Annotated in this window: 45 protein-coding genes (2 of these 45 cut by a window edge); 22 read left to right on the top strand and 23 right to left on the bottom strand. The window is 46.5% G+C overall.

Going from position 1 to position 57,671, the window contains the following annotated elements; genetic code table 11:
* The 11 genes from FHS57_RS22280 to FHS57_RS22230 form a co-directional block, all read left to right on the top strand.
* Nucleotides 1-551, top strand: the final stretch of a protein-coding gene (locus FHS57_RS22280; RefSeq protein WP_229601422.1) for a pectate lyase family protein. 1,177 nt of this gene lie to the left of the window's left edge; the window shows 551 of its 1,728 coding nt (coding positions 1,178-1,728); its start codon lies off the left edge, out of view; its stop codon occupies nucleotides 549-551.
* A gap of 240 nt (nucleotides 552-791) precedes the next feature.
* On the top strand, nucleotides 792-3,914 hold the full coding sequence (locus FHS57_RS22275; protein ID WP_183977532.1) for a DUF6298 domain-containing protein: 3,123 nt from the start codon (nucleotides 792-794) through the stop codon (nucleotides 3,912-3,914).
* Nucleotides 3,915-3,967: 53 nt separating this feature from the next.
* Nucleotides 3,968-4,870, top strand: coding sequence for a glycoside hydrolase family 43 protein (locus tag FHS57_RS22270; protein ID WP_183977530.1), 903 nt, complete (start codon nucleotides 3,968-3,970; stop codon nucleotides 4,868-4,870).
* A 178-nt stretch (nucleotides 4,871-5,048) separates the two neighbouring features.
* On the top strand, nucleotides 5,049-6,887 hold the full coding sequence (locus tag FHS57_RS22265) for an exo-alpha-sialidase (protein ID WP_183977528.1): 1,839 nt from the start codon (nucleotides 5,049-5,051) through the stop codon (nucleotides 6,885-6,887).
* Nucleotides 6,888-6,959: 72 nt separating this feature from the next.
* Nucleotides 6,960-9,686 carry an alpha-d-galacturonidase gene (locus FHS57_RS22260; RefSeq protein WP_183977526.1) on the top strand — a complete coding sequence of 909 codons (2,727 nt, stop codon included), beginning with the start codon at nucleotides 6,960-6,962 and terminating at the stop codon, nucleotides 9,684-9,686.
* Between the two features lie 87 nt (nucleotides 9,687-9,773).
* Nucleotides 9,774-11,375, top strand: a complete 1,602-nt coding sequence (locus tag FHS57_RS22255) for an MGH1-like glycoside hydrolase domain-containing protein (protein WP_183977524.1) — start codon at nucleotides 9,774-9,776, stop codon at nucleotides 11,373-11,375.
* An 80-nt stretch (nucleotides 11,376-11,455) separates the two neighbouring features.
* On the top strand, nucleotides 11,456-12,571 hold the full coding sequence (locus FHS57_RS22250; RefSeq protein ID WP_183977522.1) for a lactonase family protein: 1,116 nt from the start codon (nucleotides 11,456-11,458) through the stop codon (nucleotides 12,569-12,571).
* Nucleotides 12,572-12,610: 39 nt separating this feature from the next.
* A complete protein-coding gene (locus FHS57_RS22245) occupies nucleotides 12,611-12,877 on the top strand; it encodes a hypothetical protein (protein ID WP_221225697.1) in 267 nt (88 codons plus the stop codon).
* On the top strand, nucleotides 12,862-13,149 hold the full coding sequence (locus tag FHS57_RS22240; RefSeq protein ID WP_183977518.1) for a type II toxin-antitoxin system RelE/ParE family toxin: 288 nt from the start codon (nucleotides 12,862-12,864) through the stop codon (nucleotides 13,147-13,149). The genes FHS57_RS22245 and FHS57_RS22240 overlap by 16 nt, the downstream gene beginning before the upstream one ends.
* Nucleotides 13,150-13,164: 15 nt before the next feature.
* A complete protein-coding gene (locus tag FHS57_RS22235) occupies nucleotides 13,165-14,421 on the top strand; it encodes a DUF2264 domain-containing protein (protein WP_183977516.1) in 1,257 nt (418 codons plus the stop codon).
* 36 nt (nucleotides 14,422-14,457) lie between these two features.
* The gene (locus FHS57_RS22230; protein ID WP_229601421.1) at nucleotides 14,458-15,090 is read left to right on the top strand and encodes a carbohydrate-binding family 9-like protein; all 633 of its coding nucleotides are present in this window, start codon (nucleotides 14,458-14,460) and stop codon (nucleotides 15,088-15,090) included.
* Nucleotides 15,091-15,165: 75 nt separating this feature from the next.
* Here FHS57_RS22230 and FHS57_RS22225 read toward each other — a convergent pair whose 3' ends face one another.
* The 8 genes from FHS57_RS22225 to FHS57_RS22190 all read right to left on the bottom strand — a co-directional run bounded on the left by FHS57_RS22225 (nucleotide 15,166) and on the right by FHS57_RS22190 (nucleotide 24,474).
* The gene (locus FHS57_RS22225; protein ID WP_310587014.1) at nucleotides 15,166-15,594 is read right to left on the bottom strand and encodes a nuclear transport factor 2 family protein; all 429 of its coding nucleotides are present in this window, start codon (nucleotides 15,592-15,594) and stop codon (nucleotides 15,166-15,168) included.
* Nucleotides 15,594-16,895, bottom strand: coding sequence for an MFS transporter (locus FHS57_RS22220; RefSeq protein ID WP_183977512.1), 1,302 nt, complete (start codon nucleotides 16,893-16,895; stop codon nucleotides 15,594-15,596). Before FHS57_RS22220 ends, FHS57_RS22225 begins: the two co-directional genes overlap by 1 nt.
* A gap of 55 nt (nucleotides 16,896-16,950) precedes the next feature.
* Complete coding sequence (locus FHS57_RS22215; protein WP_183977510.1) at nucleotides 16,951-17,616, bottom strand: bifunctional 4-hydroxy-2-oxoglutarate aldolase/2-dehydro-3-deoxy-phosphogluconate aldolase; 666 nt, start codon at nucleotides 17,614-17,616, stop codon at nucleotides 16,951-16,953.
* A gap of 390 nt (nucleotides 17,617-18,006) precedes the next feature.
* Entirely contained in the window at nucleotides 18,007-19,056 is a 1,050-nt protein-coding gene (locus FHS57_RS22210; protein WP_229601420.1) for a sugar kinase, read from the bottom strand.
* A gap of 101 nt (nucleotides 19,057-19,157) precedes the next feature.
* Nucleotides 19,158-20,567, bottom strand: a complete 1,410-nt coding sequence (uxaC, locus tag FHS57_RS22205) for a glucuronate isomerase (protein ID WP_183977508.1) — start codon at nucleotides 20,565-20,567, stop codon at nucleotides 19,158-19,160.
* Nucleotides 20,568-20,588: 21 nt separating this feature from the next.
* Nucleotides 20,589-22,136 carry a tagaturonate reductase gene (locus FHS57_RS22200; protein WP_183977507.1) on the bottom strand — a complete coding sequence of 516 codons (1,548 nt, stop codon included), beginning with the start codon at nucleotides 22,134-22,136 and terminating at the stop codon, nucleotides 20,589-20,591.
* A gap of 3 nt (nucleotides 22,137-22,139) precedes the next feature.
* Nucleotides 22,140-24,053 (bottom strand): glycoside hydrolase family 88 protein, encoded by a 1,914-nt coding sequence (locus FHS57_RS22195; protein WP_183977506.1) that lies wholly within the window; start codon nucleotides 24,051-24,053, stop codon nucleotides 22,140-22,142.
* A gap of 67 nt (nucleotides 24,054-24,120) precedes the next feature.
* A complete protein-coding gene (locus tag FHS57_RS22190) occupies nucleotides 24,121-24,474 on the bottom strand; it encodes a cupin domain-containing protein (RefSeq protein WP_229601419.1) in 354 nt (117 codons plus the stop codon).
* Between the two features lie 333 nt (nucleotides 24,475-24,807).
* Here FHS57_RS22190 and FHS57_RS22185 point away from each other — a divergent pair, with 333 nt between their 5' ends.
* Nucleotides 24,808-25,731, top strand: a complete 924-nt coding sequence (locus FHS57_RS22185; RefSeq protein ID WP_183977504.1) for an AEC family transporter — start codon at nucleotides 24,808-24,810, stop codon at nucleotides 25,729-25,731.
* Between the two features lie 6 nt (nucleotides 25,732-25,737).
* Here FHS57_RS22185 and FHS57_RS22180 read toward each other — a convergent pair whose 3' ends face one another.
* The 11 genes from FHS57_RS22180 to FHS57_RS22130 all read right to left on the bottom strand — a co-directional run bounded on the left by FHS57_RS22180 (nucleotide 25,738) and on the right by FHS57_RS22130 (nucleotide 36,168).
* A complete protein-coding gene (locus tag FHS57_RS22180; protein ID WP_183977502.1) occupies nucleotides 25,738-27,939 on the bottom strand; it encodes a B12-binding domain-containing radical SAM protein in 2,202 nt (733 codons plus the stop codon).
* 3 nt (nucleotides 27,940-27,942) lie between these two features.
* Nucleotides 27,943-28,509 (bottom strand): guanylate kinase, encoded by a 567-nt coding sequence (gene gmk, locus FHS57_RS22175; protein ID WP_183977500.1) that lies wholly within the window; start codon nucleotides 28,507-28,509, stop codon nucleotides 27,943-27,945.
* Nucleotides 28,510-28,515: 6 nt separating this feature from the next.
* Nucleotides 28,516-28,791 carry a hypothetical protein gene (locus tag FHS57_RS22170; RefSeq protein WP_221225696.1) on the bottom strand — a complete coding sequence of 92 codons (276 nt, stop codon included), beginning with the start codon at nucleotides 28,789-28,791 and terminating at the stop codon, nucleotides 28,516-28,518.
* A gap of 290 nt (nucleotides 28,792-29,081) precedes the next feature.
* The gene (locus FHS57_RS22165; RefSeq protein WP_183977498.1) at nucleotides 29,082-29,711 is read right to left on the bottom strand and encodes a sigma-70 family RNA polymerase sigma factor; all 630 of its coding nucleotides are present in this window, start codon (nucleotides 29,709-29,711) and stop codon (nucleotides 29,082-29,084) included.
* A 216-nt stretch (nucleotides 29,712-29,927) separates the two neighbouring features.
* Nucleotides 29,928-30,431, bottom strand: a complete 504-nt coding sequence (locus FHS57_RS22160) for a hypothetical protein (RefSeq protein ID WP_028523754.1) — start codon at nucleotides 30,429-30,431, stop codon at nucleotides 29,928-29,930.
* Nucleotides 30,428-31,276, bottom strand: coding sequence for a rod shape-determining protein MreC (gene mreC, locus FHS57_RS22155; RefSeq protein WP_183977496.1), 849 nt, complete (start codon nucleotides 31,274-31,276; stop codon nucleotides 30,428-30,430). The genes FHS57_RS22160 and mreC overlap by 4 nt, the downstream gene beginning before the upstream one ends.
* Nucleotides 31,277-31,395: 119 nt before the next feature.
* A complete protein-coding gene (locus FHS57_RS22150; protein WP_028523756.1) occupies nucleotides 31,396-32,421 on the bottom strand; it encodes a rod shape-determining protein in 1,026 nt (341 codons plus the stop codon).
* A 98-nt stretch (nucleotides 32,422-32,519) separates the two neighbouring features.
* Complete coding sequence (locus tag FHS57_RS22145; RefSeq protein ID WP_183977494.1) at nucleotides 32,520-33,551, bottom strand: glycosyltransferase family 2 protein; 1,032 nt, start codon at nucleotides 33,549-33,551, stop codon at nucleotides 32,520-32,522.
* Between the two features lie 6 nt (nucleotides 33,552-33,557).
* A complete protein-coding gene (locus FHS57_RS22140) occupies nucleotides 33,558-33,896 on the bottom strand; it encodes a YbaB/EbfC family nucleoid-associated protein (RefSeq protein ID WP_183977492.1) in 339 nt (112 codons plus the stop codon).
* Between the two features lie 44 nt (nucleotides 33,897-33,940).
* Nucleotides 33,941-34,489, bottom strand: coding sequence for an acyl-CoA thioesterase (locus FHS57_RS22135; protein WP_183977489.1), 549 nt, complete (start codon nucleotides 34,487-34,489; stop codon nucleotides 33,941-33,943).
* A complete protein-coding gene (locus FHS57_RS22130) occupies nucleotides 34,489-36,168 on the bottom strand; it encodes a S41 family peptidase (RefSeq protein WP_183977487.1) in 1,680 nt (559 codons plus the stop codon). Before FHS57_RS22130 ends, FHS57_RS22135 begins: the two co-directional genes overlap by 1 nt.
* Before the next feature lie 120 nt (nucleotides 36,169-36,288).
* Between FHS57_RS22130 and polA the strand changes: the two genes are divergently transcribed.
* The 3 genes from polA (at nucleotide 36,289) to FHS57_RS22115 (ending at nucleotide 40,581) form a co-directional block, all read left to right on the top strand.
* A complete protein-coding gene (gene polA / locus FHS57_RS22125; protein WP_183977485.1) occupies nucleotides 36,289-39,126 on the top strand; it encodes a DNA polymerase I in 2,838 nt (945 codons plus the stop codon).
* Nucleotides 39,127-39,409: 283 nt separating this feature from the next.
* Nucleotides 39,410-39,895 carry a TlpA disulfide reductase family protein gene (locus FHS57_RS22120; RefSeq protein ID WP_183977483.1) on the top strand — a complete coding sequence of 162 codons (486 nt, stop codon included), beginning with the start codon at nucleotides 39,410-39,412 and terminating at the stop codon, nucleotides 39,893-39,895.
* Nucleotides 39,896-39,939: 44 nt separating this feature from the next.
* On the top strand, nucleotides 39,940-40,581 hold the full coding sequence (locus tag FHS57_RS22115; RefSeq protein WP_183977481.1) for a thioredoxin family protein: 642 nt from the start codon (nucleotides 39,940-39,942) through the stop codon (nucleotides 40,579-40,581).
* Between the two features lie 150 nt (nucleotides 40,582-40,731).
* Here the strand turns inward: FHS57_RS22115 and FHS57_RS22110 are convergent, their stop codons facing one another.
* On the bottom strand, nucleotides 40,732-41,472 hold the full coding sequence (locus FHS57_RS22110; RefSeq protein ID WP_183977479.1) for a glycosyltransferase family 2 protein: 741 nt from the start codon (nucleotides 41,470-41,472) through the stop codon (nucleotides 40,732-40,734).
* Nucleotides 41,473-41,743: 271 nt separating this feature from the next.
* Here FHS57_RS22110 and FHS57_RS22105 point away from each other — a divergent pair, with 271 nt between their 5' ends.
* Complete coding sequence (locus FHS57_RS22105) at nucleotides 41,744-42,505, top strand: enoyl-CoA hydratase/isomerase family protein (protein ID WP_183977477.1); 762 nt, start codon at nucleotides 41,744-41,746, stop codon at nucleotides 42,503-42,505.
* A gap of 7 nt (nucleotides 42,506-42,512) precedes the next feature.
* Here the strand turns inward: FHS57_RS22105 and FHS57_RS22100 are convergent, their stop codons facing one another.
* Nucleotides 42,513-44,192, bottom strand: coding sequence for a GH39 family glycosyl hydrolase (locus FHS57_RS22100; protein ID WP_183977475.1), 1,680 nt, complete (start codon nucleotides 44,190-44,192; stop codon nucleotides 42,513-42,515).
* Nucleotides 44,193-44,366: 174 nt separating this feature from the next.
* On the opposite strand from FHS57_RS22100, the gene gcvP reads away from it, so the two are divergent.
* The 4 genes from gcvP (at nucleotide 44,367) to FHS57_RS22080 (ending at nucleotide 52,444) form a co-directional block, all read left to right on the top strand.
* Entirely contained in the window at nucleotides 44,367-47,252 is a 2,886-nt protein-coding gene (gcvP, locus tag FHS57_RS22095; protein WP_183977473.1) for an aminomethyl-transferring glycine dehydrogenase, read from the top strand.
* A 184-nt stretch (nucleotides 47,253-47,436) separates the two neighbouring features.
* The gene (locus tag FHS57_RS22090; RefSeq protein ID WP_229601418.1) at nucleotides 47,437-48,396 is read left to right on the top strand and encodes a fasciclin domain-containing protein; all 960 of its coding nucleotides are present in this window, start codon (nucleotides 47,437-47,439) and stop codon (nucleotides 48,394-48,396) included.
* Nucleotides 48,397-48,505: 109 nt separating this feature from the next.
* Nucleotides 48,506-48,922 (top strand): CBS domain-containing protein, encoded by a 417-nt coding sequence (locus tag FHS57_RS22085; protein ID WP_183977471.1) that lies wholly within the window; start codon nucleotides 48,506-48,508, stop codon nucleotides 48,920-48,922.
* Between the two features lie 147 nt (nucleotides 48,923-49,069).
* Nucleotides 49,070-52,444, top strand: coding sequence for a DUF559 domain-containing protein (locus FHS57_RS22080; RefSeq protein WP_183977469.1), 3,375 nt, complete (start codon nucleotides 49,070-49,072; stop codon nucleotides 52,442-52,444).
* A 6-nt stretch (nucleotides 52,445-52,450) separates the two neighbouring features.
* On the opposite strand, the gene FHS57_RS22075 is transcribed toward FHS57_RS22080, so the two are convergent.
* Together FHS57_RS22075 and FHS57_RS22070 are read right to left on the bottom strand one after the other, a co-directional pair.
* A complete protein-coding gene (locus tag FHS57_RS22075; RefSeq protein ID WP_183977467.1) occupies nucleotides 52,451-53,236 on the bottom strand; it encodes a hypothetical protein in 786 nt (261 codons plus the stop codon).
* 27 nt (nucleotides 53,237-53,263) lie between these two features.
* A complete protein-coding gene (locus FHS57_RS22070; RefSeq protein ID WP_183977464.1) occupies nucleotides 53,264-54,415 on the bottom strand; it encodes a ribonuclease D in 1,152 nt (383 codons plus the stop codon).
* A 164-nt stretch (nucleotides 54,416-54,579) separates the two neighbouring features.
* On the opposite strand from FHS57_RS22070, the gene clpB reads away from it, so the two are divergent.
* Nucleotides 54,580-57,210 carry an ATP-dependent chaperone ClpB gene (gene clpB, locus FHS57_RS22065; RefSeq protein WP_183977463.1) on the top strand — a complete coding sequence of 877 codons (2,631 nt, stop codon included), beginning with the start codon at nucleotides 54,580-54,582 and terminating at the stop codon, nucleotides 57,208-57,210.
* A gap of 69 nt (nucleotides 57,211-57,279) precedes the next feature.
* Nucleotides 57,280-57,671 carry the beginning of an Rpn family recombination-promoting nuclease/putative transposase gene (locus tag FHS57_RS22060; protein ID WP_183977462.1) on the top strand. The gene runs 484 nt beyond the window's last position, so 392 of the gene's 876 nt are visible here — the first part of the coding sequence; its start codon is at nucleotides 57,280-57,282; its stop codon lies off the right edge, out of view.

The raw sequence follows: 57,671 nt of genomic DNA, 5'->3' as shown, positions 1-57,671 counted from the left end.
ATGGCAACGTGGTGGAAGGAAACGACGTGGTGACCAAAGACAACTGGAACGGTGGTGTACAAGTCGAAAATTTCAAAAATGCCGACAAGTACATGCCCGACATCAAAGTAAACAAGCCACTTCCCATGCCAGAAATGACGATTTTGACCACCCCAAAAGCCCACGACTACGTGTTAGCCAATGCGGGGGCAACATTGCCGAAGCGCGACCCCGTAGATACACGCATTGTGGAGCAAGTTCGTACGGGAAAAATTACGTACTTAGAAGGCGTCAAACTGCCCGAAACACAGTTTAAGCACCGTCGCTTGCCGATTGATTCGTACAAGCAAGGAATCATTACCGATATTTCTCAAGTCGGTGGGTATCCTGAATACAAAGGAACGCCTTACGTGGATACCGACAGCGACGGAATGCCCGATACGTGGGAAACCAAAAACGGACTAAATCCTCGTGACCCTTCGGATGCGCGTTTGGATAAAAACAAAGACGGTTATACCAACATCGAAGACTACCTCAACAGCGTCGTTTCGGTGAAACAGGTAAAACCATAGTTTTCCTTTTGGACACAGAGTTGCACGAAGTTAGGCACCAAGTTTCACAGAGTTTGATACATCGTGTAACTCCGTGAAAAACTCCGTGTCACTCTGTGTCTATTATTTTCGTGGAGAGGATTGCTCAGCAGTGTGGAGGGTTGCTCACAACCCGACTGAATACATAAACGAATAAGTAAATCGTGGTGAGGGTTGCTCACAACCCGACCGAATACATAAACGAATAAGTCAATATCCGTTTTGAGAATATTTTTACATAAACTATTGTTCCTGACGGTGGTAATGGGCGCAGAGCTTCAGGCTCAAACTCCCAAACCCGTCAAAAAACAACCCCCTGTTTTTCAAAACGAACAGGGCAAAATGCTTTATACCCCCGATTCACTCGGCAACCGCCTTCCTGACTTTTCGTACTGTGGGTATCGGGCGGGAGCCGAGTCCATTCCCGACGTGCCGATTCGGGTAGTAGTGAATGCGCAAAAAGGCGATGCCACTAACCGCATTCAGGCAGCGATTGAGTACGTAGCCACCTTACCCTTGGATAAAAATGGATTTAGAGGAACGGTTTTGTTGGGAAAAGGAACGTTTGAAGTGGCGGGTCAACTGAGCTTGAAAGCCTCAGGAGTTGTGCTGCGCGGAAGTGGCATGACCGAAAACGGAACCACCATCATAGGTGCAGGTACGTCGCGGGAGCATTTGGTCAATGTCATTGGTGGACAAAATGTGCTATCAAAGAGCCGTTTACGAATCACAAACCCGTACGTACCCGTCAATGCGATGACATTGGCCGTGGAAGATGCGTCGGGGCTAAAAGTAGGAGATGCTATCCAAATACACCGCCCTTCGACCAAAGAATGGATTCAAGCCCTTGGGACGGAGCACTTTGGCGGAGGTGTGACGGCGCTGGGCTGGAAAGCGGGACAACGAGACAGCTATTGGGATCGAACGATTACGGCCATTTCGGGCAATGAATTAACGCTTGATGCCCCCTTGACGACCGCATTAGATGCGTCGTACGGAGGCGGAAGCATACGAGTTTATCAACAACAAAACACGATTACCAACGTAGGGGTGGAAAACCTGAGGCTGGTATCGGCTTACGATGTTTCTAATCCCAAAGATGAAGACCACCGTTGGGTAGGGATTTCGCTAGACAATGTCCAAGACGCTTGGGTACGTCAAGTGACATTCAAACACTTTGCAGGAGCGGCTGTGAGCGTTTTGGCCGCTGCTCGTCGCGTTACCGTCGAGGATTGCCGAGCGTTGGAGCCTATTTCAGAAATTGGCGGAGAACGTCGTTATACTTTTTTTACGCAAGGACAACAAGGGCTTTTTCAGCGTTTGTATGCCGAAAACGGCTACCACGATTTTGCAGTGGGATATTGTGCGGCAGGTCCCAACGCCTTTGTGCAATGCGAATCGCATGAGCCGCATAGTTTCAGCGGGACGATTGACAGTTGGGCGTCGGGTGTATTGTTTGACATTGTGAATAGTGATGGAAATGCCCTTAGTTTTGGAAACCGTGGACAAGACGGTCAAGGGGCAGGCTGGACGGCGGCCAACAGCGTATTTTGGCAATGCACAGCGGCCAAAGTCGATTGTCCAAAGCCCCCTACGGCTGAAAATTGGGCGTTTGGTACGTGGGCGCAGTTTGCGGGAAATGGGCATTGGGAAATGTCCAACGAACACATTCGCCCCCGAAGCTTATACTACGCGCAATTGGCTGACCGCCTGGGCGAATCGACAAAGGCGCGGATGATTTTAATGCCCGTCGAGTCCGAAGCGTCGAGTAGCCCCAAAGTAGAGGTGGCGATAGCGTTGACAAAGTTGGCGCAGCAACCTATTTTGACCTTAGACGAATTTATTCAAAAAGCCCCCGAAAGACAGCCCATTCCAACCCAAACAACGGCAAAAACAATCGAACAACTTGGTTTGCCAACGGCGTCGAAGCCTACGAATGCCCCTGCTTTGACCCTTCAAAATGGTTGGTTGGTGCGCGGGAATACCGTTCAAACGGGCAAGCGACAGGATGTGACTTGGTGGAATGGAAGCGCGCGTCCGCATGGGTTGGAAAATGCCAAACCCCATTTAACCCGCTTTGTGCCTCGGATGACGGGACGCGGCCTGACCGACGACCTGAACGAGGTTAGTGACTGGATGAAAGCCAATAATGTGTTGGCGATTGACCACAATTATGGCCTTTGGTATGACCGCCGCCGCGATGACCACGAGCGCATTCGACGGATGGACGGCGAGGTTTGGACGCCTTTTTATGAGTTGCCTTTTGCGCGAAGTGGCAAAGAAACCGCATGGGACGGACTTAGTAAATACGACTTGACCCGTTACAATCGGTGGTATTGGAGCCGCCTCCAGCAGTTTGCCCAATTGGCCGACCAAAAGGGGCTGGTACTGATTCACCAAAACTATTTCCAACACAACATCATCGAAGCGGGAGCGCATTACGCCGATTTTCCGTGGCGTCCTGCTAATAACCTCAACCAAACAGGCTTTCCCGAGCCCGTGCCTTACGCAGGCGACAAACGGATTTTTATGGCCGAACAGTTTTATGACGTGTCGCACCCCGTTCGTCGGCAGTTGCACCGAGCTTATATTCGCCAATGTCTTGATAATTTTTCGGAACAAACGGGGGTCATTCAGTTGATTAGTGCCGAATATACGGGGCCGTTGTCGTTTGTGCAGTTTTGGCTGGATGTTATTAGAGAGTGGGAAAAAGAGAAAAAGAAGAATGTGTGGGTCGGCCTCAGTACCACCAAAGACGTTCAAGACGCGATTTTGGCCGATGCTCCACGCGCTGCGACGGTCGATATAATAGACATTCGCTACTGGCACTACCAAGCCAATGGCACGGCTTATGCACCCGCTGGAGGGCAAAACTTGGCACCCCGACAGCACGCCCGACTGCTCAGTCCCAAACGAAGTTCGTTTGACCAAGTGTATCGGGCCGTGAGCGAATACCGCCGACAGTTTCCCGACAAAGCCGTAATGTATTCAGGCGACGGGCAGGAAGCCTTTGGGTGGGCAGTAGTGTTGGCAGGTGGCTCGATGGCAAGTATCCCTTCGGTGGCCGATGGGCAATTTTTGAAAGACCTACCCACCATGAAGCCGTTGGTATCTTCTCCGCAGCAATGGGTGTTGGGAAACGCCAACGTTGGATTTGTCATATATACCGAATCTTCCGAAGCATCGCTTGATTTAACGCAAGTTCCGCACTCTTACACCGTACGGTTTATTGCCCCAAAAACGGGAGAAATGACCACTTCGGCAGAACAAGTAAAGGGTGGAACGGTAGTGACGGTGAAGAACCCGACGGGAACGGCTTCGGTCATTTGGTTGCAAAAAAGATAAGCCATTCCAAGGTTTGAAACCTTGGAATGGTTCAAAACAGATAACATTCTCCAATGAAACGACTTTTATCCCTTTTGCTCATTACCTATTTATGCTGCTCGTGCAGCAAAGACGTGTGGCTATTTACGTCTTTCCACGAGCCTGCCAACGAGGGCTTACGAATGCTGTACAGCTACGACGGTCGCCACTGGAATGACCTCAATAAAACCTTGTTAAAACCCGAAATCGGTACGCAGAAAGTAATGCGTGACCCCTCAATGGTGCACGGGAAAGACGGAACGTATCATTTGGTATGGACAACGAGCTGGAAGGGAGACAAAGGGTTTGGGTATGCCAGTTCCAAAGACCTGATTCACTGGTCGGAGCAACGACTCTTGCCCGTGATGGCGCACGAACCAACTACCGTCAACGTGTGGGCCCCCGAACTGTTTTACGACGACGAAGCCGATCGATTTGTCATTATTTGGGCTTCCACAATTCCGTTTCGTTTTCCTAGGGGCATCGAAGACGAAGACAATAATCACCGCATGTATTACACGACGACCAAAGATTTTAAGACATTTACCCCCACCCAACTTTTCTTTGACCCAGGCTTTAGTGTGATTGATGCAGTGATTGTCAAGCGTCAAAAAAACGACTATGTGTTGGTACTCAAAGATAACACTCGCCCCGAACGAAACCTAAAAGTAGCTTTTGGTAAAACTCCGTTAGGACCTTTTGAAAACGTATCGGTGCCATTTAGCAAAAAATTTACGGAAGGCCCTTCGGTCGTGAAAACGGGTGATGAGTGGCTGATTTATTTTGACACCTATCAAGATAAACGCTACGACGCCGTTCGGACTCAAGATTTTAAAACCTTTAGCGACGCCAATGCGGATATTTTAGTGCCGCAGGGCCACAAGCACGGGACTATTTTTAAGGCCAAAAAGAAGGTGCTGAAAGGCTTACGGGAGTGAGTAGGTCAGGGCTGAAGCCCTTTTGCTGAGTAGCTAAGGCTGCTCCACGCCCTAAAGGACGTGGTTTTAGGATAATCTTCACTGGCTCGATGCTGTTCTATTAACCCCATGCTTTAGCGTGGGGCATGAAAGGAAAGCTAACTAGAAGGGCTTTAGCCCTGACAAACCGTTTCTAAAAATGAATTACAAACACCATTTAATTTCTCTCTTGGCTTGGCTAATTACCACGACCGTCCAAGCCCAAGATACCATACGTTACGTGGGCAAAACACTTTCTAATGTGGACTATCACCACGGGCAATTAAGTCCTGCGGTGGGAGTGCATAACATTCAGGTATTCAGGGCCGACCGTGAAAACAAAAGCGGCACGGCGTTGGATTGGACTTACAACCACGCCCCGATGCTGGTGTATTGGAACAACACGTTTTACCTGCATTATTTGAGCAACCCCGTGGGGGAACACGTGCCGCCAGGGGCTACCCTTATTACGTCGTCCAAAGACGGCTACCAATGGACAACCCCAACGGTGCTTTTTCCCACTTACCGTATTCCTGACGGTTGGACAAAACAAGGGTATGCAGGCGTGGCCAAAAACCTTGATGCTGTCATGCACCAACGCATGGGATTTTTTGTATCGAAGAAAAATCGCTTGTTGACATTGGCGTATTATGGAATTGCCTTGGATGCCAAAGACGATCCGAACGACGGGAAAGGAATTGGCCGCGTGGTGCGGGAAATTTACGCCGACGGGCGGTTTGGCCCCATTTATTTTATTCGACACAACGCTACTTGGGATAAGTCGAAATCGGCTTATCCGTTTTATACCACTTCCAACGATGCAGGTTTTGTGGAAGCATGTAACGAGCTGTTGGCCAATCCGCTCATGATGCAGCAATGGCTCGAAGAAGCCGACCGCGACGACCCGCTCGTGCCGTTGAAGCGGGAATTGAAGGCGTTTAGTTACTACCATTTACCCAATGGAAACGTCGTGGGTTTGTGGAAGCACGCCTTGACGTCGGTGAGCAAGGATAATGGCAAAACGTGGTTGTACGCGCCATTACGCGCGCCAGGCTTTGTTAACAGCAATGCCAAAATTTGGGGGCAACGGACGTCCGATGGACGCTATGCCACGGTTTATAACCCTGCGGAGTTTCGTTGGCCGCTGGCGGTATCGGTTAGCAAAGATGGACTCGCGTACGATAACTTGTTGTTGGTCAATGGCGAAATTACGTCCATGCGTTACGGGGGAAATTACAAATCGTACGGGCCACAATACGTTCGTGGCATGGAAGAAGGCAACGGCACGCCACCCGATAAAAACTTGTGGGTGACGTATAGCATGAACAAAGAGGATATTTGGGTATCCAAAATTCCCGTGCCCATTACCGATGAAGTAAAAACGCACGTCAATGACGTATTCAACGACTTGCCCGCGGGAGATGAACTGAAGTTTTGGAATATTTTTAGCCCGCTTAGAGCGTCAGTAAAAATGGAAAAAGCCGCCGATGGTTCCAAAAACTTGGTACTACGCGATAGCGATGCGTTTGATTACGCCAAAGCCGAACGGGTTATTCCTGAGAGCAAAAAAGTGGTGGTTACGTTCACGGTTGTTCCCCAACAAACCGACAAAGGACGCTTGCACATTGAATTACAAGATGCCAAAGGCAGTGCCGCTACGCGCTTGATTTTTGATGTGGATGGGGAACTGAAAGCCAAAGTTGGCTACCGAAATTCGGGCATTATGAAATACGAAGCAGGCAAAGCCTACGAAATTCGGCTCGAACTCGACCCAAGCAAACGAATTTTTAATGTGTTTGTAAATGGCCAAAGCAAGGGGGCAAAAGTCTATTTCGCTCCCGTAGCCTCGTTCAAACGGGTCGTTTTCCGTACGGGCGATGTCCGCCGTTTCCCCGATGCTGACACCCCCACCGACCAGAATTACGACTTGCCTAACAGCAGCGCCGTGGAGTCGGAAGCTGTATTTGTCATAAAATCGTTGAAAACATCGAATAACTGATGTTTTTTGCCATACTCCGTGATACTCTGTGTCTAACTCTGTGAACCTCCGTGTTCCCAAAAATAAAAATTCATGAGAAAACAACCCTTTTATTGGCTATATCTTATTCTGTTTTCGGCGAAGGCGGCTTTTTCCCAACAAACCGTCAACATCTGGGCAACTGACCCGAGCGCACGGGTGAATTTTGGGGTAGAAAAGCTAAAAACAGCCTTGAGCGTTGCAGGTTATCAAGTGACTTTAAACAAAAGCATTGCCAAGAATAGCTACCAAATTGTCGTTGGAGTAGCCACCGACCCCGTTTTTCAAAAACTTACACTTGGTCAAAAACTCACGCTTGCCGCCAATCCCTCCAAAGAAAGTTTTGAACTCCTCAAGCAGCCCACTTCTCCGTTGTTTGTGGCGGGGAGCGATGCTTCGGGGGCTTTGTACGGGTGTTTAGAATTAGCGGAGCAATTCAAGAAAAACCAACGTTTACCCCAACAACTTTCGCTCAAAGACCAGCCCGAAATGGTGCTACGTGGTACCTGTATTGGTATTCAAAAACCCGTCTATTTGCCTGGTCGTGAGGTATATGAGTATCCTTATACTCCCGAGACGTTTCCGTGGTTATACGACAAAGCGCAGTGGATTAGGTACTTAGACATGATGGTCGAAAATCGGTACAATTCGCTCTATTTGTGGAACGGACACCCGTTTGCGTCGTTGGTGAAATTGAAAGACTACCCATACGCGTTGGAGGTGGATGAGGCAACGTTTCAAAAAAATGAAGCGCTTTTTAGCTTCCTCACCACCGAGGCCGATAAGCGCGGAATTTGGGTGATTCAAATGTTTTACAACATCATTGTTTCTAAACCTTTTGCTGAAAAACACGGCATTAAAACCCAAGACCGCAACCGCCCGATTGTGCCTTTGATTGCCGATTACACGCGTAAATCCATTGCCGCTTTTGTTGAAAAATATCCCAATGTAGGTTTATTGATTACACTCGGTGAAGCGATGGAAGGGCAGGGGCAGGATGACGTCGATTGGTTTACCAAAACCATTATTCCAGGCGTGCAAGACGGACTTAAAGCCCTGGGAAAAACGACCGAGCCGCCCATTGTGCTTCGTGCCCACGATACCGACGCCCCTCGGGTGATGAAATCGGCTTTGCCTTTGTATAAAAACCTATATACGATGGCCAAGTACAACGGCGAAGCGCTAACGACCTACACGCCTCGCGGTAAGTGGGCCGATTTACACCGCAGTCTGAGTCGCATTGGGACAGTCCACGTTGAAAATGTGCATATTTTGGCCAATTTGGAGCCTTTTCGGTACGGTTCGGCTGACTTTATTCAAAAATCGGTGCAGGCTATGCACAACGTGTACGAAGCCAACGGCCTTCATTTGTACCCGCAGGCATCGTACTGGGATTGGCCTTACACGGCCGATAAAGCTGAAAAACGCCTTTTTCAACTGGATCGTGACTGGATTTGGTACAAAACGTGGGCGCGCTACGCGTGGAATTCAAAACGGGAGCGCCCCGCCGAAATCAATTATTGGGGCAATCAACTGGCAGAGAAATACGGCTTACCGCTCGATAAAGGCAAAGACGTGTTGGAAGCCTACGAACAAACGGGGGAAATTTCTCCTAAACTCCTTCGCCGCTACGGAATCACGGACGGAAACCGCCAAACGCTGACGTTGGGCATGTTGATGACGCAGCTCATTAATCCGTTTCGATACGGTTTGTTTACCCTCATGTACGAATCGGAAGCGCCTGAGGGTGAGATGATTATTGAGTATGCAGAAAAAGACTGGAACCGACAGCCGCACCTTGGCGAAACGCCCGTGAAGGTAGCCGATGAGGTGGTTGTTCATGGACAAAAGGCCGTAGAGGCGATTGAGCGCGCGGCGGCAAGTGTTACCCAAAACAAGGAGGAATTTGGTCGCCTTCGGAACGACGTCCATTGCCAAGATGCCATGGCGAATTTCTATGCCGAGAAAGCGCGTGCGGCACTGGCAACGCTACGTTTTAAGTACTCAAACGATGTTCGTGATTTGGAGAAGGCATTACCGCATTTGGAGAAAAGCGTAAGCCATTACGCTAAGCTCGTTGCCTTGACCAAAGATACTTATTTGTATGCCAACAGTATGCAAACGCAGCAACGCAAAATTCCGATGCGTGGGTTTGAGGGTGCGTACAAAACGTGGACAGAAATGCTGCCCGTTTATGAAAAAGAGTTGAAAACGTTTAAGCATAAAATAGATTCGCTCAAAACCCATAGTTCGCAGACTACCAAGCAATTGGTGCTATTGCAACCTGCCGAAGTGACCCTACAAAGCCCGCAGGCAGCGTGGTTTTCGGCGGTAAAAGGACAAGCCGTTTTTAGTGATACGGCGGCAGTGATTAGCGGAATTGCGCCCGAATTACAGGCGTTGAAAGGAATTAAGTTGGCCAAAAATCAACTTCAATCGCAACGTACTACACTGACTTTCACGACGCAGGAGCCTGTGAAGTTATTGGTTGGGTTTTTTAACGAAAAAAAAGCCAGTTATTTACCAACTCCCGAGTTAGAAACCGACGCCAGCGCCAACGATTACGGGCAAGCCGAAATCAAAATTTCAAATGCCGTTTTGGTCAATGGTTTTCCACCTGCCAACGTCCACGCGTACTCATTTGGGGCGGGAACGCATACGTTCAATCTGGGCAAAGGGGCGTGCCTTTTGTTGGGCTTTGTGAAAGGAAACCAAACCATCCCTATTTTCGACGCGGGCATGGCGGGCAACAAGAAGAATATTGATTGGTTGTTTGAATAGCATCAGGCCAGAGGCCTGATAATAGTTGTCACGCGGCAGAGCCACGCGCCATCCAAGGCCAAAATGACAAAATATAAGATTTAACCCATGTACACGAAAAAATATAATACGCTCTTTGCCTTTTGCCCCTTGCAAATTTGCCGTGGGACGGTCCGACTCTTACCCCTTGCCTTTTGCCTTTTGTTCCTTCAAAGTTTCGGGCAAAAGGCAACGGTTTTAACCACCGACGCACTCAAAAAAGACATTGCTTATTTTAATTCCATCGACGAGGAAGCCGTCAAAAACTACGTCACCAACGAGCAATCGTTTGAATGGCTTTCTAAAAACGTTCCATTGTTTGATTGCCCCGATTCGGTCATTCGGACGGTTTATAATTACCGTTGGTGGTCATTCCGAAAGCACCTCAAACAAACGCCTGATGGCTTTATTTTTACCGAATTTATCACCAAAGTCAACCACGCGGGTAAGCACAACGCCATTAGCAGCGCCTTGGGGCACCACATTTACGAAGGGCGATGGCTGCACAATCCGCAGTACATCAACGATTACATTTCGTTTTGGCTGTACGTTGACCCCAAACATAGCGTTCAACGTTTTCATGCCTTCAGTAGTTGGGTGGACGATGCCGTTTATGGTCGGTATTTGGTAAACTTAGACAAAACTTTTTTACAAAAAACACTGCTTGATTTAGAGGCCGATTACCGTAAATGGGAAACGGAGAAAATGCTTCCAACGCAGCTTTTTTGGCAATTTGACGTTCGTGACGCGATGGAAGAATCGATAAGTGGCTCGCGAAAAGAAAAAAACATCCGTCCGACCATCAACAGTTACATGTACGGAAATGCCCTTGCGTTATCGCGCATGGCGGCCATTGTGGGCAATGATACGCTTCGTCAGAAATACCAGCAAAAAGCCGAAACGCTTAAACGCCTCGTTCACGAAAACTTGTGGGATGAATCAGCGTCGTTTTTTAAAGTAAAACACGAAAACGGCCACCTCGACCAAGCCCGCGAAGCCATTGGGTTTATCCCGTGGTACTTCAACCTGCCCGACGATGCTCCAAACTACGCCCGACAGTGGGAACAACTCACCGATACGACGGGGTTTCGGGCCCCTTGGGGATTGACCACCGCCGAGCGCCGACACCCGTTGTTTCGGACGCACGGTTCGGGGCATGGCTGTGAGTGGGACGGCCCCGTGTGGCCTTTTGCCACGACCCAAACGCTACGAGGACTTTCAAATTTGCTTACTAATTACAAAAACCACGGGAGAATGACGCCGCAGGTGTTCTACGATGAGCTTCACCGTTATGCGCGTTCGCACCAAATGAATGGTAAGTTGTACCTCGGAGAATACCAAGACGAGAAAAATGGCCGATGGCTCAAAGGCGACGACCCCCGCAGCAAGTTTTACAACCACTCAGGCTATGCCGATTTGATTATCAGTGACTTGGTAGGACTCAAACCTCGCGCCGATGATGTTTTGGAAATTCATCCGTTAGTTCCTCAAAATCAGTGGGATTGGTTTTGTTTGGATAAAGTTTTGTACCACGGAAAAAGTGTGACGGTGCTTTGGGACAAAACGGGTAAACATTACCAAAAAGGCAAAGGTTTCCGCATATTGGTGGACGGAAAAGAAGTAGGGCGAGCCAAAAAACTACAACCAATGAAGCTGAAATTAGGGCTGTAGAAGTAAGAAAATCGATATAAATCCTTTAAAAAGCGGACTCTTACTGAGTTCGCTTTTTATTTTTATAAAAAACAGACGGAATGAAACGAAGCAATTTCTTACTGGTTGGCCTGCTGGCAATGCTCAATGTTTGTGCGTGGGGACAAAACGCCGATAAGTACCTCTTCATCGGTACCTACACAACCAAAACCAGCGAAGGCATTTATGTCTATAAATTCAATACCGAAACGGGTGATTTTAGCCCCGTAAGTGTTGCCAAAGGAGTTAAGAATCCTTCTTTTTTGGCTATTTCGCCCGATAAACGTTTTGTGTATTCGGTGGCGGAAGTAAATGGCGGGGCCGTAAATTCGTACTCATTCGATAAAAATACAGGGACATTGACGTTCATCAATACCCAATCGGCGGGAGGCAATGGCCCCTGTCACGTGGCGACTGATAAAAAAGGGAAATGGGTAATGGTGGGAAACTACGGCGGTGGTAGTTTGAGTATTTTACCCGTTCAGGCCGATGGCTCACTTGGGGTAGCTACCCAAACCATTCAGCACGAAGGCAAAAGCGTGAATGAAGCACGCCAAGAAAAAGCACACGTCCATTCCATCAATGTCGCGCCTAACAACGTCGATGTGTTTGTGCCTGATTTGGGTATGGACAAGATTATGACCTACACCCTCGATACAAAAGCAGGACGTCTTACGCCTGGCAATCCTGCGTTTACGGCGGCCACGCCTGGGGCTGGGCCACGCCACTTTACGTTTCACCCCAACGAAAAATGGGCCTATGTTATCAACGAATTGGACGCAACAATGACGCGCTTTGAGTACAAAAAAGGGAAATTAACCCCCGTACAAACGGTGACGACGCTCCCCAGTGGCTACACGGGGCGTATGTGGTGCGCCGATATTCATGTTTCGCCCGACGGGAAGTTTTTGTACGGCTCCAACCGCGCCCAAGAGAGCTTGGTCATTTATAGCATTGCCCCAAAAACGGGTGAGCTTACCTACGTCGGAAACCAAGATGTACTCGGTAAAACACCCCGCAATTTTATGATTGATCCTACGGGAAAATGGGTACTTGTAGCGAATCAAGACACGGATAACGTCGTGATTTTTAGCCGAGATACCAAAACGGGGAAATTGACACCCACTGGCAAAGAAATCAAGGTCTCGATGCCTGTGTGTTTGAAAGTGCTGGAGTAAGAAGGGTTAAATTTGCTTTTCTGACATTTTTCTCTAATTTTGATTAAAACTAAAAGAAGTAAAACGATGTCGGTGATTGAGCTAAAAGAAAAAATACATCAACAAATTGACTTGCTAACCGATGAGCAAGACATTGAAGATTTGTATGCTAATCTCAGTTTCTTTTTTCAAAGTAGAGAAATTCATTTTGATAGTAATGCCCCTGCGTTTGTACAAACTTTGACCACTTCGTTACAACAAAACCCAGCCGAAGGAGTGAGAAGTGATGAGTTGCGAAACAAGGTAAACGAATGGCTTTCCAAATAATATATTCGCCCAATTCCCAAGAAGATATTAGGGAAATATTGGTCTATCTGTTAGATAAATGGGGTTTTGAAGCTTCTCACAACTTTTCAGAATTTCTAATTGATACCGTTGATATGCTTGTACGGCAGCCTTACGCTGGCCGAAAACACGAACTTTTAAGCTCCGTTCGTGAGTTTAGAGTCAAACCCCACTACTTAGTTTATTACAGCGTTTTGGAAGAACAACAAATTATTCATGTGCTGAACATTGTTGATTCAAGGCGCAAACGCTAATTTTTATCCCTACCAATGAACCGAAGAAATTTTCTCCATACCAACGCAGCCTTGGGGTGGGGTGTGCTGAATTGGCAAAAGCCATTGCAACCCGCTACCGAAAACGTGCGCCTGTATTGGGCCAAGCTACTTTACAAAATCGCCGAACCCGTCCTGAGAAATTTGAGCCAACACACGCTGGTCAAAAACTGGAAAGTGGAGTTCAGCCCCACCTGGGACAACCGCAATGCCAAAGTCGCGTACTTGGAGGCTTTTGGCCGTACCATCGTGGGCGTGGCACCTTGGTTGGCCTTGCCCGACGACGATACCGAAGAAGGAGTATTACGCAAAAAGCTCAAACAGTACGCCCTCAAAAGCATCGAAAACAGCGTCAACCCCGACTCACCTGACTACATGCTGTGGCGAAAAGAAGGCCAAACGCTGGTGGACGCCGCCTTTTTGGCGCAGGCGTTTCTCAAAGCGCCCGATGCTCTTTGGAAACCGCTGGATGCTACTACCCAAAAACGGGTGATTGAGGAATTTACACTGTTACGACGAGTTGTTCCGCCCAACAATAATTGGGTACTTTTTGCGGCCATTGTAGAAGCTTTTCTGTTGTCGATTGGCGAAAATGCCGACCGTTATCGCATTGAGTTTGGCGTTCGGAAAATTGAGGAGTGGTACGTAGGAGATGGTTGGTTCAAAGACGGCGAAGTGTTTCACATTGATTATTACAATTCGTTTGTCATCCAACCCATGCTGGTGGACGTACTGCAAACGTGGCTGGAAGTCAACAAACGCCAATCGCCCAACGGAAACCACAAAGCCTTACAAGACCGTACTAACCTTGCCGTAAAACGGATGCAGCGTCATGCCGATTTTTTGGAACGTTTAATCTCCCCCGAAGGTACATTTCCTGCCTTTGGCCGTAGTATTACGTACCGAGTAGCTGCATTTCAGTCGTTGACGCATGCCGCATTGATTCATCAGTTACCCGAAAACGTGACTCCGTCTCAAGCGCGTTGTGCCCTGACTGCCGTTATTAAGCGGATGTTTTCGCAAGAAGGGGTGTTTGACCAAGAAGGCTGGCTCACGCTGGGCTTTGCGGGACATCAGCCCACGATTGCCGACTCGTATTCCAATTCAGGAAGTATGTATCTGACTACGTTGGGATTTTTGCCGCTTGGCTTACCTGCGTCTGACCCGTTTTGGAGCGATGCCGATGCTGAATGGACGCAGAAGAAAGCGTGGTCAGGAAAGCCTTTTAAAAAAGACGGAGCCGTTAATTATTAGCCAATTATGTACAGTTTTCTACTATCGTTGTTCCTCATGAATCTTGCTAACCCTTCTGTTACCTTAACTTCCCAGCAATGGTTGACGTTGCCCGAAACGCAATTCAAATACGCTACCGATGGCCGTACGGCTCCCCAGCCTACAGAGGTAAAACTTCGTTACGATGACACGTATTTGTACATTGATTTTGAGTGCGGCCAAAACCCTTTTTGGAAAGAAAATAGCTACCGAGGGCACAATACCGATATGTGGAATCAGGAAGTGTTTGAGTTGTTTATAGCCGAAGGCGAAGCCATTCCGACGCGGTATTTGGAATTAGAAATTAACCCTAATAATGCTCTTTTTGTGGGGTGGATTGAAAATCCTACGAAAGAAGCCCCGCAAAATTTGGCGTTTGTACCTTACGAAAAAGCGGGAATAAAACATGAAGTGAAGACCGCAGGCGATACGTGGTCGGGCAAAATGCAGATTCCGTGGGCTTTATTGGGTGGGAAAAAGGACACCTATCGCCTCAATTTTTACCGCATCGTCTCGCTCCAATCACATTCAACTACTGATTGGAAATGTAGCCCTGCCGATTGTGCTTTTTTGTGTTGGAGTCCAACCATGAGCGGAGCAACCCCACGATTCCACCGTCCTGATTCTTTTGGGACATTACATTTGAAATAAAAAAAGAACCTCCCGAAAAAACGAACCTCCCGAAAGTTTTGAACTTTCGGGAGGTTGGGCAACCCGACCCACTTATTAAATCTTCACCGCTTGGCGCGCTAACATTTTCCACTGTCCTTTTTGTTTTTGCCAAACGAGCAGAATCGCAATATTAGCGGTTCCTGCTTGCCCTTTGTTGTTGGTTTTGGCAGAAAGCTTGTGGCGAACGATGGCATTGGTGCCCACAATTTTGATGGTTTGTTCGGTCAAATCAATAGTAACAAAATCAGATTCTCCGCTGACAATAGCGCGAACAAACTCCGCTTTGTCTTCCACTTTTCCACTTGAATGCCCGTAGCTAAGGCCGTCAGCAGCAAGGTTTTCGAGGACTGTTTTATCAGCGTCTATCATCGCTTTTTTGAGCGCTTCAACGGCGTTGGCTACCGCTACTTCATCTTTCGACTGTGCTTGCGCTGCCCACGAGCAAACGCTAAGAAAAAGTACTAAGACTATCTTTTTCATCATTATAATTCAACGGGTTTCATTTTTGGTACTAAGAAGTGCATAACCACCCAGGCCAAAACATAGGCTGCTCCGCATACAAAAAACATGATGTAATACGCCGTTTCGATTTGATTAATAGAACGGTAATAGACAAACATGTTTTTCTGAACCAACAGTGAAAGCAAAATACCTCCCAACGCGCCAAACATACCGCCGATTCCAGTGACGGAGGCTGTGGTGTATTTGGGAAACATATCAGAAACTGTCGTGAAAATATTGGCACTCCATGCTTGGTGAGCCGCCGCCGCAAAACCAATGACTAAAACGGCCAACCACATGTTTATACCACCCAAAATTTGAGCAAAAACGATAGGTGACACGCAAAGTGCGTAAACCAACATCGACGTTTTACGGGCTTTAAAGACAGGCCAGCCCATCTTGATGAGATACATAGGCACATAACCTCCACCTACGCTTCCAATCGTGGATAACGTATAAACCAACGCCACAGGAATCGCGATTTCAGTGCCTGTGAGTTTGTATTGGCTTTGGAGAAAATCGGGCAACCAAAACAAGTAAAACCACCAAATAGGGTCAGTGAGGAGTTTACCAAGTGCAAAAGCCCATGTTTGTTTAAAACTCAACAGCTTTGTCCAAGGAACTTGTGGTTTATGTACGTCATTTTTATCGGCCAATACCTCCGCCGCGTCAGAGTGAATGTAATCGTATTCGGCTTTAGAGAGTTTGGGGCTTTTACTTGGCGTTTCGTAAAACATTAGCCAAAGAACCAGCCATATAAAACCCAACATCCCTGTAATAATAAAAGCCCATTGCCAGCCCATTTCAGCCGCGATAAATGGCACAGAAAGCGGGGCTACAATCGCTCCAAAATTGGTGCCTGAGTTGAAAATTCCCGTGGCAAAAGCGCGTTCTTTTTTAGGAAACCACTCTGCTACGGTTTTAATCGCAGCTGGGAAGTTGCCCGCTTCGGTAATACCCAACGCCGAGCGCACGACTGCAAACCCGAAAACCGTATTGACCAAAGCATGGGCTACTGCTGCGAGGCTCCACAGCGTAGTCGCCACTGCATAACCGATTTTGGTACCCAACTTATCCACTAAACGTCCTGCACCAAGCATCCCGAAAGCATAAAATAGTTTAAATGCAATCTCAATGTTGGCATAGTCACCATCGTTCCAATTGAGTTCTTCAGAAAGGGTGGATTTTAGAAGGCTAATAACCTGCCTGTCAAGGTAGTTAATGGTAGTTGCAAAAAACACCAGACCACAAATCGTCCAGCGATAATTACCGATTTTTTCCATTTAGGTAGAAGGGTTTTAATCCTTGTAATGTAGAAGGTTGTTTAGGAGTAACCTTCTACTTTGTAAGGGTTTGGTAATAACTAATTAGAGCACTTATCTTTTGAGTAATTTCTTCGAAATTGCCTGCTTCGACGACATTTTTTGGAAAAAGCTGCGAGCCGATTCCCACGGCGCTTACCCCTGCTCCAAACCATTCTTTGAGGCTTTCTGGCGTGGGTTCTACACCTCCCGTTACCATTACTTTGGTGGCAGGCATGGGGCCTTTAAGCGCTTTCACAAAGCCAGACCCAACCACATTGCCAGGGAAAATCTTCACGATTTCAGCGCCTAGTACGGTGGCGTTATACACCTCTGAGATGGTCATCGCACCTGGCATCCAAGCAATGTTATGTGCTTTACAAACCTCGGCAACATCGGGAGACGTAACGGGTTGTACCAAAAAGTCGGCACCCGCTGCAATGAACTCTTCGGCTTGCTGTCCGTTGAAAATCGTTCCAATACCTAAAGCCATTTCTGGGTAGTTTGTACTTATGTATTGGCGCAATACTTTGAAAACTTCTTTGGCTTTGTCGCCACGATTGGTGAACTCAAACGCCCGAATTCCGCCCTCGTAACACGCCTTGATGATTTGGCAGGTAAGGTCGGCATCGGCATGGTAAAACACGGGGACAATTGGGGCGTTGGCTAAGGTTTGATAGACTTTTTGTGGTTCAAAGGCCATAATGACATTTTTTAATTTGAAAATGTGCTAATTTGAAAATTATAAATTTTGTGTTGATTATCAGGTACTTACAAAAGATAAGGTGTTTAATTGCCGAATTTTCAAGTTTTTTAAACGTTCCAAGTTTTAGGCAGGTTAAACGCATTTAAAAAAACAGCCTCGGAGAGGCAAAACCTTTGTAGAAAAAGTAAACAACCCCCCTCCCTAAAGCCCCATCGGGGCAGCTGACGTTCGGTGAAAGAGGTCACCCCGACGGGGCTTTAGGGGAGAATAATTATTTCTTTCTACGAAGATTTGGCTCCTCTGGAGCAATAAATAGTCACATTTTATTTTAATGCGTTTAACCTGAGTTTTATGTTTAATAGAACTGTAAACTTGGAACGTCTTATCTTAGTTGCTTAACAAACTTTGGAGGGTTTCTTGCACATCCTCTACGCGTTGTTGAGTGGCGTCGCCGTATTCTTGCAGTTTGCCAAAAGCAGCTGCCGCTGCAAAATCAATAATGTCTTGCGGAGCGTGATGTTGGCTTAATCCGTAAATGAGTCCACCCATAAAACAGTCACCGCTGCCGACTTTATCGACTACTTTTTCGGTCGTGAATTCAGGGGAAACGTACTGCTGCCCGTCTTTGTAGAGAGTGGTGTAATACTCAATGCCTTGTCCAAACGCGTCAAAACGGAACGTATGCGCTACCGCTTTGCATTTGGGGTAAGCCGCTTGAAGAGCCTCGGCAGTGGTAATGCTGTGCGCTAGGTACCTTTCTTGGGTATGAACTTCTTCCACCGTTTTATCGACAGGAATGCCCAAAAGCGTATTGGCCGCCCAAATATTGCCCATGATAACATCACAATACTTGACCAGCTCGGGCATGATTTCAACGGGTTTTTTGCCGTATTGCCACAATTTCGCACGGTAATTGAGGTCCACCGAAATGGTCAAGCCTTTGCGGGAAGCAACTTCTAAGGCTTCTTTACAGGCATCGGCTACGTCTTGGTTGAGGGCGGGGCTAATGGCACTAAAATGAAACCAAGAGCAACCTTCCAACACTTCTTCCCAGTTGACTTTCCCTACGGCAAGTTCGGAAAACGACGAAAACGCGCGGTCGTAAATCACGCCTGCGTTTTTGAGGTCAGCGCCTTGAGGAAGGTAATACGCCCCAATTCGGCTTCCAAAATGGCGAATACCTGCGGTATCAATGCCTTTTTGGGTCAAATATTCTTTGATTTCGACCGAAAGTTGGTTTTCAGGCATGATGGTACTGTACCGAACAGGAATGTTCCAATTAGCAAGGGCATTGGCCACATTGAGCTCGGCTCCTCCCACAAACACAGGCATGTTTGCTTGCTTAATCCATTCTCCGTTGAACTGAGGCGAAAAGCGAAGGAGAACTTCCCCAAAGCAGCAAATAGTCCCCAATCCTACGTTATTTTTGATGTCCATAGTGCTATACTTTTAGTACATAGGCGGTTGTGAGCAACCGCCTGTACGAAAAATGAAAACTTAATGAATCTTAGTGCCTTAGTGGTTGAGAAAAAAAGGTTCTAAAATCCAAAGTATTGTTTTGCGTTGTTGTAACAAATGTTCTGAACCACTTGGCCAACCCACTCCATATCGCTGGGGATTTCGCCGTTTTCGATGTCATTCCCGAACATATTACACAAAATACGACGGAAATACTCGTGACGAGGGAACGACAAGAACGAGCGAGAATCGGTGAGCATACCTACAAAACGGCTCAACAAGCCCATGTTCGACAAAGCCGTAATTTGCTTTTCCATGCCGTCTTTTTGGTCTAAAAACCACCATCCCGACCCAAACTGAACCTTACCCGCAATCGACCCGTCGTTGAAGTTGCCAATCATGGTGGCAATCACTTCGTTGTCGGCAGGGTTGAGGTTATAAATAATGGTTTTTGCCAATTGGTCGTATTCGTCCAAACGTCCCAAGAATTTCGACAATGCCATTGCTTGCGACCAGTCACCAATCGAATCCCAGCCTGTATCAGGGCCTAGAAGACGTAAAGCGCGGGCGTTGTTGTTGCGGAGCGCTCCCAAGTGGAACTGCTGTGTCCAGCCAAGTTCGTGGTACATGGTGCCCAAGAAGTGCAAAATGGCGGATTGGTACACCAAGATGTCGTTTTGAGACAGCGTCTGTCCTGCAAGTGCTTTTTGCAAAATGCTATCGGCTGCTTCTGGAGTAAAGTCGGCGGCGTAGATTTGCTCTAGGCCGTGGTCAGACAATTTACAGCCCAAAGAAGCAAAGAAATCGGCGCGTGCACGGAGCGCCTTGGTAAGGTCGTCGTAACGATTGATTTCAAAACCAACGATAGTGCCTAATTTTTGGAGATACGTAGCAAAGTTGGCGTTGCCAATTAAGATAAATTTATCAGGCCGAAAAGCAGGACGCATTTGAACTTCAAACGTCCCTTCTGTAGCTAATTGTTGGTGGTATTCTAACGTATCGAGTGGGTCGTCGGTGGTACATACCACTTCTACGTTCATTTTGCGGAGCAAGTTACGCACCGAATAATCAGGGGTGCGCAGTTTCTCCGAACATTCGTCATAGATACGACGGGCGCTTTTGGGGCTTAAAACTTCGTGAACGTCGAAATAACGCTGCAACTCAAGGTGCGTCCAGTGGTATAGTGGGTTACGAAGGGTATAAGGCACGGTTTCGGCCCATTTTTCAAACTTTTCGTAATCGGTGGCAGCGCCCGTACAATAGTTTTCATTGATACCATTGGTACGCATCGCCCTCCATTTGTAGTGGTCGCCGTACAACCAAATTTGCGTCAGGTTCTCAAACGTTTTGTCGGCTACGATTTGGTCAGGAGGAAGGTGGTTATGGTAATCAATGATAGGCATTTGCTTCGCAAACTCGTGGTAGAGTGTGCGTGCGCTATCGGTTTGGAGTAAAAAATCTTCGTCAAGAAATGTCTTAGTTACCAACATGTCAGTAAATGAGGATTAAATTTAGAGAATCTCGTTCGTTTCGGCTACCTGAGAGGGATGTCTTAGAAAAAAGCTTTCGAGGGATTGTTTTACCCCATTTTCGAGCATATTTTCTAAGTTATCTATGATACTTTGCGTAAAACCAGGTAAAAGCGACAAGTCTGTGTCCCAAAGAGTTTTGTCTTGTAGCACTTTTTCAACTAGCTCTGCGGTATCGTATTGCTGCCATTTTTGGTAGAAATACTCGGCTTTTTCGTCTTGAATGGGGTAAGGAACACCGTTACGTTCACCGAAATACACAAAACCTTCTTTGGCAACGGGCTTCATAAAATACAAGTAAGCAGCAAACCCTAAAGAGAAATATTGAGGAACGCAGTCAAAGATTTCGTAATAACGCAGCAACGTCGCCACGTTTCGCATTTTCATTTTGGAGGTGTAGTTCAGCGTGATGCTAAGCCACTGGTGATTGAGGTGTGGGTTGCGGAAACGGTCAATCACTTGCATTCCAAATCGCTGCGGACGTTTGTCGTCCATCGGGTACGGAATGGCCAAGCCCAATTCGGCCAACATTAAATTGCCGATGAAGGAAGCCATAATTTCGTCTTGCATGGCGCTGATAACCGTGTCATAACCTGCAAGGTAGGCTAAACCGCAGCTAAGTGTATGCGTGCCGTTGAGCAAGCGAAGCTTGAGTTCACGAAACAAGTTAATATCGGGTTCAATAAAAATACCGTCGTCGGTGGTGGCAAACGAGAGTACTTGTTTGACGTGTTCATCGCCTTCAATCGCCCACAAACGAAATACTTCGCTCAACGTCAGTAACTTATCTTCGTAACCTAGTTCATCGTACAACGCTTGGCACGTATCGGCGTCGGGTTTGCCAGGGACGATACGGTCAACGAGCGAGTTGCAAAAGTGATTGGCACTTTCGAGCCAATCAAAGAAGCCCGACTCTAGGCCATTGCGGTGAGCCAGTTCAATCACAATCGACTCCAATTTGGTGCCATTATCAGGAATCAATTCGGTCGGAACAATCACCAAACCTGATTCTTGGCTTCCCCCAAACGCTTTGAAACGAGCGTAAAGAAAGGCCAACAATTTGCCAGGAAACGAAGTAGGAGGTGTGTCTGAAATATCGTCTTGAACCAATTGAATTCCGACCTCAGTGGTATTGGAAAGAATAATCTGTAGTTCAGGATTTTTGGCGCACTCAAGAATAGCCTCCCACTGCGACTTGGCCGAAAGCACGCGGCTGATGGCCGAGCAGATGATGTTTTCTTCGACGAGTTCGTTGTTTTCAATCCCGCGAACACAAAGCGTATATAAACCATCTTGCTCGTCGAAAGCAGCCGAATCGCCCGAGTCAGTCGATTTTACTACTACAATGCGGCCATTGAATACGCCTTGGCGATTGGCTTTGTCAATCAAGTAATCGGGTAAGCCTCGCAGTAATACCCCCGTTCCAAATTGTAAAACTTTTTCGGGAAGGTCGAATAACGATGCCTCAGGTACCACCAAGTTAGGATGTTGGCGAAGTTGAGGTAGTTTGTTTATAGATAGATAGCTCATTTTTTATTTTTTTGGGTTCAATAACCACGATGCTAAGTCTTTGGCGGCCGAAAAATTTTCGTAGGTCATCGGAATGCGGCGGCCGTCGGTATATTCGTTGTAAAGCCAAGGGTCACCCACGGCAAAAACCGTCCCTTTACCGACTTTCGATACGGCCATGATGACGTCGCCTTTTTGCGTGACGAGTGCTTGCGCAGGGGCTTTTACTTCCAACGGAGACAACTCTTTGATGTAAACGGCTTTGGTGTTTTTGAACACTGCATTCCCCACTGGAATGTCCACGCGTCCTTGTTCCCACTGCTGTCCTTGTACCATGTTGACGTTTTTGGATAAAAACTGGAGCCCAAATTCTTTGGCCAAACGGTTGAAGTGAGGATGTTCGCAGTTGGATGTGTCATTAGACATCAGCACAAGCGTTCCGCCTGCTTTTACCCAAGCGCTGATGGCTTTGATGTCGCCCTCTTGGACAAAATTTGGGGCAGCAGTTTCTTTCTTGGTGTCGGGGTCAACGATGATATAGACGTTGACATTTTTGAGGTTAGCAGCGGTTGGGGCGGCTGTAATGCTGGTGGTTTTGGCCCCTAAATCCCGAAAAATAGTTCCCCAAAGCCAAAAACCTGAATGTTGGCGGTCTTCCCACGTGTAGTGAAATTGCTCTTGGTTGCCATTGTGGTCTCTTCTGAATTCATGATTAAAATAATAATCAGCAGCTACCACTTTGCCTTTTCCGAGGCTGTTTTCTGCTGCAATTTCCATTTCTACGCTGGCAAAAATAAACGGCCCCACACCTTTGAGGTCGTTTTTGCGGATTGGCTCGCTCAAGTAATATTCGTAAGTGCCATCGCGGTAAGGAGAGCCTCCGAGGCCACCCACGCTCACCGTTTTGTTAAGGCTGATGGTGCCATTGGCTTCTTCTTCCACAAATTCCTTCAAAATACCCGCGTATCCTTTTTTGGCCGAAGCAAGGTAAGTGGCAGGCAAATACCCCATCCGTACGCCTTTGGCGAGGGCATACACAAACATACACGAAGCCGATGCTTCAAAGTAGTTTCCTTTGCGCGTTCCTTGGGTAGTCATTTGGTACCACACGCCCGACTTGGCGTCTTGGTATTTTACCAATGCAGGGGCAAGGCGCTGAAGGTATTTGATAAGATTGGCGTGTTCAGGATGGTTGGCGGGCATATAATCTAAGACATCGACCAATGCCATGGCGTACCAGCCAATCGCTCTGCTCCAAAAGTGAGGCGAAAGACCCGTTTTGGGGTCTGCCCATTTTTGCTCTTTACTTTCGTCGTACGCGTGGTAAACCAAGCCCGTTTTGGGGTCAACGGCGTATTTTTCGATGAGGGCAAACTGTTTGGCAATGTGGTCGAAATGCTCAGGATGGTTAAAAATAAGGCTGTACTCAGCAGCAAAAGGCTCGGCCATGAAGAGGCCGTCGAGCCACATTTGGTAAGGGTAACGCTTTTTGTGCCAAAATCCACCTTCTTTGGTTTGGGGTTGGTTCTCAATTTGCTTCCAAAGCAAATCGGCGGCTTTGCGGTATTTGTCTTTGTCGGGTTGGGTTTGTTGGTACAAGGTCAACAAAGCCCGACCCGTAGGTATATTATCAAGGTTAAAATCGTCGTATTTGTACGTGCGGATGGAGCCGTCTTTTTGAACATAGCGATCCATGTCGCGGCGCACGTACTCGAAATATTTGCCGTTTCCTGTCCGATTCCATACTTTTTCAATGGCTTTGCACATCAAGCCCTGCTCATAATCCCAACTGGCAGGTTTGTTTTCTTTGACCGCGATGGAGTCTTTGTGCCAAGTCATAAACGACTCAGCCATGCGTACCGAATAGGGGGCTTTTTGGGCGGTAGCTGTGTAGGCTACCAACATACCTACGATGAGATGTAGAAGAACGCGTTTCATATTGATAGTTAAAAAATGGAGGCTAAAAGTAATGACTGTTTGTGGTACTGCTTTCCTGTACCTTAGGCTACAAAAAATCTTCGCGGAGTGGGTTAAATACGTCGATGAGTACACCTTCTTCGTGACATACCGCGCCATGCAATACATTGGAAGGTACAAAATAGACATCTCCTGCTTGAAGCAAACGACTTTCGTCTCCAATCGTCACCTCAAAGGCCCCACTGGCGACGTAGCTAATTTGTAAATGAGGATGCTTGTGCATAGTACCTATTCCTCCCTGTAAAAAGGCTACTTTAACCAACATTAATTCGTTGGAGAAGGACATAATCTTCCGTTGGATTTTATCGTCAACTTTTTCCCAAGGGATGTCACCGTCGGCTACCAAGGCTTTCTCGAATGCAGGATGAATAGAAGAGTTCAAAATTGTATTTTTTAGCTATGAATGTGTTGGCTTTGACTACCAAGGTTGTAGTTTGGTAGGATTGAGTTTATTTTTAATTATGGAGTAAATCAACGATTTGCGCCGATATTTTTACGCAATCGTTACCGATAACGTTTGCAAAATTGTACTTAACAAAAAATAGATTGTAATCAGGCAAGAAAACGCCATTTATTGACGCTTTGCTTCAATAAAAACTACGCATAAAATATTGGCCTAAAAATTAGACTTTTCAAAGTTTTTGGTCGTCCTTCCAACGCACTTTTGTAGTTTTGCATTTGTAGTGCTTCGCATTCTCTCTTCAACTCACCTCCCATGAATCAGACCAACAGTGTTTTTCTCATTACCCTTGGCATTGCCACAATGGGTTTTTTGATTAAAAAATTTGATTTTGTGACCGAAAAAGACGGAAAATCAATCTCTAAATTTCTGATGCACACGACGTTCCCTGCGTTGATGATTGTCAGCACGATTCGCATTGATTTTAAACCCGCCTTGTTTTTTAGCCCTTTGCTTTGCATTGCTTTGGGGTCAATAATGACACTTATTGGCTGGTTTTGGTTTTCGGGTTATTCCGACCGCCTGAGAGGAATGCTGACCATGGCCTGCGGGGGGCTCAATGTAGGTTTGTTTGCCTTTCCTATTATTGAGGGAATTTGGGGTAGAGAAGGACTGGTTTACGTCGCGATGTTCGACATTGGTAATACCATCATTACCTTCGGATTGGTTTATTCGGTGGGGAGTTATTTTGCGGTAAAAGAAGAAGGAGCTTCCGTAGAATTTAAAAAAGTGCTGCGAAAAGTACTCCAATTGCCGCCGCTACAAGCCATGTTTATTGGCCTAACTATCAACGCGCTCGACATCGAACTTCCGACCGTTGCCTACGATTTTTTGGACGTACTGGCCAAAGCCAACAAGCCGTTGGTGCTTTTACTGATGGGGATTTACATGAGTTTTGCCCTCGAAAAGAGCCAAGTATGGGCGGTGGCAAAGGTTCTAGCTATTCGGTATGGCTGTGGGCTATTGGCGGTGGTGTTGCTTTACACGTTTGTTCCTGAGCCTTCCATGTTTCGTAATGTGCTGATTGTCTGCGTAATTCTGCCAATTGGAATGACGATTCTTCCCTTTGCGGACGAACTCAATTACGATTCTCGAATCGCGGGGGTATTGGTCAATGTGTCTTTGATTATTAGCTTTCTATTGATGTGGGGGCTTGTGGTAGGATTGCATTTAGCCTAGCGTCTCCTATAAAATCAGCAACCCATTTTCACGAAGTTTTTTCCACGTTGGCGTTTTGGCGAAAGCGCTAAAACTTCCCAATTGGGCTGCTTCAAACTCCGTTTGTAATTGTTGGAAAGCAAGTGGTTGTTCAAAAAGGTGAATCGCGATTTTTGGAAACAACCCTTCCCAAAAATGTGCTTGTTGGGCAGGAAGTTGAATGCTCCAATCGTGTTTTTTATCGTAAAAATGGAGTTCGGCCAATTCGATTACTTTTTTTCCTTGTTTTACCTCAAAATACTCCACATTAGGGAGCTTCCCAAGCCAAATCACAAACGCATTTTTACGGACGCTATCTTCATTTTGCGCCATTTGCCGCTGAATGTAATTCGATGGAATGGTCGTCGTAGGTACTTTTGAATCAAACCATTTTGAAAGAGGAATATCAAAACCTACTCCGTGCATGTAATTAAAGAGTGACTTACGAAGCCCTTCGCTGTACAAATCGTGGTTGGCACCTTTGGGGTCGTCGTGGTACAAATCATTATCGGCAAAACCTCCGAAGCTAGGCCCAATGCGCTGCACGTCGAAAGCGTCGGGCGCCAAACCCACGGGGCTGTGGGAAGTCATGGCAAAACGGTGCCAAAAACCTGATTGGAGAACGCCGTTTTCGAACAATTGACGCACCATTTCGAGCGAATCAATGGTTTCTTGAGCCGTTTGTGTCGGAAATCCGTACATCAAATAGGCGTGAACCATGATGCCCGCTTGGGTAAACCCATCGGCTACGCGTGCTACTTGTCCTACAGTTACCCCTTTTTTCATCATCGCCAACAAGCGGTCAGAAGCGACTTCTAATCCGCCCGACATGGCAATGCAGCCTGAGGCTTTGAGTAATAAAGATAAATCGTGGGTGAAGTTTTTTTCAAAACGAATATTGGTCCACCAAACGACGGTTAGCTTGCGGCGGATGATTTCAATCGCTACGTCGCGAAGCAAAGCGGGCGGCGCGGCCTCGTCCACAAAATGAAAGCCATTTTGCTGGGTTTTGGCAATAATCTCTTCGATTCGGTCGCAAATCAGCGCGGCCGTGAGAGGTTCATAGTTTTTGATATAATCCAGCGAAATGTCACAGAAAGAACATTTTCCCCAGTAGCAGCCGTGGGCAAGGGTCAGTTTGTTCCAGCGCCCATCGCTCCAAAGGCGGTGCATTGGATTGACAATTTCGATAACCGAAAGGTAGTCCAATAAACATAAGTCGGAATAATCGGGCGTCCCCGTGTCTCGTTGCGCTACGTCTTTTTCCGAAGCACCGTTGTAATAAACGACTTGGTTGTCGGTACGCGCAAACGTCCGTTTGAGCGAAGACAAAGAGCGTTTTTCTTCTAGGTATTGGAGCAATGTGCGCAGAGGAGCCTCGCCGTCGTCGAGGCATACAAAGTCAAGGTAATCAAATACGCGCGGGTCCGAAAGTGAGCGCAGTTCGGTATTACAAAAGCCACCTCCCATCACGATTTTTACGTCAGGATAGTGTTTTTTGAGGTACTGACCACATTTTAGTGCTCCAAACAAATTGCCTGGAAAAGGCACACTCAAACAAACGACGGTAGGCTGGAATGCCCCCATTTTTTGTTCCAATAACTCATGGAGAAAAACGGTAATAAGCGTATCAGGCTTTTGAAGTTCGGCCAAGAGTTCGTCAAAATGCGTAGCAGTGCGTCCTAAGCGTTCGGCGTAGCGGCTAAATCCAAAATGAGGGTCGATGGCTTCTTGCAGAAAATCGCCCAAATCTTCCAAGTAGAGAGTTGCCAAATGGCGGGCTTTATCCTGCGTACCCATGGTTCCAAACGCCCAATCGAGGTCTTCCACGTCTTTGAAGCGGGATGCTTCGGGCAAATAGGTGCGGTCGCAGATGCTGTGGGCGAGGGTGGGATTTTTATTTTGTAGAAAAGAAATGACGGGTTCAATGGTCGCGATGTATTCGTCGCGAAGGTGATAGACACGAAACGCGTTTTCGGTAAGCTCTATGTCATGCTCGGCTTTTTCGAGGGCATCGAAGAGTTGGGTAAGCCCTTGGGCCGAAAATAGCTTCAAAATGACTTCAATCCCCAAATCGGCTTGGTGAGAAACAACGCCCAGCGTGTTCAGAAACCCCTTGATGTAAGCCGTAGCAGGGTAGGGGGTATTCAGCTGAGTGAAAGGCGGAGTGAGTAGTAAAACCTTTTGCAACTGCTATTTTGTAAAGTCTTCGACCAATTCTTCGGCTTTGGCAAGCGCAGTTTCTAAATCATCATTGACCAGAATAACGTCAAATTTATCTTGGAATGACATTTCAAATTTTACCTTGAAGAGTCGTTTAGACAAGCTGTCTTCGGTTTCTGTCCCGCGTGACATGAGGCGTTCTTTGATTGCTTCTTCGCTGGGAGCTTTCACAAAGATGGCCAATGCCCGCTCTTGGAAATACTCTTTTAGCTTGAGCCCACCTTTTACGTCAACGTCAAAAACGACGTGTTTGCCGCTGGCCCACAAGCGTTCGATTTCTGATTTTAACGTACCGTAGTAGCCTCCAGGATATACTTCTTCCCATTCAACAAACTCGTTGTTGTCAATTCTTTTCTTAAAATCGTCGGGCGTAAGAAAGTAATAGTCTTTGCCATCCACTTCGTTGCGGCCACGGCGGTCGCGGGTGCAGGCCGAAATAGAAAAGCCTAAGTTGTTGTACTTAGTAAGAAGGTGTCTAACGATAGTGGTTTTACCAGAACCAGACGGGGCGGAGAAGATGATGAGTTTTCCTTCCAAAGCGTATTATATATTGAGTTTGGCTTTGATTGTAGCGACGAGATTGTCGGGGCAAAGGCGTTTATCAATTTTCGATTGAAGAGATTCTTTGACGCACTTTTCGAGGTGATACATTTTGATGCAATGCAAGCAGTGGTCCATGTTCTTTCGGAAGTGATCCTTCTCGTCCTCGGTTGCTCCTCCATCTAAGACCGCCTGAATCTTTTTCAGACACTCTGCGTGGTGCTCGCAGTACTCTTTCTGATACTTCGTGTTCTCTGTGGCAGAAGGTGACGATTGCATATCCAATACTATTGTAAAGGTTCAATGAATTCTTTGAATCTTTCTGTTTTTTTGTTATTTATTATAAAAAGGAATTCTTCAAAGAAAAAGTTCACGAATACTTCTGAGCTTCCTGTTGGGCAGTGTAAACGACTTTTTATTTTCTAATCTCCCTGTTATTCAAACTAAACCAATTTAACCAAGCAAATCGTTCACCAACAACACAAATGTTTATGAGCAAACATTTTGGGTGTCTGCTTTTGGTGATTTTTTCTGCGCGTTAGCCCGCAAGAAAAGGGTGGTTATGATTGCTACTCTTCGTCAGTATCGTAGCCCATTGAAGCGGCATACGTTCTGAGTTTGTCTTTGAGGAGATTCCGAGCACGGTGCAGACGAGAACGAACTGTACCAATTGGAATATCCAGAATCTTAGCCATCTCTTCGTAGGTAAACCCTTCGATGTCACAAAGGATAATAACCGTACGAAAATCGACGGGCAACGAATTAAGGGCCGTAGCCACTTCGTCGCCAATCATGTCTTGGACAGTCTCGACGCGCAAGTCGGTCGTATGGTCAACTTCTGCGGCTTCTTCCGAGTTGTAGGTAGTCTCTACTTCTTGGTAATCGACTTTAGAAGGTTCCTTACTACGCTTACGGTAGTCGTTGATAAAACTGTTTTTCAGGATTCTGAACAACCACGCTTTGGCATTAGTTCCCCGCTCGAAGGAAGAAATAAAACGGAAAGCTTTTAAATAGGTATCTTGGACAAGGTCGTTGGCATCGTCCTCGTCCATGGTTAGCCTAAAGGCAAAGTTGTACATGGAGTTTATGTGGGGCATAAACTCGCGGTTGAAGATGTCGTTGCGCTCTGTGTCGCTGTACGACGTTTCGGAGGCGGCTAAAGGTATTTCTTCGATTTCTTCTGACATAATGACTGACATGGCTGCCGTAAATTTACGAATTTTAACAAACCATCACCCTTCTCCGCAAATCATCTTTCTTCAATCAACAAAAACAATCCATGAAAGGTTATTTTTTTGTGATTAATTGTTGATAAATGTTCCCAGATTAGTTCGTACTAATATACGTCAAAAACTATTCCAATGGTTTTGGAAAATGAAAAGTGGGACAAAATGTCAGTGAAAAATAAGCGAAGGTTAACGAGAAAAAAGGCGCGTTAGAATAATCGTCATTGTGGTAAACACAAGGCTACACACGATTTTTAAGAAGGTATAGGGGAATAAACGGAGGCTACCTGCTTCAACCAAAAACAACACCATGTGGTGAATCGAAATCAGCATCAGGATGTACGACAAGAAAGTGGGGAAGCCCAACTCTTTAATGGATAGCTGAAGGCGGCCTTCTGTAAGCTTTTGCCCAAGCTGATATTTAATAATAATAGGACGAAGATAGGCGATTAGTACGGAGGCTGAGGTATGCAGCCCCAGGGTGTTGTCGAAGGTGTCGATAATAACCCCCGTAAAAAAACCAATGAACAATAACGCAGTGAGGTTGATTTCAATCGGTAAGAATAAAATAGCGCCTACGTAAATAAAACAGAACGCATAGTCGAACAGCACCAAGTGACGTGCAACAAAAATGTGGAGCAACACGTACACGAGCCATCTGACGACAGTGCGAATGATTTCGGTTGGGTTCATTTGCGTTTTGGAGTGAGGCTTTCTTGAAGCGACTGTTGTTGTTCCAATAATTTGTTTTCTACCAAATACACGTACGAAATCTTCGAAAAGTCGGTAGAAAGTTTGAGGTCGATGTCAAAAAATGCTTGGTCAGGCGCTACACGAAACGATTTTACAATACCAACGGCGATTCCAGGTGGAAAAACAATGTTTTGGTCAGAAGTTACGGCTGTATCGCCCTTCATGATTGTAGTATAACGAGAAATGTCCTTCAGCTGAATGAGGGAAGGGGTGGTATTATTTTCCCACTTGGCCGTTCCTTGGTCACCACTGCGGAGCAGCTTGGTAGAAACCATAAACTGCGAGTGCAGAATGGACGTGATGACTGAGAATTTTTTGTTGCAAATCTTGACCTTACCCACGACGCCTGTCGCCGATACTACGCCCATGCCTTCTTTGATGCCGTCGGCATAGCCTTTGTCGATGGTCAAGTAATTGTCAGCTCGGTGTGTACTGTGTTCAATTACTTTGGCAATCGTCACAAATTTATACCGATTGGCAAAGGCAGAGTCTGCTTGATAGCCTACGGGGGCATTGGCGGGTTTTTGCTGTTGAAGCTTGGTAATCAGCTCGTTGAGGCGACGGTTTTCTTCGGCCAAAGCTGCGTTCACATTCCGTAAATTGGTGTATTCGCGCGCTGCGTTAGACAATTCAAGGCTTCTGGCACTCAGGGTATTAGCTGTATTAAAGTACTCAACACTCCAGTAGTTGTTGTTATTGACAAGCAACCAAAAGCTAAACACCTCTAACAACACAAAGAGGATAAAATTGCGGTTACGCCCAATAAACTCAAATAGTTGGAGCATTTTTTTAGTACATAGTCCATGGGCGGTGGTCCACAGTCCACAGTCCATAGTCCATAGTAAGCATACCGTGGACTATCGACCATTGACTATGGACTATCGACTATAAACCATCCGAATAATTACTGAATCAATACCGATTTATACAATTCTAAATTTTTCAGGATTTCACCTGTTCCTTTTACAACGGCCTTGAGTGGGTCATCGGCAACGTGAATAGGAAGTTTGGTTTTGGCCGCAAGGCGTTTGTCCAAACCATGCAATAATGCTCCACCCCCCGTGAGGTGAATACCGTTGGTATAAATATCGGCAGAAAGTTCTGGCGGCGAAATTTCAAGGGCTTTCATCACCGCTTCTTCGATTTTAGAAATCGACTTGTCGAGGGCGTAAGCAATTTCGCTGTAGGTTACTTTGATTTCTTTTGGAATACCCGTCATAAGGTCACGTCCACGAATCTCGAAGTCAGCTGGAGGGCTGTCTAATTCTGGCAAGGCCGAACCTACTTCGATTTTGATTTGCTCTGCCGAACGCTCTCCGATGAGAAGGTTGTGCTCGCGGCGCATGTAATCCACGATGTCTTTGGTGAAAACATCACCCGCAATACGAATCGATTGCTCGCACACAATACCCGAAAGGGCAATCACGGCGATTTCGGTCGTTCCACCACCAATATCGACAATCATGGTACCGTTGGGTTGTGTGATGTCGATACCGATACCAATAGAAGCTGCAATAGGTTCATGCACCATATATACCTCTTTAGCACCTGCGTGTTCGGCCGAATCTTTTACGGCCCGTTTTTCTACTTCGGTGATACCCGAAGGAATACAAATAACCATTCGATGCGAAGGCGTAAAGAAGCGATTGTTTGGAGCAATCATCTTAATCATCCCTCTAATCATCAATTCCGCGGCGGTAAAGTCGGCAATTACACCGTCTTTTAACGGGCGGATGGTTTTTATATTTTCGTTGGTTTTTTCGTGCATCTGCATCGCTTTGTGACCAATCGCCAGCACCTTCCCGTTGTTCTTGTCCAAAGCAATGATGGAAGGCTCATCCACCACAATTTTATCCTTATGGATAATCAGGGTATTGGCCGTTCCTAAGTCAATTGCAATCTCGCTCGTTAAAAAATCAAATAATGCCATATTGTTTGCTTTCGCAGAGTGACTAAAGTTTTATAAGCCGCAAAATTAAAGGATTTTATCGGCTTTTTGACAGAATATAAAACAAGTAATTTTTTTGATTAAGGTCTTGAAAATGAGTCGAACGTTTTCTGACCTTTGACAAAATAGCCCCAAATCACACTCTTGGGCGCAATAGGCAGGGAATGAGCCTCTTTTGGCTGTCCGATTTCTCGAATAATTTTTTCTCGCTTCTGCGATAAATTGCGCCCAATCCACCCATAAAACGCAAAATGAGCCCGAATGATAGCCCAAATGTTTGCCCACTCACCTTTTGGTATAAATCGAATGGCTGAAATTCCATCCACTACCAATCTCCAAAAAATAATGCCAAAGCGATTTTTAGAAGGCAAGTTTTTGTAGAGCATCGCAAGGCTATTGCGGTAGTTGAGATAGGTTTTGAAGGGGTTGGAGGGCGGTAACGTGCCGCCACCTACGTGATAAACCGTCGATTGAGGAAGACAATAAATTTCGTGACCGCCCGTGTGTAAGCGCCAACAGAGGTCGATTTCTTCCATGTGGGCAAAAAAGTCCTCGTCGAAGCCGCCGAGTTCGTGGAATAAATGCCCCCGAATAAACAAACATGCCCCCGACGCCCAAAAAATGGGCATTGGGGTATCGTACTGGCCTTTGTCGGTTTCGCAATGGTCAAATATTCGCCCACGGCAGTAAGGAAAACCTAGCCAATCCATAAATCCACCCGCAGCTCCTGCGTATTCAAACTGCGTTTTATCGTGGTACGCCAGCAATTTGGGTTGGCACGCGCCCACGTTGGGATGAGTGTCCAAAAACTGCACCATTGGAGCGAGCCAGTTGGCGGTAACTTCGACGTCAGAATTGAGCAAAACGTAATATTCGGCCTCAATTTGGCCCAAAGCAGCATTATAGCCACCCGCATAGCCTCGGTTTTGCGGAAGTTCTATCAACCGAACGCTGGGATAGTGCGCGCGCGTCCAAGCCACCGAATCGTCTTTCGAGGCACTGTCGGCTACGTAAATTGGATACGATTCTGAATGCGCAATAACAGACGGGAGAAACTTTTCTAGAAAGTTTCTCCCGTTGTAGTTCAAAATAACAATGGCGATTTTATCCATTGCGTATTATTTCATGAATTTACTCAAGTCCAACCCTGGAATGTTGGGCAAAACGCCTTCGGTCGATTCTTGGATACGGACTTTGATTTTTTCTTCGATGTTTTCCATCGCCCGATTGACCGCCGCAATGATGAGGTCTTGTACGACTTCGGCGTCTTCAGGTTTCATCAAATCGGGGTCAATCGTCAAGTTAGTGATTTGTTTGCGGCCATTTACGGTGACTTTCACCATACCCGCACCTGCTTCTGCCGACTCACTCAATTGGCCAAGGCTTTCTTGGGCTTCTTTCATTTTGGCTTGGAATTCTTTTACCTTTCCAAGCATTCCCATCATATCTCCAAACATAGTTTTTTCTGATTTTTAAGTGCGCAAAGATACACAATGTCGGTTTACCTTTGGGCGATAACGCAACGTTCTTTTTCCAACAAATGAAGGTTTTCTTCCACACTCAAGCGCGTTTTTTCGTTGTCAAACTCGTCGGCGTAGAGGTTTTTTAATTCGCGGCGTTTGATGGCTTCCAAAAACCGTCGAATGTCTTCTTTGGAGTCCAACAACAACGGCGGAACTGCTGTAGGTTTGCCGTCATCGTCTTTGGCCACCATCGTAAAATACGAGGTATTGGTATGTTTTTGGGTGCCTGAGCGTACGTTTTCGGCAATAACCCGAATCCCGATGACCATCGAACTACGCCCCACGTAGTTGACTGAGGCGTGCAACGAAACCAGTTCGCCGACTTCAATGGCTTGGAGAAAATTGACCCCGTCCACCGATACCGTCACCACATAAGTCCCCGCGTGCTTAGACGCACAGGCATAAGCGACTTTGTCCATGAGCGAAAGCAAAATACCTCCGTGGATTTTGCCTCCAAAATTGGCGTACGACGGAATCATCAACTCCGTAATGGTTGTTTGCGAGCTTGCGACTGATTTGGGCGTCATTATTTTTTGGCGTCTTTTAAGCTTACGTTTCCTTTGGCCAATTTTTCGGCTTCGTCAAAAAGGGTTGCCGCTTTGCGAATGCCTTCGTCCGTGTTGGACATGACTTGGTAGAATTCGTTGTTGAGGCCCCCTTTGTCGCGTTTTTGATAAGCATAACGGGCAATAAGCGCCTTGAGGTACGTACGGATGTAAGGCTTAGAACGGCTAAACTCTTTTTCGTTGAACTTGATGTTATCAGCGGTCGCGTTTTTAACCACGCCGTTCAAATCAGCATCGGTGACATTATAGCTTTTCAAAAACTCGGCAAAAGTTTGTTTTTCAAACTGTTTGCGATTTTGGTTGACGTAGTTGAGGGCGTAGTCGCGTACGGTATTTTTGGCAAACAACTCGTACAAATACGGCGACATCATGCTGGTATCGCGCGGTACAAATACGTCGGGCGTAATGCCACCGCCACCGTACACAATGCGTCCAGCGTCGGTACGGTACTGAAGTTTAGGATTATTTTTGATGCTGTCAGAAACAAACAACTCACCGTGTTCGAACCGATTTTTGATGTCTTTTTCGTAGCCTTCCAAGTCACCCATTTTGTACGGTTTTTGGATGCTACGGCCGCTCGGGGTGTAGTAGCGCGAAATCGTCAGACGTAATTCAGAGCCGTCTGAAAGATTGACTGGCATTTGCACTAAGCCTTTTCCGAACGAACGGCGTCCGACGATGAGCGCGCGGTCGTGGTCTTGGAGTGCGCCTGCCACAATTTCAGAGGCCGAAGCACTGCTTTCGTCGATGAGAACAACCACGCTGCCGTTTTCAAACATTCCTGCATTTTTGGCGCGGGTTTGGCGGTCGTAGCGGTCGTCTTTGCCGTCGGTGTAAACAATCAATTTATCCCCCGCCAACAATTCGTCCACCATGTTGGTGGCTCTGTCCATGTATCCGCCAGGGTTACCACGGAGGTCGAGCATGAGTTTTTTCATGCCTTGGGTTTTAAGCGAACTCACGGCGTTTTTAAACTCATCGTAGGTCGATTCGGAGAAACGAGTAACTTTGACGTAGCCCACTTCTTTGTCCATCATATAAGCGGCATCGACCGAGAAGGTAGGAATGCGGTCGCGGCGAAGCAAGAACGACAGGGGTTTGGGTACGCCACGGCGCAAAATTTCGATTTTAACCTCGCTACCGCGCGGCCCGCGGAGTTTGGAAAAAATGAAGGCATTATCCACTTTTTTACCCGTAAAAATATCGCTATTTACCTTTAAAATTTTGTCCCCGCTCTGAATACCAGCAGCTTCCGACGGCCCCCCGACCAGAGGTGTCACTACGTAAACGGTATCTTTGTAGAGGTTAAACTCAATACCGATGCCATCAAAACCACTTTCGAGTTGTGAGCGCGCAGCTATGGCATCTTTGGGGTTAAAATAATAGGTATGAGGGTCGAGTTTTTCGAGCATTTTGGTGATGGAATAATCCACCAACTCATCGGTGTTGACGGTGTCAACGTAGTTATTATCAATGAGTTGTAGTACTTCCTTGAACTTGGTATGTCCTCGGGCTACATCAGCAATTCCCTTGCTGCCACCAAAAAAAGTAGCACCTAACAACATGCCTGCGGCAAGGGTAACACTCAATAAAATGGGTAAACGAACTGTCCAACGGTCGTTTTGTATGGGATTTTCCATTTGCTTATTTTATCTTAAAAAACACCTAAAGTAACGAACAAAGGCAAAAGGTAGTTTACAAACTTCAAAAATCTCTCCAAACTTTGCGTTATTTGTAGCTAATATACATTCAAACACCCCATGAAACCCGAAAAAAAATTATTTCTCTTAGACGCTTTTGCCCTGATTTACCGTGCTCACTTTGCGTTTGTTAAAAATCCTCGAATTTCTTCTAAAGGGTTAAATACCAGTGCTATTTTTGGCTTTGCCAATACCTTATTGGAAGTATTAAAAGACGAAAAACCGACCCACCTTGGGGTGGCTTTTGATACACCAAAGCCTACTTTTCGGCATGTGCAGTTTGAGGCGTACAAAGCACAGCGCCAAGAACAACCCGAAGACATCACAACGGCGGTTCCGTACGTAAAACAGCTACTCAAGGCAATGTGTATTCCTATCTTGGAAATGGAAGGCTACGAAGCCGACGACGTGGTAGGGACGCTCGCTAAAAAAGCAGCCCGCGAAGGGTTTGAAGTGTTTATGATGACCCCCGACAAAGACTACGGGCAGTTGGTGGAAGAGCACGTTTATCTTTACAAACCAGCTATATCGGGCAAAGGCGTGGAGATTATGGGGCCAAAAGAGGTGTGCGAGCGCTGGGGAATCAGCGACATTAGTCAAGTGGTGGATATGTTGGGGTTGCAAGGAGATGCGTCCGATAACATTCCTGGGATTCCTGGGGTCGGGGAAAAAACGGCTCAAAAACTCGTTGCAGAGTTTGGATCGGTCGAAAACCTGATTGTGAACACGGATAAGCTCGCAGGCAAACTCAAAGAGAAAGTCATTGAAGGAAAAGACTTAGCAGTGTTGTCAAAACAATTGGCGACGATTGATATTAACGTGCCGATTGCCTTTGAAGAGGAAGATTTGCGCATGTGCGAGCCCAACCGTGAGCTATTGTCATCGCTGTTGGATGAATTGGAGTTTAAAACCCTTAAAAAACGCCTTTTGGGTGAAACAGAAGCACCCGTGGCTATTCCCGCTGCCAATAAAACGGGCCAATTGAACCTGTTTGGCGAAGCGCCAACGGCAGTTCCTTCGGTGAGTAAACCAAGCGAAGTGACTTCGACAGGTGTAAGTGCCGAACCAGCAACGAGCAATGAGCGCCGCACAGTGGCTACCACGGCTCACCGCTATCATTTGGTGAATACCCCCGAGCTTCGTCAATCGTTGGCGCAGTATTTGAGTTTGCAAGAATCTTTCTGTTTTGATACCGAAACTACCTCAGTGGATGCCATTGATGCCGAATTGGTCGGGTTGGCGTTTGCTTACCGCGACGGCGAGGCATTTTACGTACCCGTGCCAGCCGACCGTGCCGAAGCGCAAGCTATTGTGGAAGATTTCCGAGAAGTGCTTGAAAATGAAAAGATTGAAAAGATAGCGCAGAACCTCAAATACGACATGTTGATTCTGCAAAATTACGGAGTAGAGGTGCGCGGGCCGTTGTACGATACCATGTTGGCGCATTATCTTATTGAACCCGACAAGCGTCATAACATGGATGCGTTAGCCAATGCCTATCTTAACTACGAACCCGTGGCGATTGAGGCGCTTATTGGTAAAAAAGGCCCTAAACAATTGACCATGCGGGATGTAGCCATCGAAAAAGTGGTGGAATACGCCGCCGAAGATGCCGATATTACCCTCCAACTCAAGCATAAATTGCAACCACTTTTGGTCGAAAACCAAGCCGAGAAACTCTTCAAGGGCGTAGAAGTGCCGTTGGTGCCCGTTTTGGCCGCCATGGAACGTGAAGGGATAAGGGTTGATACCAACGTTTTATCCGAAATGTCGGGGGTGTTGGAAATCGACATGAAGCAAGTGGAGCAAGAGATTTTTGGGCTGGCGGGAGAGGAATTTAATATTGGTTCTCCGAAACAACTGGGGGTGATTTTGTTTGAAAAAATGAAGTTGGTCAAAAACCCCAAGAAAACAGCGACTGGACAATACGCTACGGGAGAAGATATTTTGTCGGATTTGGAATCGGAACACGAAATTGCGCGTAAGATTTTGGATTACCGCGAGTTGCAGAAACTAAAATCGACTTACGTGGATGCGTTGCCGCAGCTTATCAACCCTTCGACGGGTCGAATACACACGTCGTTTAATCAGGCAGTGGCAGCGACGGGGCGTTTGAGCAGTACCAATCCTAACCTTCAGAACATCCCGATTCGTACGCCTCGTGGACGAGAGATTCGGAAAGCGTTTATTCCTAGAAACGAAGACTACGTGATTTTGTCGGCCGACTACTCCCAAATCGAACTTCGCATCATGGCCGCTTTTAGTCAAGATGCCACCATGCTCGAAGCCTTCAATAAAGGCATTGATATTCACGCCAGTACGGCCAGTAAAGTATTTAACGTAGCCCTCGAAGAAGTAACGTCGGACATGCGCCGAAAAGCCAAAATGGTCAATTTTGGTATCATTTATGGCATTTCGGCCTTTGGTTTAGCCCAACGCTTGGGGATTGCGCGGGGAGAAGCAAGTGAAATCATTAAAGCCTATTTCCAAGAATTTCCTGCCGTAAAAAGCTACATGGACATGGTGATTAACAAAGCCCGTGAACAAAAGTACGTTGAAACAATTTTGGGACGTCGGCGTTATTTGGCCGATATTGATTCTCAAAACCAAACGACGCGTGGTTTTGCCGAACGAAACGCCATCAACGCGCCGATTCAAGGCTCTGCGGCGGATATGATTAAGATAGCGATGATCAACATCCACGATTTTCTGAAACGCGAAAAACTACAGTCACGTATGCTTTTGCAGGTACATGACGAATTGGTGTTTGACGCGCACCGTGATGAAATCGAATTGTTGAGCCACCACGTAAATGAGTTGATGGTGAATGCCATTCCGCTGCCCGTAAAAATGGAAACGGGGATTGGAAAGGGGCTTAATTGGCTGGAAGCGCACTAGAGAAGTCAGTTTGTAAATGTGGGAAAAAATCGCGTACTTACTTTGGCATCGTGAAGAGGGTTGCTGAGCATTGTGAAGAGGGTTGCTCACAACCCGACGTATTGAGTGTTGTGGAAAGGGTTGCTCACAACCCGATGTATTGAGTATTGTGAAGAGGGTTGCTCACAACCCCGACGTATTGAGTGCTGTGGAAAGGGTTGCTCACAACCCGACGTATTGAGCATTGTGAAGAGGGTTGCTCACAACCCGATGTATTCAGCAGTAGAATTTTAATTTTGTAAGAATGAATGCAAAAGGCTGGATAGTGGGTATGTTGTTGGTGATGATACAAACGGTGGGGCAAGCGCAGCAAGTATCGATGGTAAAATGGGCGGCGATGGATAGTCTTTTTGCTCAAAAAAGCGATACTACCTATGTATTGAACTTCTGGGCGACTTGGTGCAAGCCTTGTGTGACAGAATTGCCATATTTTGAACAAACCCAGCAAAAATACCTGAATCAGAAGCTCAAAGTGATTTTAGTTAGCATGGATTTTGCTAGAGAATTGACAACGAGAGTCGTTCCTTTTGTGACCGAACGAAAGCTAACATCGCACGTGTGGTTGCTCAATGAACCCGACGCTAATAGCTGGATTGAGAAGGTGAGTAAAGAGTGGTCAGGTGCCATTCCTGCCACCCTGATTTTCAACAATGCCAAGGGAAAAAAAGTGTTTTTTGAACAAAAAATTGACGCCCTCCGTTTGCAAAAGGAACTCTCTGATTTTCTGTGACTTTTTAACTTGATTTCGTCAGAATGGCAAACATACCAACGACCATGAAAAATAAGTTTTGGGCGACATTATTCGCAGCGTTGACAGTGAGTATCGCAACGACGTTGTTGTTTCAGCAGCAACGCGCGCAGGCTTCTTCGGTGGGGTATCCAATCGGCGGGTCGGTAGCTGAGTTTAAGCTTCAAAATGCCAAAGGAGGAACCGTAAATTTGTCGGATTACAAAGACAAAAAAGGCGTGATTGTGGTGTTCACCTGCAACCACTGTCCTTTTGCCAAAGCCTACGAAGAGCGCATCATTGCTTTGGATAAAAAATACGGGGCGCTCAATTTTCCCGTTGTGGCAATTAACTCCAACGATGCTTCCGATTACGAAGACGAGTCGATGGACAATATGAAGAAGCGAGCGACGGAGAAAGGCTATACTTTCCCTTATTTACAAGATGCAACGCAAGCCGTGGCCAAAGCTTTTGGCGCAACGCGTACGCCGCATGTTTTTGTTTTACGAAATGAAAATGCTAAATTCACGGTACAATACATTGGAACCATAGATGATAATTACCAAGACCCCGCAGGCGTCACCAAACGCTACGTGGAAGATGCAGTCAACAACATTTTGGCGGGTAAACCCGTCGTAGTGACCCAAACCAAAGCCGTAGGATGTGCGATTGGTTGGAAAGACGCTTAAAAACAATTGGTAGTCTATATTTTACAGTCGACAGTGAACAAAAAGGACAGCCCCAAGCTGCCCTTTTTTGTTTTTCAGGAAAAAACGCGGTCGCAAATTTCTCTGGTTGTGAGCAACCAGAGACACTCCTAATTCGTCATCCGTTCTCGCTTAATCTAGCAAATTCCATTTCCATAGTCCAATTTTTGCCAAAAAGTAGCGGCTTGATACTCCCAAAACGCCAAAGCCGTATTTCATGCTTCGTTGGAAATTGATTGATGACGCTTCTTCAAAGTATTTGGTAGGACAGGTTACTTCGCCAATTTCGTAGCCTTTCCAGAAAATTTGGGCAATCATTTCGTTGTCAAAAACAAAGTCGTCATTGCATTTCTGAAAAGGAACGCTCCGCAAAACTTCCCCCGAAAACGCGCGGTAGCCCGTGTGGTATTCGGAGAGTTTTTGGTTCATCAAAATGTTTTGAGTCAACGTCAAAATGCGGTTGGCGATGTATTTGTACATAGGCATTCCGCCTTTGAGAGCGCCTTTTCCTAAGATACGTGAGCCAAACACGACCTGATACAACCCATTACCAATGATGGAAATCATGGCCGTTAATAACAGTGGAGTGTATTGATAATCAGGGTGAAGCATGATGACAATGTCGCCGCCCAGTTCGAGGGCTTTGGTGTAGCACGTTTTTTGATTGCCGCCATAGCCTTTGTTTTTATCGTGGCGAATGACATGTTTGATGCCCAGTCGCTCGGCTACTTCGACGGTGTTGTCTGGACTAGCATCATCGACCAAAATAATATCATCTACCAAGTCAAACGGGATTTCTCGGTAGGTTTTCTCTAACGTTAGCGACGCTTTGTAAGCGGGCATGACGATGATTACTTTTTTTCCTTTATACATTAAAGAAATCTGTTTTCAGTTCTATAGCTCTTTTGTATGAAACCTATGAGGTTTACCAGTGTCGTTTCTTAGCAAACCTCATAGGTTTGGAGTAAATAAGGCCGCAAAGTTACGATTAAAATGTCTCGGAGGGCTGATTCTCCAATTTTAGAAACGATTTTAAGCGACGAAATTGTTTTACTCCGTAAATAATCTAGCTAAAAATGTGCCAGCAAATGAGCGTTTTACGGTTAGAAATGCAGATATTTAAGAAAGATTAATCGAGAAAAATATGAAAACGTACCAAGATATTCTCTTTTCGCAAGAAGCAGGAGTGGCCAAAGTAACCCTCAATCGTCCGTCGGTGTTGAACGCCCTCAGCCCCAATCTCATCGCTGAATTGGCAGATGTAGCGCGGAAAGTGTCGTTGGACGAATCTATTAAGGTGTTTGTCGTTACGGGGGCTGGACGGGCATGGTCGGCAGGGGTTGACCTGAAAGCGTTGAATGAAAGCATTGAAGGCGGGCACTTTTCTAACTTTGAAGTAATGGAAATGGGCGCAGCTTTTATTCTGACCTTACAGGCAATGCCACAAGTAACAATTGCCCAAGTCAATGGCTACTGTTACACGGGCGCTACCGAATTGATGCTTGCCTTTGACTTAGTGTATGCGGCCGACGAAGCCCAAATCGGGGACACGCACACCAAGTGGGGAATTGCGCCCAAATGGGGAATGACTCAGCGTCTGCAACAAAAAGTAGGACTGATGAAAGCGATGGAACTTTCGTTTACGGCCCAACCCGTGTCGGGCAAAGAGGCGGACCGGATAGGGTTGGTAAATAAGTCAGTACCTTTGGCAGAGTTAGAATCGACAGTAAACCAGGTAGTTGAAAAAATAAAAGGCAACTCGGCGCAGACCATCGCCGCCATGAAAAATATGTATTATTTTGGTGCGCAGCACGGCCTTCACCGAGGCTTAGAATACGAATGGCAAGCCGATTTTAAAATCACTGACCGCGAGGAGTTTTTGAGGAATTTTGAGAAGAATAAGTAGTCCCAATTTACCACTCCAACGTCACCAACCCCACTCCTTGACGCTCCAAGGAAGTGGTAATAATCAGCTGATTATTTTGAACGGTTTGGGTTTGAGGTGTGCCTAGCTTCGCTAACTGCCCCGCTTTCTCCAGTTCCTTGATTTGTTCGGGAGTTGGATTGGCAGGAGAACCCATTTTTTTCCAGACTTCGTAGCTGTTGCTGTGTTGGCTGTCGATGCGGTAGTGGGTGATTTTAACCTTTTTGGCAGGAAGATGGTCAAGCGTTAACTGCACCGAAGAGGTGGCGGCAGAGACATCGTCGTCGTGGTAATTCCAAAAAAGTACGGCAGCTTTTCGTTGGTCTCTGGCGGCCAATCCACCCACGTCGGGGGTTGTTTTTCGTACGCTCGAATCCCGAACTGTCAAGGCAGGATACATTAGGTTGCCTTTGACCTCTACGCGTTGACCGCTCATTTTACCAAACATCCGAAATACGTTCAGTACGGGTTTGTCCACGCCGTTGGTGGCCAAATCACGAAATCCATAAAACCAAGGTTGGTCTTCAAACTCAAATGACCACGATACAGCGCCTTTGAAATTGACCTGATGGAGGTCGGCCAAGGCGTATTTTCGGGCAAACGACGCGGCGGTGTAGCTTGAGTACATCGTGCCATTGCGGTAGGCGTTTTGCGGGTCGGTTTTCATGCCACAGGCCGCACAGCCTTCGGGGTCAGACTCTCCGATGACGATGGGCAAGTGCTTTAATTCGGGAAAAGACGCGACTATCTGGAAACCCGTCGAAATATCGCGCAGCTGCGTTCCCATGTTCATTTGTACGTGCCCGTTGACGAGTTTAGGCGCTCCTTTGGCATGAAACGCAATAAAATCAAGGGGAGTGCCAATTTTACCTGTTACGTAATTGGTATCAGAAACACAGTGTTTGAGGAATTTTTTCAGAAAATCACCACCACGGCGTCCAGCAGGGCCCGTGACGTGAGGGCCGCCGATTTTGGCCGTTGGCAATGCGCGCCGAACAGCATCAACTGAATAATCGTACAACTTGCAATATTCCTGCACTGTGCCGCCCCAGTAAGGGCTATCGGGTTCGTTCCATAACTCCCAATACCAGCTCTCTACTTCTTTTTTGCCGTAACGTTCTACCGAATGTTTTACCCACTGATAGACCAATTCGGCCCATTTGGCGTAATCTTTAGGAGGGTGCGTCCAACCTGTGTAAATCGAAGTATAGTGCTGACCAGGCGCCCATTGGTGGCGATAAGGCTGGGGTTTGGTTGAAAGCGCTTCTGGCATGAATCCAATTTGAGCCATTGGTTTCATCCCCCGTTCGACGTACGTGTCAAAGATTTTGTCCACAATCGTCCAGTCATAGACAGGGTTTCCTTGGGCATCTTCGGTGTAAGCATTGGTAGAACCCCACTTGAGCGCGGGAGTGCCGTCGCCTGTGGTTAGTAGGTTGTGGGCACGAACGTAAACAGGTACGGGGCTAAGTGCCGAAAGTTCGGACAGCAGTTTTTTGCCGTCTTTCATGTAGGTATAATTTGGCTCGTCGTACCCAAACCACGCCCACGCAGGGTGCATGGGGCCAATTTCTTTGTTAAGGTCGATTTGCAAAGTAGCATTTTGAGAAAAGGCCACTCGGCAGTATAAAACGAGAATAGTAGCAGTAATGTGAAAAATATTCTTCATCGACGGGTGCACGGGGCTTTACGAAAGAGAATTTTGAATTTTTATGTAATAAGCCCAAAAACGCAAACTTTACCCTTCAGTTTTTGTTTTTCCAAGAAAAGGGCGCAACAAAGACCCTTTTTTTTGACTAATTTTGCGAAATCTTACACACAATAGACCGCTCTGATAAATCGGATGAAAATCAGTCTTCACCAACAAGAATCCTTTGAGCGCCGTCACCACGGCCAACGTCCCGAAGAGTTACAAGAAATGCTAAAGACCATCGGAGTAAGCACTGTCGATGAGTTGATTGAGCAAACCGTTCCTGCTGCTATTCGTTTAGCAAGACCGCTAGAGTTGCCCGCTCCCAAATCGGAGTTTGAGTACCTCAACGACTTGAAAAAAGTCGCCCGCCTCAATCGCATTTACCAGTCATACATCGGTACGGGTTACTACGATACGATTGTTCCCAACGTGATTTTGCGTAACATTTTGGAGAATCCTGCATGGTACACGGCTTACACGCCGTATCAGGCAGAGATTGCGCAGGGACGCTTGGAGATGCTGCTCAACTTCCAAACAGCGGTGATTGATTTGACGGGAATGGAGATTGCGAATGCTTCGCTTTTGGACGAAGCAACGGCTGCTGCCGAAGCAATGACGATGCTTCATAGCTTGCGTACAGGAGCCAAAAAGAAAGCAGAGACGTTTTTTGTGTCGGAGCGTTGCCACCCACAAACCATTGATTTGATTTATACCCGTGCTACTCCGTTGGATATCAACGTCGTAGTGGGCGATCACTTTAAAGTTGACTTGACCGACCCTGCTATCTTTGGGGTGTTGGTACAATACCCAGCCACCGACGGAGAGGTCATTGATTATACTGATTTTATTGCCGCTGCCCACGAACTGAACGTTTTTGTGGCAGTCGCTGCTGATTTGTTGAGCCTTACGTTGTTGAAAGCTCCAGGTGAAATGGGAGCAGACGTAGTAGTCGGTTCGGCACAACGTTTTGGCGTTCCAATGGGATACGGCGGGCCACACGCGGCGTTTTTTGCCACTAAAGATGCTTACAAACGTCAGATTCCTGGACGTATCATTGGGGTGTCGGTAGATACCGAAGGAAACCGTGCCTTGCGTATGGCACTTCAAACGCGTGAGCAGCACATTCGTCGCGAAAAAGCTACCTCAAATATCTGTACTGCCCAAGTATTGCTTTCGGTGATGGCTGCTGCTTATGCAGTTTATCACGGGCCAGAAGGTTTAAAAAGCATTGCTTCAAAAATCCAAGGCTTAACGAAAGCATTTGCAGATGCTATTTCAGAAATGGGTTACGAAGTAGCGACGCAAAATTACTTCGATACGGTGACGGTCAATGTTCGTAATGCGCAACAGCTGGAAGAAGAGTCTCGTAAGCGCGGTATCAATTTGCGTCACAATGCCAATGGTTCGGTAGGAGTATCGTTTGATGAAGCGAAAACATTTGCCAACTTGATTGAATTGTTGGATTTGTTTGCAACTGCGTCGGGTGAAGGTATCGAAATGAGCATTCCTGACGAAGTAGAAGTATCGTTACCTGCCAACTTAGCGCGTGAATCGGCGTATTTGACGCATCCTGTTTTCAACAACTATCATACAGAGCATGACATGCTTCGCTACTTGAAGTCGTTGGAAAACAAAGATTTATCGTTGGTTCACTCGATGATTTCCTTGGGAAGCTGTACGATGAAACTCAACGCTACGGCCGAGATGATTCCAGTGACTTGGCCAGAGTTTGGCAAAATGCACCCATTTGCTCCTACTTTCCAAACGGAAGGGTACCAGTTGTTGTTCAAGCACTTAAATGATTGGCTTTGCGAAATTACAGGTTTTGCCGCCATGTCGCTTCAGCCAAACTCAGGAGCACAAGGTGAATACGCTGGTCTGTTGACGATTCGTGCCTATCACGAAGCGCGCGGAGAAAGTCACCGCAACGTGGCCTTGATTCCGTCGTCGGCGCATGGTACCAATCCAGCCTCGGCAGTAATGGCTGGGATGAAGGTAGTCGTGACGAAGTGCGACGAGCGCGGAAACATTGACGTTGAAGACTTGAAAGCAAAAGCGGAACAATACAGCAACGAACTTTCGTGTTTGATGGTGACGTATCCGTCAACCCACGGGGTGTTTGAAGAAAGTATTATTGATATTTGTTCACTTATTCACAGTCATGGTGGACAAGTGTATATGGATGGTGCAAACATGAACGCCCAAGTAGGACTTACGAGTCCTGCGACTATCGGGGCTGATGTTTGCCACCTCAACTTACACAAAACATTCTGTATCCCTCACGGTGGTGGTGGCCCAGGGATGGGGCCTATTGGCGTAGCAGCCCACTTAGTGCCGCACTTGCCAGGGCACGTTAACCTGACCGAGGTCAAGGAAGGGGTTTATGGAGCAGTCTCAGCAGCACCTTATGGCTCGGCAAGCATTCTGACCATCTCGCACGCTTACATCGCCATGATGGGAGGTGAAGGGTTGACGAATGCGACCAAAATGGCCATTACAAACGCCAACTACATCAAGCAACGCTTATCGGGTGAAGGGCAATTTGAGATTTTATACACGGGAAGCAATGGACGTTGTGCCCACGAAATGATTGTGGATTGCCGTCCTTTCAAAGCCGTAGGTATCGAAGCCGAAGACCTTGCCAAACGTTTGATGGATTATGGTTTCCACTCACCAACCTTGTCGTTCCCTGTGGCAGGTACATTGATGATTGAGCCGACCGAATCCGAATCAAAAGCGGAATTAGATCGTTTCTGCGACGCATTGTTGAGTATCCGTGCCGAAATCCGTGAAGTGGAAGAAGGTGTGGCTGACAAAGCAAATAACGTACTGAAAAATGCACCACACACGGCTCGTATTGTGTTGACCGAAAACTGGGACCGCCCGTACAGTCGTGAGAAAGCAGTTTTCCCATTGCCTCACTTGCGTTTCAATAAGTTTTGGCCAAGTGTAAGCCGTATTGATTCGGCTTATGGCGACCGTAACTTGATTTGTGCCTGTATTCCTGTAGAGGAATACGCACAAGCGGAGGTGTAAGAATAGCTGCCAACTACTTGAAAAATAGGGCTTTCGACTTGTTCGAAAGCCCTATTTTTTTGTTTGTGCTTGTTTTTGTTTAATTTTTTTTGGAAAAGGTTAAACAATTTGCCTTATACAAAAAGTTATATGGGTGTTTTTAAACAATTATCTACCCATTCCATTTTTAAACTTTTTTCAAACTATGAACATCTATTGGAAAACACTCAAAACAGTTTCACTGGCATTGACAGTTTTAGCAAGCAGCCTCTTCTTAATGAGCTGTGAGAAAGATGAACCTACTTCCAACACCATTACTGACGTAGTTCTTCAAAACAATGACTTCACAATCTTACGGGCGGCTGTGAGCCGTGCTGGACTAGCCGATGCGTTGCGGGCAGGTACTTTGACCGTTTTTGCACCAAACGATGCAGCTTTTACGGCGTCTGGATTAGACCTTGCAACTATCAATAGTCTGGATGTGAATACATTGACAGCGGTGTTACAGTACCACGTTTTAGCAACAAAAAATCTTTCAACCGACCTCCCAACGGCAAGCAACACGGAAGTGACTACGTTGAGTGGAGGAAAAGCGTACATCACGAAAGGAACTAGCGGGGTGTCTATCAATGGAGCTAAAGTGATAGCAGCCGACGTAGCTGCTGACAATGGAGTGATCCATGTGATTAACCGCGTTTTGTTGCCACCTGCAGGCAATTTGCTCCAAGTGGCGCAAGGAAATACCAACTTTACGTTTTTGGTAGCGGCGCTTAATAAAGTAATTCAAGAAAATCTCACGGTGGGTGCAACAGTTACTGCGGTTTTGACTGGTAGCTCACCCTACACCGTATTTGCTCCTACCAATGCGGCCTTCCAAGCTACTCCTTTCAATAGCATCGAAGCAATCAATGCAGCAAGCGGTGCTACTTTGACTACCTTGACCAACGTGTTACTTTCTCATGTGGTGGTTGGCCGAGTATTTTCTACCAATCTTGTAGCAGGTACGGTTACTTCAGCAGGACAAGCTCCGTTAACGGTTACTTTGGGCGAAACAGTACAGGTGCGTGGAGCTGGAAACGGAACCAACAATGCCACAGTTACTTCGGCTGATGTTGTTGCTACCAACGGCGTTATTCACGTCATCGACCGTGTGATACTACCATAAGCGATTTTTCGGAAACATGATTAAAAGCAGGGTAAAACGGTAGCATTGGTCATAAAGGTTCTGCCAGAAAGAGGGTACTATTGCTCATCACAATCAATCAATCCTCCCAATGAAAAGAAGAGAACCAATTTCGCACATCATGACCAAAAACGTAGCCACTGTTCAAGTTTCCGACGATTTGCATGATGTTATTGACTTAGTAAAGAAAAATCACATTCGACACGTTCCAGTGTTGGAAGGACACGACGTAGTGGGAATCATCAGCAGTACCGACATCAATCGTTTGACTTTCAGTTCGTTGTTTGAAAACCAAGAAGGCGCCGACGAAGCCATTTTGGAGATGTTGAGTATTTCGCAAGTAATGACCCAAAAACCTCGTACGGTAGAGGCAACTTTGAGTATTAAAGAAGTAGCAGAGATTCTAGCTTCGGAAGAATACCACGCCTTGCCCGTTATCGAAAATGGCCAACTCGCTGGAATTGTGACCACTACGGATGTCATTAAGTACTTATTGGAACAATACTAGCAGTCAATAAAACATTCTTTCAATCGGAGCAGTTTGTCAAGAGACAAATTGCTCCGATTTTTTGTTATAACCCCAAAACTCACCTCAGCGATTGTTAGTATATCGGAGCCGTTTTCCCTACTTTTGTGAGTTTTGCAAACCAGCCCAATGAATCAAACGACAAGTAATCCGACTGTATCTTCTTCTGATTTTGAAGGACTAGACCCCAAAAAATTTATCCTCATCAAAGGGGCGCGAGTCAATAACCTCAAAAATATTGATGTGGCCATTCCACGAAACAAACTCGTTGTCGTAACGGGCGTATCGGGGTCGGGCAAATCATCGTTGGCCTTTGATACGCTTTTTGCCGAAGGCCAGCGCATGTACGTCGAAAGCTTGAGCAGCTACGCCCGTCAGTTTTTGGGAAGAATGGAAAAACCCGAAGTGGATTATATCAAGGGAATTTCGCCTGCGGTAGCCATCGAACAAAAAGTCAATACCCGAAATCCGCGCTCAACGGTAGGGACGACCACCGAAATCTACGATTATTTGAAATTGCTTTTTGCCCGAATTGGGGTCACTCACTCGCCTGTTTCGGGGGAAGTAGTTCGCAAAGACACCGTTACCGACGTGGTCAATTACCTTATGGGCCACGAGGAAGGGACGCGGGCAATGATTTTGGCACCGCTTATCATCAAAGAAAATCGTACGCTCGAACAAGAATTAACCATTCTACTTTCCAAAGGCTACACGCGAATCGTAGTAAATGACGAAACACGTTCGATTGAGGAATTATTGGAAGAAGGCAACGTTGAAGGAGCTTTGGAGGGAGCGGAGTTATTTGTTTTGGTGGACCGAGCGGCCATTAAGCACGAGGACGAAGATACGCTATTCCGTCTTTCGGATTCGGTACAAACGGCTTTTTTTGAAGGAGAAGGGTTGTGTTGGATAAAAGTAGTCGGTGGAGAAAAACGTTCGTTTTCTGATAAGTTTGAATTGGATGGGCTAAAATTTGAAGAGCCGAGCGTCAACCTTTTTAGCTTTAATAACCCTTACGGAGCTTGCAAACGCTGCGAAGGCTTTGGAAAAGTACTGGGTTTAGACCCTGAGTTGGTTATCCCCGATAAAAATCTTTCGGTATTTGAGGGAGCAATTGCCCCTTGGCGTTCCGAAAAAATGAGCGAATGGCAGGCACCGTTGTTGCGTCATGGCATTCGTTTTGATTTCCCGATTCACCGCGCCTATAAAGATTTGGCCGAAGACCAGAAAACGTTACTCTGGACGGGAAATAGCTATTTTGAAGGTCTAACGGCCTTTTTCGAGCATTTAGAATCGCAGACACATAAAGTACAATACCGTGTGATGTTGTCGCGGTACCGAGGCCGAACCAACTGCCCCGAATGCCGTGGATCGCGTTTGCGTCAGGATGCGAGTTACGTAAAAATAAAAGGCACTTCCATTACTGATTTGGTTTTGATGCCCATCTCGGAAGTGTTACAATTTTTCCAAAACCTCACGCTACCCGATTTTCAATACGGCGTGGCCAAACGTATTTTGATTGAAATTGAAAACCGTTTGGAATACATGAACCGCGTGGGGCTGGGTTATTTGACCCTCAACCGCTTGACTAATTCACTTTCAGGGGGAGAATTTCAACGGATTAAGTTGGCGACTTCGCTGGGGAGTGCCTTGGTAGGCTCAATGTACATTTTGGACGAACCAAGCATTGGTCTTCACCCGCGTGATACCCGAAAGCTGGTAAGCGTGTTGGAGTCGTTGCGCGACATGGGCAATACCGTAATTGTGGTTGAGCACGAAGAAGAAGTCATGCGCGCCGCTGACCAAATTATCGACATCGGCCCAGATGCAGGAAATTTGGGTGGAGCAGTGGTTTGGCAGGGGAGCTGGGAGGATATTCTCAACCCCACCCCTGACCCCTCCCCTGTTAGGGAGGGGGATGATTTTTCTGATAATCCTTCTTATAGCCGCCCGTTTTATCATAGTTCTCCTGAAACATGGAAGTCAATAAAAGAGGATGTTCGTCAAAATCGTAAAAATCCAACGAGGGCAGAGGAGACACTCTGGGAGTATTTACGAAAAGAGCAATTAAGTGTTAAATTTCGTCGTCAGCATTCCATTGAAAAATATATTGTTGATTTTGTTTGCCTTGAGAAACAACTTATTATCGAATTAGATGGTGAAGTGCACAATCAACAGGTAGAGTATGATGTTATTCGTACAAAACACCTTCAAGAATTAGGATTTAAAGTGATACGCTTTCAAAATGAAGAAGTTTTTGAGAGTATAGAAAAGGTTTTAAGCAAAATAAGAGAGGAATTAAGTACTTCAAGCACTAATTCAGTTGTAGAAGAGCAAAAAGATGTTCTTGCACGGAATGAAAAGGATAATACAACCCCTCCCTCACAGGGGAGGGGCAGGGGTGGGGTTGTATCCCACACCATCGACTTCCTCACGGGCCGCGACCAAGTACCCGTCCCCACCTTCCGTCGGAAAGCGACACATTGGCTAGAGTTGACGGGTGCCAAAGAAAATAACCTGAAAGACGTGGACGTGAAATTTCCGTTGGGAACGCTTACGGTGGTGACAGGGGTGTCGGGTTCAGGAAAATCGACACTGATTCGGAAGATTTTATTCCCCGCCTTGGCTCGCGTAAAAGGTGAGTACAACGAAGATGCGGGCAAATACGCCAATTTGACGGGAAGCGTTGAGCGCATCGACAACCTAGAAATGGTGGACCAAAATCCCATCGGGAAATCGTCTCGTTCTAATCCCGTTACGTACATCAAAGCCTATGATTACATTCGCCAAATGATGAGCGATGTGCCTCTGGCCAAAGCCAGAGGATATAAACCTTCTCATTTTTCCTTCAACGTCGAAGGCGGGCGCTGTGAAACGTGCCAAGGAGAAGGTCAAGTGAAAATTGAAATGCAGTTCATGGCTGATATTTACCTCAAATGTGAAGGCTGCGGCGGAAAGCGTTTCAAACAAGAAGTACTCGATGTCCGTTATCAACGCCCCGATGGAAACTCGGCCGATATTTCGGATATTTTAAACATGACGATTGACGAAGCCATCGATTTCTTCCAGCAAGAAGAGCCTAAATTGGCTGAGCGCCTTCAACCGTTGAAAGATGTGGGGCTGGGATACATCAAGCTGGGACAATCGTCCAATACCTTATCAGGAGGCGAAGCCCAACGGGTCAAACTGGCGTTCTTCTTGAGTAAATCGAACCCTAATCAAGGGCGTTCGTTGTTTATTTTTGACGAGCCAACCACGGGACTCCATTTTCACGATATTCAAAAATTGTTAAAATCCATCAATGCGCTGGTTAATCAGGGAGATACGGTGATTGTCATTGAACACAACGTCGAAGTGATAAAATCGGCCGATTGGATTATTGATTTGGGGCCTGAAGGGGGCGATAAGGGCGGCTACATCACGTTTGCGGGTACGCCCGAGAGTATGTTGGCGCTAGAAAATAACTACACAGCTGAGTTTTTGAAGCTGAAAATGAACCCATAAAACGGGCTACGGTTGTTTTTTAGCTTCTAACTGCTGGTAAACGTCTTGAAAGTCGCGTCCTTCACGAAGATGCTTGACCAGAACGGGGATGGCAGGTTGTCCTGCGGCAGCTAGCCAACGAGATACTTCCATTCCCGAAGTCATGTAAGCCAACATAACACGGCCTTCGGGACCCGTAAAAAATCCGCGCATTGAGCTAATCTCGGTAAGCGCGAGGGTTACTTGTCCACCGCTCGAAATGTAATCACATTCATCTTTGTAATCTATGTAGCGCTGGGCGGGAGGTTTGTTTTCTACAAAACGATAATCAACCATCAAAGCAAGCCCTTCGTTGAACCACTGCGGAATTTGTTGGGTGGTTTTCCACCAACCGAGCCGCGTGAAAAGTTCATCGTGACACATTTCGTGGGCGATGACGTCGGTATTGATACCGTCCAAATTGAGCACCACGTAAGAAGCGCCCCACGGTGTTCCGATGCTACAGCCCGCTCCTTCGTCGCTGTGGCAATATTTTGCATATTCGTGCGGATCGTAGCAAACAATGATTGTCGGCTTTCCTTGTCGGCTACCCCAAAAGCTTTGGATTCGTTTTTCTGCCTCAGCCACTACTTTTTGGGCGTATTGGTGGTGTTTGGGAGAGGATTTGGGGCTGACGTAAAAGTGAGTATTGAGCGCTTTAAAATCAGAAAAACCGACCCATTGGCAATACCAAACCTGCGGAAACAAGACAAAATAACTGATAAGGCCAGCGGCCAGTCCCCCAATAATCCAGAATAAGTATCGCTTGAGCATATTAGACGTGGTTAGGGAGACAGGCTGTTAGCCAAAAGCCGAAATATCAATAGCAAGTGCCGAAGCAGCCTCGCGGATGATGGCTTGCTGAAACGACGGGCCAATGTCGGTCAGTTTTAATTCTCCCCCAATAAGGGTACTAATGACCTCATTGCTGAGAATGTACGGGACAAAAAGCGATCCGTATTTTTCTTCAATCCAACGCTTCATTGGTAGAAAGGTTCCTTCACGCAGGGCGTTGCTTCGGGCAGCGCGTTGCTGCATTTCGGCAAATTCTTGCGGAGATGGCTTCACCCGTTCGTGCAAAAGTTGGCGCTTCGTTCCCTCGGCTTTTGCTTGGTGAATGACTTGTTTGAGTTGATCCACTGCCCAAGGAGTTTGCATACGTGGATTTACGCCTTTTAACTGTAGCCAGTTGTTGAGCGTTGTTGGGTCAATGAGAATTTCGTGTACTTGGGCATCGGTCAGTATTTGGTAAGTTGGCTTGCCAAAACGACGCGCTTGTTCATCACGAAAACGATACAATTCACTTAAAATATGTTGGTCAAACGGGCTGAAATCGCGCTGTTCTTTGGGGCTCAAAAACGTATTGCGTGTTTTGGGAACGTAGCTTTTGTTTTCCAAAAACGCCATACTTTGTTGAAACCATTCCCAGCGTCCTTGCTGCTGAAGGCGTTCCGTTAATTTGTCACGAAGTTCAAGGAGATAAATGACATCATTGGCCGCGTAGTCAAGCTGCATATCGGAGAGCGGGCGTTTCAGCCAATTGCTCTGCTGCTTCTTCTTACTCGACTCAATACCCAGTACTTCACCCAACACACTTGCTAAACCAATTTTTTCAAAACAAAGCAGCTTCGTGGCCACACTGGTATCGAAGATATTGCGGGGGGAGCATCCGTGAAGATAAAGCAGACGAAAATCCTCGCCACTGTCGTGGATTACTTTTTCGACCGCTGGGTTTTCAATCACGCGCCATAGCGCCGACAAGTCTTTTACCTCAAAGGGGTCAATCAAATAACACGCATCGGAGGTAGCTACTTGAAACAAACAAAGGGTAAAGCCATAGGCATAATGATTGTTATCAAATTCAGTATCAATCGCTATGGCTGGGAAGTGGTTCAATCGTTCAACGACACGCTCAAACTCCGCTTGTGTATGAATAAAAATGGGACTCGACATAGTGCCAAAATTACGAATAAATCCGCCATTTTGTCTATAATTTTTGATTTAACGGGCAAAATGATGCCAAAATTTCCGCTTTTAGGCATCGGCATGAGAATTTTAAAATCAGTGTCAACAAACCAATTAACCAACAGCAGAACCCGTGCATAAGCACCGAAGCCATGAACTTTAATCAATATACCATCAAAGCCCAAGAAGTTGTTCAGCACGCTGTGCAAATTGCTCAGGGCAAGCAGCAGCAAGTTGTTGAAACGGGACACATTCTAAAAGCGATTTTGGAAGAAGATCCCAACACGTCGCAGTTTTTAGCCAAAAAGCTGAATGTCGCACTCCCAAATGTTAATACAAGACTTGAAACCATCATCAACGGTTATCCGCGCGTAGCAGGCTCGGCCAATACCGAATACCTTAGCAACGACCTCAACGCCACGTTTCAAAAGGCACAAAGCTATCTGAAAGAATTTAATGACGAATATGTTAGCGTAGAACTCCTCCTAGTGGGCTTATCGGCGGGCAAAGACAGCACCGCTCAGCTCATGAAAGAGGTGGGATTAAAAGAAAAAGAATTAGTAGCAGCTATCAAAGAATTAAGAGGGAAGAATAATCCAGTGAAAGACCAAAATGCCGAAGCTAAGTACCGTTCGTTGGAACGATACAGCAAAAACTTAAATCAATTGGCACGCTCGGGCAAGATTGACCCCGTTATTGGGCGCGACGACGAAATCCGTCGGGTGCTTCAAATCTTGGCGCGTCGTACCAAAAACAACCCCATGCTTTTGGGGGAACCAGGAGTAGGAAAAACGGCCATCGTAGAGGGCCTAGCGCAACGGATTGTACAAGGCGACGTACCCGAGCAGTTGAAAGAAAAAGAAATTGTATCGCTCGATATGGGCTTGCTCATTGCGGGGGCCAAATACAAAGGCGAATTTGAAGAGCGTTTGAAGGCGGTCATCAAAGAGGTGACCGATTCGGAAGGCCAAATTATCTTATTTATTGACGAAATCCACACGCTCATCGGGGCGGGGGCGGGCGGTGAGGGCGCGATGGACGCTGCCAACTTACTCAAGCCTGCCCTCGCGCGGGGCGAACTCCATACCATCGGTGCCACTACCATCAAAGAGTACCAAAAGTACATTGAGAAAGACAAAGCGCTGGAGCGCCGTTTTCAGGTAGTGACCGTCGATGAACCCAACGAGGCTGATGCGATTAGTATCTTGCGGGGTATCAAAGACAAGTACGAACTCCACCACGGAGTACGGATTCAGGACGATGCGGTCATTGCGGCCGTTGAGCTGTCGAGCCGTTATATTTCTGATCGTTTTTTGCCCGATAAAGCCATTGACCTAATGGATGAGGCGGCCGCAAAATTGCGCTTAGAAATGGATTCGGTTCCCGAAGAGCTCGACGATTTGAACCGCCGCATTATGCAGTTAGAGATTGAGAGAGAGGCGATTCGACGGGAGAATGACAAAGAAAAAGAAGCCAGACTTAACAAAGAGTTGGCGGATTTGAACGAAGAACGAAGCGCTTTTAAAGCCCAATGGGAGTTGGAAAAAGGGAAAATCAGCGAACTCCGCGCGTTAAAAGAGCAATTGGAACAACTACGCCTCGAAGCAGAACAAGCCGAACGGGCGGGGGATTATGGAAAAGTAGCGGAACTTCGTTACGGTAAAATCCCTGAAATTGAAAAACGTTTGGGAGAAAGCGGCCAACAATCAATTAGCGGTGAGCAGTTGATTCAAGAGGAAGTAACGGCCGAAAATATTGCGGAAGTAGTTGCCAAATGGACGGGTATTCCAGTAAGTAAAATGCTGCAAAGCGAGCGTGAAAAATTACTCAACTTGGAATCCGAACTCCAAAAACGCGTAGCGGGTCAAGAGGAGGCCATTGAAGCGGTAGCTGATGCGGTGCGTCGTTCGAGAGCAGGTTTGCAAGACCCCAAACGCCCGATTGGTAGTTTTCTATTCCTAGGGCCGACGGGGGTTGGTAAAACAGAGTTAGCCAAGACGCTGGCAAATTACCTGTTCAATGACGACAATGCCATGGTGCGCATCGACATGAGTGAATACCAAGAGCGCCACGCTGTAAGCCGTTTGGTAGGAGCGCCTCCAGGCTACGTTGGCTACGATGAAGGTGGGCAGTTGACCGAAGCCGTGCGTCGTAAACCATACAGTGTGATTTTGTTGGACGAAATCGAAAAAGCACACCCCGACGTTTGGAACGTAATGTTGCAGGTTTTGGACGATGGGCGGTTGACGGACAACAAAGGTCGCTTGGCGAACTTCAAAAATACCATCATCATCATGACGTCGAACATTGGTAGCGATATCATCATGGAGAAGTTCAAAGAAGCGGGCAATAAGATTGAAAAAGGCTGGAAGCTGTACTTCAAAGAAGAAGCTAAAAACGATGTTTTAGGCTTGTTGAAACAGTCAGTTAGGCCAGAGTTTCTGAACCGTATTGACGAAATTGTGCTCTTTGACCCCCTTGGACGGGATAATTTGAAACAAATTGTTCGGATTCAGTTCAACCACATCAAAGACTTGTTGGCCGAACAAGGAGTGACCTTGGATGCTACTGACGAAGCTTTGGTGAAACTCTCAGAAGAAGGATATGACCCTGCGTTTGGGGCAAGGCCACTCAAAAGAGTCTTACAGCGCCGAATTTTGAATGAGTTATCGAAACAGATTCTCTCGGGAAAAATTCAAAAAGACGCCGTCATCATGATGGAACTCAATGAAGAAGGCGAAGTAGCTTTTGAGAATATTTCGGAGGCAAAAATAGAGGTTTGATAATGACAAGGTGTAAATAAGGGACCCCTACTGAATCATTCAGTAGGGGTTTTTGTATAACTTTGCTGTATGGAAATAGCGAATGACAACGGAAGATTTATTTCAATTCTCTCGGATTATGGTTTTAAAGTGACCTTTGGAAATGAAGTGGATACTACTTTTTTAAAGAAAGCGCTTCAGGCACTCATAAATTCCTCTGTCCCCATTAGAGAGGTCTCCTTTATTAAAAACGAACTCACTGCTATAACGATTGACAGCCGAAGTGGAATTTATGATGTAGCTTGCATAGACGAGAATGACAATCATTTTATTGTCGAAATGCAATTGAGCGAGTATCCTGAATTTATTCAGCGTATGAAATTCTATGCTTTGCATCGTTTTAATACGCTTGTCAAAAAAGGGGAATATCGTTTTGAAAATTTGTCAAAAATATATTGTATTGGTATTCTAGCAAGGGTGAT

The organism is Runella defluvii, assembly GCF_014195535.1.
GTDB lineage: Bacteria > Bacteroidota > Bacteroidia > Cytophagales > Spirosomataceae > Runella > Runella defluvii.
Note: the sequence above shows the minus strand (reverse complement) of the source record. Positions and strands in the feature narration are given on the sequence as shown.

Bases quoted from the DNA above. Each gene is read 5' to 3' on its own strand.
- gcvP (WP_183977473.1), top strand. From the start codon at position 44,367: ATGAAAATCAGTCTTCACCAACAAGAATCCTTTGAGCGCCGTCACCAC.
- FHS57_RS22215 (WP_183977510.1), bottom strand. From the start codon at position 17,616: ATGGCCTTTGAACCACAAAAAGTCTATCAAACCTTAGCCAACGCCCCA.
- FHS57_RS22070 (WP_183977464.1), bottom strand. From the start codon at position 54,415: ATGTCGAGTCCCATTTTTATTCATACACAAGCGGAGTTTGAGCGTGTC.
- mreC (WP_183977496.1), bottom strand. From the start codon at position 31,276: ATGCTCCAACTATTTGAGTTTATTGGGCGTAACCGCAATTTTATCCTC.
- FHS57_RS22170 (WP_221225696.1), bottom strand. From the start codon at position 28,791: ATGCAATCGTCACCTTCTGCCACAGAGAACACGAAGTATCAGAAAGAG.
- FHS57_RS22220 (WP_183977512.1), bottom strand. From the start codon at position 16,895: ATGGAAAAAATCGGTAATTATCGCTGGACGATTTGTGGTCTGGTGTTT.
- FHS57_RS22240 (WP_183977518.1), top strand. From the start codon at position 12,862: ATGGCTTTCCAAATAATATATTCGCCCAATTCCCAAGAAGATATTAGG.
- FHS57_RS22080 (WP_183977469.1), top strand. From the start codon at position 49,070: ATGAATCAAACGACAAGTAATCCGACTGTATCTTCTTCTGATTTTGAA.
- FHS57_RS22260 (WP_183977526.1), top strand. From the start codon at position 6,960: ATGAGAAAACAACCCTTTTATTGGCTATATCTTATTCTGTTTTCGGCG.
- FHS57_RS22150 (WP_028523756.1), bottom strand. From the start codon at position 32,421: ATGGCATTATTTGATTTTTTAACGAGCGAGATTGCAATTGACTTAGGA.
- FHS57_RS22130 (WP_183977487.1), bottom strand. From the start codon at position 36,168: ATGGAAAATCCCATACAAAACGACCGTTGGACAGTTCGTTTACCCATT.
- FHS57_RS22085 (WP_183977471.1), top strand. From the start codon at position 48,506: ATGAAAAGAAGAGAACCAATTTCGCACATCATGACCAAAAACGTAGCC.
- FHS57_RS22270 (WP_183977530.1), top strand. From the start codon at position 3,968: ATGAAACGACTTTTATCCCTTTTGCTCATTACCTATTTATGCTGCTCG.
- FHS57_RS22105 (WP_183977477.1), top strand. From the start codon at position 41,744: ATGAAAACGTACCAAGATATTCTCTTTTCGCAAGAAGCAGGAGTGGCC.
- FHS57_RS22200 (WP_183977507.1), bottom strand. From the start codon at position 22,136: ATGAGCTATCTATCTATAAACAAACTACCTCAACTTCGCCAACATCCT.
- FHS57_RS22110 (WP_183977479.1), bottom strand. From the start codon at position 41,472: ATGTATAAAGGAAAAAAAGTAATCATCGTCATGCCCGCTTACAAAGCG.
- FHS57_RS22120 (WP_183977483.1), top strand. From the start codon at position 39,410: ATGAATGCAAAAGGCTGGATAGTGGGTATGTTGTTGGTGATGATACAA.
- FHS57_RS22195 (WP_183977506.1), bottom strand. From the start codon at position 24,053: ATGAAACGCGTTCTTCTACATCTCATCGTAGGTATGTTGGTAGCCTAC.
- FHS57_RS22185 (WP_183977504.1), top strand. From the start codon at position 24,808: ATGAATCAGACCAACAGTGTTTTTCTCATTACCCTTGGCATTGCCACA.
- polA (WP_183977485.1), top strand. From the start codon at position 36,289: ATGAAACCCGAAAAAAAATTATTTCTCTTAGACGCTTTTGCCCTGATT.
- FHS57_RS22115 (WP_183977481.1), top strand. From the start codon at position 39,940: ATGAAAAATAAGTTTTGGGCGACATTATTCGCAGCGTTGACAGTGAGT.
- FHS57_RS22160 (WP_028523754.1), bottom strand. From the start codon at position 30,431: ATGAACCCAACCGAAATCATTCGCACTGTCGTCAGATGGCTCGTGTAC.
- FHS57_RS22135 (WP_183977489.1), bottom strand. From the start codon at position 34,489: ATGACGCCCAAATCAGTCGCAAGCTCGCAAACAACCATTACGGAGTTG.
- FHS57_RS22210 (WP_229601420.1), bottom strand. From the start codon at position 19,056: ATGGACATCAAAAATAACGTAGGATTGGGGACTATTTGCTGCTTTGGG.
- FHS57_RS22250 (WP_183977522.1), top strand. From the start codon at position 11,456: ATGAAACGAAGCAATTTCTTACTGGTTGGCCTGCTGGCAATGCTCAAT.
- clpB (WP_183977463.1), top strand. From the start codon at position 54,580: ATGAACTTTAATCAATATACCATCAAAGCCCAAGAAGTTGTTCAGCAC.
- FHS57_RS22140 (WP_183977492.1), bottom strand. From the start codon at position 33,896: ATGTTTGGAGATATGATGGGAATGCTTGGAAAGGTAAAAGAATTCCAA.
- FHS57_RS22230 (WP_229601421.1), top strand. From the start codon at position 14,458: ATGAATCTTGCTAACCCTTCTGTTACCTTAACTTCCCAGCAATGGTTG.
- FHS57_RS22100 (WP_183977475.1), bottom strand. From the start codon at position 44,192: ATGAAGAATATTTTTCACATTACTGCTACTATTCTCGTTTTATACTGC.
- FHS57_RS22145 (WP_183977494.1), bottom strand. From the start codon at position 33,551: ATGGATAAAATCGCCATTGTTATTTTGAACTACAACGGGAGAAACTTT.
- FHS57_RS22235 (WP_183977516.1), top strand. From the start codon at position 13,165: ATGAACCGAAGAAATTTTCTCCATACCAACGCAGCCTTGGGGTGGGGT.
- FHS57_RS22265 (WP_183977528.1), top strand. From the start codon at position 5,049: ATGAATTACAAACACCATTTAATTTCTCTCTTGGCTTGGCTAATTACC.
- FHS57_RS22165 (WP_183977498.1), bottom strand. From the start codon at position 29,711: ATGTCAGTCATTATGTCAGAAGAAATCGAAGAAATACCTTTAGCCGCC.
- FHS57_RS22090 (WP_229601418.1), top strand. From the start codon at position 47,437: ATGAACATCTATTGGAAAACACTCAAAACAGTTTCACTGGCATTGACA.
- FHS57_RS22225 (WP_310587014.1), bottom strand. From the start codon at position 15,594: ATGATGAAAAAGATAGTCTTAGTACTTTTTCTTAGCGTTTGCTCGTGG.
- FHS57_RS22075 (WP_183977467.1), bottom strand. From the start codon at position 53,236: ATGCTCAAGCGATACTTATTCTGGATTATTGGGGGACTGGCCGCTGGC.
- FHS57_RS22255 (WP_183977524.1), top strand. From the start codon at position 9,774: ATGTACACGAAAAAATATAATACGCTCTTTGCCTTTTGCCCCTTGCAA.
- uxaC (WP_183977508.1), bottom strand. From the start codon at position 20,567: ATGTTGGTAACTAAGACATTTCTTGACGAAGATTTTTTACTCCAAACC.